This is a genomic window from Brevundimonas sp. AVps4 (assembly GCF_058681525.1).
The window spans coordinates 2,158,588-2,211,982 of record NZ_CM178741.1 but is presented as its reverse complement, the minus strand read 5'-3'; the positions used below and the strand labels follow the sequence as shown (position 1 = coordinate 2,211,982).

Here is a 53,395-nt window from a genome sequence, read left to right as displayed (position 1 = left end):
ACCACCAGGCCGGTGAAGACGGCGCCGTCGAAATGATCGGTCAGGCCGAACAGGTCCAGGCCCACGCCGATCCAGTCAGGGCCGCTGGACGAGGCGATGCAGCGGGCCTCAGACCGGGCGGCGACGAAGTCGATCAGGCCGGGCACGGGCTTCAGATGGAGCGGGGCGCGGGCGCGGCAGGCAGCGAACCAGTTGGTGTGGAAATCCTCGGGGCAGGGCCGGCCCAGGGCCGCCTCGACCACCGGCCGGTTGTCGCGCCAGCGCCGGCCCGTATAGGTCGCCAGCACCTGGTCCAGACTGGTGGGCAGGCCGATGGCGGTCAGCTGTTCGGCCATGACGGTGCTGTTCAGCACCTCGCTGTCGGCGACCACGCCGTCATAGTCGAAGATGATCAGGTCGTAGGGCATGCGGCGGCTCAGGAGGACGGGCCGGCCTTTTCGGCCGCCTTTGCGGCGTCCCAGAGGCGGTCCATCTCCTCCAGCGTCGATTGGTCGGGGGTGCGGCCGTCCCTGGCCAGTTCGGCCTCGATGAAGCCGAAGCGGCGCACGAACTTGGCGTTGGCGGCGCGGAGCGCATCCTCGGGCTCGACGTCCAGCTTGCGGGCCAGGTTGGCGACGACGAACAGCAGGTCGCCCAGCTCCTCGCGCGCCTTGGCCTGGTCGCCGGCGGCGATCTCGACGCGCAGCTCCTCGACCTCTTCCGCCAGCTTGTCGAACACCTCGTCGGTCGAGGGCCAGTCGAAGCCGACGCGGCCGGCGCGCTTGGTCAGTTTGGCGGCGCGGGTCAGGGCGGGCAGGCCGACGGGGACGTCGTCGAGGACGCCGGGCTTCTTGCGATCCTTGCGTTCAGCGGCCTTGATGACCTCCCAGGCGACGGTCTGTTCCTTCGAGGTGCGCTGGGCCTCGTCTCCGAAGACGTGGGGGTGGCGGCGTTCCAGCTTGTCGGCGATGGCGGTGACCACGTCGTCGAAGGCGAACAGGCCCTGCTCCTCGGCCATGCGGGCGTGGAAGACGACCTGGAACAAGAGGTCGCCCAGTTCGCCCTTCAGTTCGACCAGATCGTTGCGCTCGATGGCGTCGGCGACCTCATAGGCCTCCTCGATCGTATAGGGGGCGATGGTGGCGAAGGTCTGCTCCACGTCCCAGGGGCAGCCGCCGTCCGGGTCGCGCAGCCGCTCCATGATGGACAGAAGCCGGTCGATGGGCCTCATGCCTGCGCCTCCGCGTCGCGCGCGTCCAGGGCCTTGCGGATCTCGTTATGGCGCGCGGCGGTCAGCGGATAGTTCTTCAGCACCCAGGCGGTCAGGGCCAGAAGCAGGCCGGGGACGGCGATGAACAGGATCTGAAGCGTCAGCAGGGAGGCGTCGCTGTTGCCCTCCGGCCCAGGCACGGCGCGGAAGCCGACCCACTGGAGGATCAGATAGGGGACCAGGGCGACCACATGGCCGATCTTGGTGGTGGCCGAGAGGATGGACAGCATCAGGCCGGTGCGGTCGACGCCGGTCTCGAACCGCTCCTGATCGCCGGCGTCGGCCATCATGGCGCGGGTCAGGAACAGGCCGGCGGCGTAGGGCAGGCCGGCGATGAACATGACCACGGCGGTCAGGGCGAAATTGCCGCCGGGGACCAGGGTGGCGCCGATATAGAGGACGGCCGAGACGAGGCTGGCGATCGCCAGGCCCCGGTCCTTGCCGACACGGGTCGCCAGCCAGGCCCAGAAGGGAGCGCCGCACAGGCCGGCGACGAAATAGAACAGCATGAAGAGCCCGGCCTCGGTGTGGTCGTAGCCGCGGATCTGGCCGAAGAAGAAGAACAGCAGCGAACCGGTGATGCCCGGCGCCACGCCCAGCAGCAGATCGGCGATCAGCAGCTTGCGCACCACGGGCGTCTTCAGCAGGGCCAGATAGGCGCCGAGGCTGCCGTGCGGTTGGTCTCCGGCGGTGACGGGCTCGGGCACGGCGACCATGGCCAGGCCGATGGTGACGGGCAGGGCGATGATGATGCCCCAGCCCATGATCCGCACCCCGTCGGCATAGGTCCCGATGCCGGTCTGGACCACCACGGTCGGGAGAACCAGGATCAGCACCACCCCGATGATGTTGAACACCTGCCACCAGCCGTAGACGCGGCTGCGCTGGTCATACTGGGGCGCAAGGACGGCGGCCCAGCCCAGCTGGCCCAGGGTGCCGATGGAGAAGCCCAGGTAGAGGAACAGCAGCCAGCCGAACAGATAGACCGCCGGGGCGCCCGGCTGGACCAGGACGAACATCATCAGGGCCGCCAGCATCAGCATGGGGGTGGCCAGGGCCATCCAGGGGCGGTAGCGACCGAAACGGGTCCGGGTCTTGTCCATGCCCCAGCCGAGGAAGGGGTCGAAGACGATGTCGATCAGCCGCACGGCCATGAAGACGGTCGCGACCACCCCCAGCTCCAGACCCACATAGGTGGCGTAGAATTCCGGCAGGGTGACGGGCAGGGCCACGCCGAAGGCCGCCAGCGGCAGGCAGGGGCCGGAGAAGGCGGCGAGCACGGCGTTGGAGCGACGGGGCGCGGCGGCGGCGGTCATGCGACGGGTCCGGGACAGCCCGGATGAGTCGGGCCGACGCAGGATTGCAGGTTTGGACGCGGGAGCGGAGTCGGATTCGGGCGGACGGCCGTCTGCGCGCTTGCTCCTGAGGGCCGCTTGAGGCTTGCTGGGGGCATGTGGCGAAGCTGTCTCGCGTTCCTGACTCTCTGGCTGGTCTTGGCCTTCGCCGGCGTAGCGCGCGCGGCGGGGCCCTGCCACACCAACGCCGACGTCTGGGGCGAGGAGGCCCTGGCCAATGCGGCCTCGGCCTATGGACTGGAGTGGGCGCCGTTCGGGGCGACAGAATTTGGGTGGATGGCCTATGCGACCCTGATCCAGCAGGAGCTGCACACTCAGTGCGGCCCCGGTACGCCGGTCTTCGCCTCACAACTGGCGGGATTCCAGCAGACCCACGGCCTGGCGCCGACAGGCCTGTTCGACGCCGGGACCTTCCAGGTGTTGCGCGGGCTGTGGCAGGAGCGGCGGCCTTTCGTGATGGCGCGGATCCGTGGCGAATGCCCTGATCCGCCGCCGATCAACCAACTGGGCTATCTGGTCGCGTCAGAAGAGCACGCCGACCGGCTGACCCGGCTGTTGCGGCGTGACGTGCTGGACGCCTATCGCCGGATGGTCGCCGCCGCACGGGCCGAGGTTCCCGAGATCGCCGCCGATCCCGAACTGCTGCAGATCTTCTCAGGCTTCCGGGACCCCGAGGCGGACGCCGCCCGCTGCGCCCAGCAGGGCAATTGCGACGGCCTGCGCCGCGCCGTCTGTTCGCCCCACCGGACGGGCGCGGCGGTCGATCTGTACGTCGGCCAGGCGCCGGGCCGGGGGGTGGATTCGACCGCGCCCGCCAGCCGCGAATATATGGCGCGCGGGGCGACCTATCGCTGGCTGGTCGCGAACGCCGGGCGGTTCGGCTTCGTCCCCTATGTCTATGAGCCCTGGCACTGGGAATATGTGCGGCCCTGGGATCCTTCGTTCGCGCCCTGAGCCGGTTGGACGAGCCTCCGGTTTTCATTTCAGTTTTTGACCGAAACCATCGCGAAAGCCGAGAGGGGGCTTGCATGGCGTCAAGCGAGACGCCAAGTTAGCAACGGTCGTTGTTGCGAATGACGGCCGTGACATTCAACGGAGTCCTCCCTTGCCCAAGATTCTCGTCCTCTACCACTCGACCTACGGCCATCTGGAAATCATGGCCGAAGCCGTCGCCGAAGGCGCGCGTCAGGTCGAAGGCGCCGTGGTCGACATCAAGCGCGTGCCGGAGACCGTGCCGGAAGAGCTGGCCAAGGCTTCGCACTACAAGCTGGATCAGAAGGCGCCGATCGCCAAGATCGACGACCTGAAGGACTATGACGCCATCATCATCGGCGCCGGCACCCGCTTCGGCTCGGCCGCCTCGCAGATGCGCGCCTTCCTGGACCAGGCCGGAGGCCTGTGGTTCACCGGCGCCCTGATCGGCAAGATCGGCGGCGCCTTCACCGCCACCGCGACCCAGCACGGCGGTCAGGAGACCACCTTCCAGGGTCTGCACAACTTCTTCATGCACCACGGCATGCCGGTGGTCGGTCTGCCGTATTCGTTCCAGGCCCAGATGACCCTGGACGCGGTGCACGGCGGCTCGCCCTATGGGGCGACGACGATCACGGGCGGCGACGGCTCGCGCATGCCCAGCGAGATCGAGCTGGACGGCGCCCGGTTTCAGGGCAAGCACATCGCCGAACTGGCCAAGAAGCTGCACGGCTGATCCGATGCGCCAGCCCGCGCTCTTCTTCGGTCACGGTTCGCCGATGAACGCCCTGGGCGGTCCCTACGGGGCCGCCTGGCGCGACCTGGGCGAGGCCGTGGGCAAGCCCGAGGGGATGGTGATGATCTCCGCCCACTGGGAGACGCGCGGGCTGGGCGTCACGGCGCAGGAGAAGCCCGAGACCATCCATGATTTCGGTGGTTTCCCGCGCGAACTTCACGAGATGCAGTATCCCGCGCCCGGCTCGCCAGCCCTGGCGACCCGAGTCGCGGACCTGACCGGGGCGGTGCAGACGACGCAGTGGGGCCTGGATCACGGGACCTGGTCGGTGCTTTGCCATGTCTGGCCAGAGGCCGATGTGCCGGTGGTCCAGTTGTCGCTGAACCGCGAGCTGACGCCGCGCCAGCATTACGAGCTGGGCAGGACCCTGAGACCGCTGCGGGACGAGGGAATCGTGATCGCCGGCTCGGGCGACTTCGTCCACAATCTGCGCACCTGGAAGCGCGAGGAAGGGGCAGAACCCTACGCCTGGGCGACCGGGTTCAATGAGGCGGTGAAGGCGGCGTTCGAGCGCGGCGACCATGAGGCCCTGATCGACTGGGTCGGTCTGGCCGAGGACGCCCAGCTGAGCGTGCCGACCGACGAGCACTTCCTGCCCGTGCTCTATGTGGCCGCCCAGCAGGCGGTCGGGGAGGCGGTGAGCTTCTTCAACGACCGGATCGACGGCGGTTCGATCTCGATGACGGGGGTGCGGATCGGGTAGGCTTTACCTCCCCGTTCGCGAAGGCGAATGGGGAGGACAGGCGCGCGTAGCGCGCCAGGAGGGGGTGACTCGGCGCCTAACGTGAGTTGTTCTATGTTCGCCTCATGGCTGACGGTCTGAGCTTCACTCGTGCTAAGGCGTTTCGGAAGGCGCTGACGCCGCCGGAGTTCCGACTATGGCAGGTGCTTCGTCGCGACCGTGTCGGAAAGATCAAGTTTCGTCGCCAACATCCTGTCGGACCTTATATTCTCGACTTCTATTGCGCGGCGGCGAAGCTGGCGATTGAGATTGACGGCGCGGTCCACAATGAGCCGAAACAGATCGCACACGACCGTCGGCGGACGGCCTGGCTCCATGAGCGCGGCGTTCGGGTGGTGCGGTTAAGCGCCGTGAGCGTCATGACCGATCAGGCGGCCGTGGTCGATTTCATTTATGATGTGGTGCGATCGCGTCTGGCGGCGGAGTCGCCCCCTCCTGACCGCTGACGCGGTCTGTCCTCCCCATTCGCCTTCGCGAACGGGGAGGTGAGATTTAATCGCTCTCGACCATCTTCTGGATCGTCACATAGTCGGTCTTGCCGGTGCCCAGGACCGGGACCTCGGCGACCTTGACGATCTTCTTGGGGACGATCAGCTCAGGCGCGCCGTTGGCGCGGGCCCATTCCGCCAGGGGAGCGACCTCGGCCCCGGCGTGGTCGGTGACCAGGACCAGTTTTTCGCCCTTGCGGGTGTCTGGAATGGAGACCACGGCGTGACGCTGGTCCGGCCAGACCGCACCGGCTATGCCCTCGACCGCCGTCAGGGACACCATTTCGCCGCCGATCTTGGCGAAGCGTTTGGCGCGCCCCTTGATGGTGACATAGCCCTCGGCGTCGACATCGACGATGTCGCCGGTGTCCAGCCAGTCGTCGCCCACCGCATCCCAGGCCAGCGGCTCGGCGGCCGTGACATAGCCGCTCATGATGTTGGGTCCCTTCAGGAACAGCCGGCCGCCCTCGTCGATTCCCTCAACCGGCTCCAGCTTCCAGTCCATGCCGGGCAGGATCTGGCCGACGGTGCCGGGGGCGTTGCGCTCGGGATGGTTGACCGCCACCACAGGCGAGGCCTCGGTCGCGCCGTAGCCTTCCAGCAGTTCGACGCCGCCGAACTTGGTGTTGAATAGGTTGCGGGTCTCCTCGCGCACCTTTTCGGCGCCGGCGACGGCGAATTTGAGGGTGGCGAAGTCGCCGGGCTCGGCGACCCGGGCGTACTGGCTGAGGAAGGTATCGGTCGCGAAAAGAATGGACGCCTTCACCTGGGGCAGCAGGTCGGTGATCTGTTTGGCGTGAAGCGGCGACGGATACTGAAAGGCCTTCAGCCCCTGAAGCAGGGGCAGGACGACGCCGCCGGTCAGGCCGAAACAGTGGAAGGTCGGTAGGGGATTGAACATCACCCATTCCGGCAGAAGGTCGATATGGGCCGCGACCTGTCGGGCGTTGGCGACCAGGTTCTTCTGGCTCAGAACCACGCCCTTTGGCGTGCCGAAACTGCCGGAGGTGAACAGGACCACGCCCGGCGCGTCCGGATCGGTCTTGACCCGGAACCGCTTGGGTGCGGCGCCGGCCGCGAGGCCGTACAGCTTGTCCTGAAGCCCGATGGTCTTGCGTATGTCGTCCAGCCAGACGATCTCAGCCCCCGTCTCGAGCTCCGCGATCAGATCGTCCAGCTTGGCCTGGTCGATGAAGCGTCTGGCGGTCAGGACCTTCTTGACCCCGGCGGCCTTGATGGCGGCCTTCAGATTGGCCTCGCCGGCGGTGAAGTTCAGCATGACCGGCACGCGGCCGTGGGCGTGCAGGCCGAAGAAGGTGACGACCACGCCCATGGACGAGGGCAGCAGGATGGCGACCCGCTCGCCCAGCTCGGTCATCTTCGCGATCTTGCGGCCCAGAACGAAGGCGGCGCGGATCAAGCCCGTGTAGGTGAGGGGGTGGCGATCCTGGTCTTCGAGGATCTCCTTGTCCCCAAACCGGGCGCGCGCCTCGATCAGGGCGTCGATCAGCGAGGTCTCGTACAGCGAAGGGTCCAGATCCTGGCGCAAACGCGTCTCCTGCGGAGGGCGCGACAGGCCCTCTCTGTTGTCGGGCGTCCGTCAATAATGACGCAACGGCGTCTTGAAAAGATGCGTAACGTCGCGTGAGTTCCCGAGCGGACCAACGGGCGCGCCATCATCTGTAACCGCCTGTGGCTTGCCATTGGGCGCGGGAAGGCCGAAATACCGGCCATGGTGACCCTGATCGACACCCTTCAGCGTAAGCCGTCGGAGCTGCGCCACCCGGAAAAGCAGAACCGCCCGGAGACGGTCGTTCTGAAAAAGCCCGACTGGCTGCGGGTCAAGGCGCCTGGATCGGGTCAGTACAACGCCACCAAGGACATCGTCCGCTCCAAGGGGCTGCACACGGTCTGTGAAGAGGCGGCTTGCCCAAATATCGGAGAGTGCTGGAGCCAGAAGCACGCCACCCTGATGATCATGGGCGACACCTGCACGCGGGCCTGCGCCTTCTGCAACGTCAAGACGGGCCTACCCCAGCCGCTGGACCCGGAGGAGCCGGGAAAGGTCGGGCTGGCGGTGTCGCAGATGGGGCTGAACCATGTGGTGATCACCTCGGTCGACCGCGACGACGTGGCCGACGGCGGGGCGGCTCACTTCGCCGAGGTGGTGCGCCAGATCCGCCTCCAGGCGCCGAACACCACAATCGAGATCCTGACGCCCGACTTCCTGCGCAAGGACGGGGCGGCGGCGGTGATGATCGACGCCAAGCCCGACGTCTTCAACCACAACCTCGAGACCGTTCCGCGCCTGTATCTGAAGATCCGGCCCGGCGCCCGCTACTTCCACAGCCTGCGCCTGTTGCAGATGGTCAAGGAGCGCGACCCGAACCAGTTCACCAAGTCCGGCATCATGGTCGGCCTGGGCGAGACCAAGGAAGAGGTCATGCAGGTGATGGACGACATGCGCTCTGCCGGCGTCGACTTCATCACCATCGGCCAGTACCTGCAGCCGACGCGCAAACACGCCGCCATCGACCGGTTCGTCACGCCGGAAGAGTTCAAGGCCTATGAGGCGATCGCCCGGGCCAAAGGCTTCCTGATGGTGTCGTCGTCGCCGCTGACGCGTTCGTCGCACCACGCCGGCGACGACTTTGCCCGGCTGAAGGCTGCGCGCGAGGCGCAGCTGCGCCGCTAAATTCCGTATGGCCGTCCACCGCGTCACGCGCATTCTTCCCTATGCGCCCGAACAGCTTGCCGATCTGGTCGCCGATGTGCGGACCTATCCCGACTTCGTCCCCTGGGTCACCTCGATGCGGGTCTGGAACGCGCGGGCCGAAGGCGAGGGCGTGACCGTGCTGGACGCCGAGGCGGGGGTGGGTTTCTCCTTCCTGAAGGAGCGGTTCTCCACCTGGGTCCGGCATGATCGTAATGCGCCGAAGGTGGAGGTCGGCCTGTTGCGCGGGCCGTTCAAGCATCTGAAGAACCGGTGGGAGTTCTTCCCGCATCCCGAGGGGACGCGGCTGGAGTTCATGATCGACTTCGCCTTCAAGTCCCGCATGCTGGACCTGATGCTGTCGGCCAATTTCGACCGGGCGGTGGAAAAGCTGATCGGCTGTTTCGAGGCTGAGGCGATGCGGAGGTACGGCAGGCGATGACGTTCGATTTCGACGCCACAGTCGTGGGCGCCGGGGCCGTAGGCCTGGCTTGCGGTCGGGCATTGTCGAAACGGGGCCTGACGGTGCTGGTGCTGGAGAAGGAAGGCCATATCGGCCAGGGCGTCTCCTCGCGCAATTCCGAGGTCATCCACGGCGGCCTCTACTACCCGACCGGATCGCTGAAGGCGAAGTTCTGCGTCGAGGGGCGGCGGGCGCTCTATGACTTTCTGGCCAGCCACAAGATCGATCACTGGAAGTGCGGCAAGCTGGTCGTGGCCACGGAGGCGGCGGAGGTCGGGCGGATCGAGGCCATCTTCGAACAGGCGACGGCGAACGGGGTCGAGGGGCTGGAACACCTGACCGGCGCCCAGGCGCGGGCGCTGGAGCCCGAGCTGAACGCCCACGCCGCCATCCTGTCGCCCGAGAGCGGCCTGTTCGACAGCCACAGCTATATGCTGGCCCTGCAGGGCGAGATCGAGGATGCGGGGGGATCGGTCGTGGTTTCGGCCCCGTTCGAGGGCGCAGAGCCCCTGCCGGGCGGCGGCTTCACGATCCGCGTGGGCGGGGAGGGGGCGATGGCGGTCTCCTGCCGTCTGCTGGTGACGGCGCCCGGTCTCTCGGCCCAGGCCGTGGCGGCGGCGATCGAGGGCTATCCGGCAGAGGACATCCCCGCCGGCCATTTCGGCAAGGGGGTCTATTTCCGGCTGGTCGGCAAGGCGCCGTTCGACCGGCTGATCTATCCGCCGCCGATTCCCGGCGCCCTGGGCACCCACTATCGCAAGGACCTGGGTGGTCAGGCGGTGTTCGGCCCGGACCTGGCCTATGTCGAGAGCGAGGACTATTCGGTCGATCCGGCCAAGGCGGAAGAGTTCGCCGGCTATATCCGTCGCTTCTGGCCGGGGCTGCCTGATGGAGCTTTGACCCCGGACTACGCGGGCATTCGGCCCAAGCTGCACGGGCCTGGCGAGCCGCAGCCGGACTTCCAACTGCACGGGGTCGAGCGCCACGGCATGGAGGGGCTGATGGCTCTGTTCGGCATCGAAAGCCCAGGTCTGACCAGCTCCCTGGCCATCGGCGAGGCCGTGGCCGCCGCCCTGACGGAGGCCGCATGACAGAAAGAGAAAAGATGCTGGCCGGCCTGCCCTATGATCCGGGCGATCCGGACCTGCGCGACGGCCGCGCCCGCGCCGTGGCCCTGACCGTCGCCATCAACGCCGAACCGGATCGAGACCGGCGTCGCGCCCTGGTCAACCAACTGGTCCGGGCGTCGGACGGCGCGGCGATCATCATGCCGGGCTTCTACTGCGACTATGGGGTCAACATCCATTTCGGGTCGAACGCCTTCGTCAACGCCAACAGCGTGTTTCTGGACTGCGCCGAGATCCGAATCGGCGACAACTTCCAGGCCGGTCCCGGCGTACAGCTGTTGACGCCCGAACATCCGCTGGACGCCGTCGAACGGCGGGGACGGGAATCCGCCCGGCCCATCGTCATCGGCGACGATGTCTGGATCGGCGGCGGGGCGATCGTCCTGGCGGGAGTCTCCATCGGTGATCGGGCTGTGGTGGGGGCGGGCAGCGTGGTGACCAGGGACGTTCCGGCCGACGTCGTGGTGGTCGGCAATCCGGCCAAGATCGTCCGCCGCCTGACGCCCGCTTAAACGCCTTGAAATCGTCGCGCGGTTCATGCATAAGCCGCGCCTCGCGTGGCGGTCCGGTGGGCCGCCGCTATTGTTTTCGCGCCAGACAGGCTTCGGCTCTGGGCGGCGCCCGACTTAGAAGATTGAGACGGACATGGCCGTTCCGAAGCGCAAAGTATCCCCCTCGCGTCGCAACATGCGCCGCGCCCACGACGCCCTGACCTCGAACGTCTATGTCGAGGACAAGGACACCGGCGAGCTGAAGCGCCCGCACCACATCGACCTGAAGACCGGCACCTATCGCGGCCGTCAGGTTCTGACGCCGAAGGAAGACTAGTCTTTTCCTCCCGGCCCGGTCGCCGACCGGACGAAGAGATTTACGGCGCGCGGTGATCCGCGCGCCGTTTTCGTGCGTTCATGGCGGCGAAGCTTGTTCTGGAGACCTTGCCGATGATCCGTTTCGCCGCCGTCAGCGCCGTGGCCTTGTTGACCCTCTCAGCCTGTGAACGTCGCGATGAACCGGCGCCCACGCCGGTTTCCCCGCCGCAGACCACGCCGGCGGCCGCAGACCCCAACGCCCTGACCAGCGACGGCCTGGGCCCGGCGCGAATCGGCATGACGCGGGCCGAACTGGTTCAGGTCTGGGGCGAGGATTCGCAGCCCAATGCTGTCGGCGGCCCCGATCCCGAGACCTGCGACGAGTTCCATCCCACGAAGGCGCCCGTGGATGTGAGGGTCATGATTCAGAACGGCGTCCTGACCCGGATCACCGCCGCCCGTGAGGCGACGGTCAAGACCGATCGCGGCTTCGGCGTCGGTGAAGACGGCATGGCGATCAAACAGGCCTATGGCGGCGCCGTCTTCGCCCAGCCGCACAAATATGAGCCGGCTCCTGCGGAGGATCTGTTCGTCTGGTCGCGCGGCGGCTCCACCGCCTATGTCGTCGATCCTGCGGCGCGCGGCCTTCGCTATGAGGTCGGCGCCGACGGCAAGGTGAAAGCGATCCATGCGGGCGATCCGTCGATACAGCTGGTCGAGGGCTGTTCCTGACGGCAAGGGGCGCGGCAGCCATTGGCGATTCGCAGGGAGACGGCTAAACCCCTCGGACCTGTTTTTCGCCTGAGCCAAAGAGCCGAGCCATGACCGACATCGCCGACATCGTCGCCCGCCAGATTCTCGACAGCCGGGGCAATCCGACGGTGGAAGTGGATGTGATCCTGGATGACGGCTCTTTCGGCCGCGCCGCCGTGCCCTCGGGCGCCTCGACCGGCGCCCACGAGGCCGTCGAACTGCGTGACGGCGACAAGGATATGTGGGGCGGCAAGGGCGTGCAGAAGGCGGTCGACGCCGTCAACGGCGAGATCTTCGACGCCCTGTCCGGCATGGACGCCGAGGACCAGCGTCGGATCGACGAGGCGATGATCGAGCTGGACGGCACGCCGAACAAGGGCCGTCTGGGCGCCAACGCCATCCTGGGCGTCTCCCTGGCCGCCGCCAAGGCCAGCGCCATCTCGGCCGGCTTGCCGCTGCATCGCTACATCGGCGGCGTCTCTGCCCGCGTCCTGCCCACGCCGATGATGAACATCATCAACGGCGGCGCCCACGCCGACAATCCGATCGACATCCAGGAATTCATGATCCTGCCGACCGGCGCCGAGACCTTCACCGACGCCCTGCGCATGGGCACGGAGATCTTCCACGCCCTGAAGAAGCAGCTGAAGGACGCCGGTCATAACACCAACGTCGGGGACGAAGGCGGCTTTGCGCCGAATCTGGCCTCGGCCGAGGAAGCCCTGAGCTTCATCACCAAGGCGGGGCAGGCGGCCGGCTATCTGGCCGGCGAAGACTTCCACCTGGGTCTGGACGTCGCCTCGACCGAGTTCTTCAAGGACGGCAAATATGTGATGGCGGGCGAGGGCAAGACCGTCGACGCCGAGGGCATGGCCGCCTATCTGGTCGATCTGTGCGAGCGGTTCCCGATCGTCTCGATCGAGGACGGCATGGCCGAGGACGATTTCGACGGCTGGCGCCTGCTGACCGAACGTCTGGGCGACCGGGTCCAGCTGGTCGGCGACGATCTGTTCGTGACCAATCCCGCGCGTCTGGCCGCCGGCATCGGCGAGGGGCTGGCCAACTCCATCCTGATCAAGGTCAACCAGATCGGCACCCTGTCGGAGACCCTGGACGCCGTCGATATGGCCCACCGCGCCGGCTATACTGCCGTGATGAGCCACCGATCGGGCGAGACCGAGGATTCGACCATCGCCGACCTGGCCGTGGCCACCAACTGCGGACAGATCAAGACCGGCTCGCTGGCCCGCTCCGATCGGGTGGCCAAATACAATCAACTGCTGCGCCTGGAGGAGATGCTGGGCGACCAGGCCGTCTATTTCGGCGACGGCATGCTCCTGCGCTAAGCCACGAATTGTCGGCGAAGAATCAGTGTTCTTCGCCGACTTTCTTAAGGTCAAGCTACTTTTCGTTAGGCATTTTCGGGCACAGTTAACGAACTGTGTCTCTCGCGCTCAGAAGGAGCGTCTGTCTTGCCCGAACGGATGAAGCCGTACCGCCTGTCCATCGTCCTTTTGCTCCTGCTCGCCTATCTTGGGGTGCAGGCCCTGACGGGCGAGCGCGGCCTGCTGAGCGGATCGTCGCGGGACGCCCTGCTGGGGCAGCGCGAGGCGCAGCTCGCCCATCTGACGGAACAACGGCGCGATCTGGAAACCCGCGTGCGCTATCTGCGCAGCGACAGCCTGTCCAAGGATCTGCTGGAGGAGCGGGCCCGCGCGGTTCTCGGGTTTTCGGACCCGCGCGACTATGTGATTGCCGTTCAGGCGCAATCCGTTCAGGGGTGAAAATCCTCCCCACTTGAACTATTGTTACAGCTTGGCCCGCCCCCCTTTGCGTTTCGGGAACGAAGGCTGCTAAAGCCCCCTTCCGTAACGATAAGAAGGCGTCGCTCCCCGGCGCCTAGCCGGGAGATGCCGGATGGCGAAAGCCCCAGCCAAAGCCGCTCAGACCACTGCGCCTGACAAACTACCGAACACGCCTTCGGCCTCCAAGGAGGATCTCCTCCGCTATTACCGTGAGATGGTGCTCATCCGCCGCTTCGAGGAGCGGGCGGGCCAGCTTTACGGCATGGGTCTTATCGGGGGGTTCTGCCACCTGTACATCGGCCAGGAAGCCGTGGCCGTGGGCGTTCAGGAGAGCGTCAAACAGGGCCATGACAAGATCATCACCGGCTACCGCGATCACGGCCATATGCTGGCTGCGGGAATGGATCCGAAGGAAGTCATGGCCGAACTGACCGGCCGCATCGGCGGTTCGTCCAAGGGCAAGGGCGGCTCGATGCACATGTTCGACGTGCCGACCGGCTTCTACGGCGGCCACGGCATCGTCGGCGCCCAGGTGGCCCTAGGCACGGGCCTGGCCTTTGCAGGCAAGTACCGCGGCGACGATTCTGTGGCCTTCGTCTATTTCGGCGACGGCGCCTCGAACCAGGGTCAGGTCTACGAAAGCTTCAACATGGCCCAGCTGTGGAAGCTGCCGGCCATCTACATCATCGAGAACAATCAGTACGCCATGGGTACGAGCATCGAACGCTCGTCATCCACGACCCAGCTCAGCCAGCGCGGCGCCAGCTTCGGCATTCCCGGCGAACAGGTCGACGGCATGGATGTGATCGCGGTGCGCGATGCGGTCAAGAAGGCGGTGGATCGCGCCCGCGCCGGCGAGGGCCCCTACATCCTTGAGGTCAAGACCTACCGCTATCGCGGCCACTCCATGTCCGATCCGGCCAAGTACCGGACCAAGGAAGAGGTGGACGAGGTCAAGAAGACCCGCGATCCCATCGATCACGTCAAGACCCTGCTGGCCGCCGCCAATGCGACCGAGGACGAGCTGAAGGCCATCGACAACGAGATCAAGGCCATCGTCGCAGAGGCCGTTCAATTCGCCCAAGAAAGCCCGGAACCCGATCCGTCCGAGCTCTATACCGACGTCTACGTGGAGGCCTGATCCGTGACCGACATCCTCATGCCGGCGCTGTCCCCCACGATGGAAGAGGGCACGCTGACCAAATGGCACATCAAGGCGGGCGACACCGTGTCGGCCGGCCAGGTGATCGCCGAGATCGAAACCGACAAGGCCACGATGGAAGTCGAGGCCGTGGATGAAGGCGAAGTGCTGGAGATCCTGGTCGCCGAAGGCTCGGAGAATGTGAAGGTCAATACGCCGATCGCGCGTCTGGCCGGCGAAGACGGCGCGGCGGCGCCCGCCCCGAAGGCGGAGTCCGACAAGGCCCAGGCCGATGCGCCCAAGGCGACCGCCGAGGGCAAGACCGGCGATCCCGAAAAGGCCCCGACCCAGACCTCGACCCCCAAGGTCGAGCTGCGCGATCCGGAAATCCCGGCCGACGCCAAGCTGGTGAAGACCACCATCCGCGACGCCCTGCGCGACGCCATGGCCGAGGAGATGCGTCGCGACGACAAGGTCTTCCTGATCGGTGAGGAAGTCGCCCAGTATCAGGGCGCCTACAAGGTCAGCCGCGAGCTGCTGCAGGAGTTCGGCGACCAGCGCGTGGTCGACACCCCGATTACCGAGCACGGCTTCGCGGGCCTAGGCGTCGGCGCCGCCATGGCGGGCCTGAAGCCGATCGTCGAGTTCATGACCTTCAACTTCGCCATGCAGGCGATCGACCACATCATCAACTCGGCCGCCAAGACGCTTTATATGTCGGGCGGTCAGATCAAGGCGCCCATCGTCTTCCGCGGCCCGAACGGCGCGGCCAGCCGCGTGGCGGCCCAGCACAGCCAGGACTATTCGGCCTGGTATGCCCAGGTGCCGGGCCTCAAGGTCATCGCCCCCTATGATGCGGCCGACGCCAAGGGCCTGCTGAAGGCGGCCATCCGCGACCCGAACCCGATCGTCTTCCTCGAACACGAGATGATGTACGGGCTGGAGTTCGACGTGCCGGAGGTCGAGGACTATGTCCTGCCGATCGGCAAGGCCAAGGTACGCCGCGAAGGCCGCGACGTCACCATCACCTGCCACAGCCGCATGGTCGGCTTCGCCCTGCAGGCCGCCGAGAAGCTGGCCGAGGAAGGCATCGAGTGCGAGGTGGTCGATCTGCGCACCCTGCGTCCGCTGGACACCGACACCATTGTCCAGAGCGTCAAGAAGACCAGCCGCCTGGTCTCGGCCGAAGAGGGCTGGGGTCCGATGGGCGTGGGCGCCGAGGTGGTGGCCCGCGTCATCGAACACGCCTTCGACTATTTGGACGCCCCGCCGCTGCGGGTGCACCAGGAGGACGTGCCTCTGCCCTACGCCGCCAATCTGGAAGCCCTGTCGCTCCCGGGCGTGGACAAGATCATCGCAGCCGTGAAGCAGGTGATGGCATGACCGATATCCTGATGCCGGCCCTGTCTCCGACCATGGAAGAGGGCGTCCTGGCCAAGTGGCATGTGAAGGTCGGCGACGTCGTCTCCGCCGGGGACGTGATCGCCGAGATCGAAACCGACAAGGCCACGATGGAAGTCGAGGCCGTGGACGAGGGCGAGATCACCGACATCCTGGTCGCTGAAGGCACGGAAGGGGTGAAGGTCAATACGCCCATCGCCCGACTGAAGGATGAGGGCGGCGCGGCGTCCCCAAAGGCCGACAAGCCCGCCGGCCCGTCGACGAGCGACAAGCCGGCTCAGGCCGGCCATGAAAGCGGACAGGCCGTGGCCACGCCCGAAGGCGTGAAGTCCGCCGAGGCCGTTCTGCCGCCTAAGAGCGCGCCGGCGCCGAAGTCCGAAAGCGGCCAGCGCATCTTCGCCTCACCCCTGGCGCGCCGGATCGCGGCTCAGAACGGCGTCGATCTGAAGTCGGTCAAGGGCACCGGTCCGCATGGGCGCATCGTGCGCCGCGATGTGGAAGCCGCCGGCAAGGGATCTGTCCAGCCCGCCGCTGCCGCTGCAACGCCCGCCGCCGCTGAGCCCCGCAAGGCCCTGTCCCTGGCCCAGATGGGTATCCCGGACGGCAGCTACGACCTGATCCCGCTGGACGGGATGAAGAAGGCCGTGGCGCGCCGGATGGTGGAGAGCGTGCAGAACGTGCCGCACTTCCCCCTGTTCATCGACTGCGAGATCGACCAGCTGATGGCCGTCCGCGCCAAGGTGAACAAGATGCTGGAGCCGCAGGGGATCAAGGTCTCGGTCAATGACTTCGTCATCAAGGCCGCCGCCCTGGCCCTGAAGATGGTGCCGGAGGCGAACGCCTCCTACACCCCCGAAGGCATCGCCATGCACCACAACGCCGACGTCTCCATGGCGGTGGCGATCGACGGCGGTCTGATCACCCCTATCATCAGGAAGGCCGAGACCAAGGGTCTGGCGCAGATCGCGACCGAGTCCAAGGACCTGGCCAAACGCGCCCGTGACCGCAAGCTGAAGCCCGAAGAGTTCCAGGGCGGCACCTTCTCGGTGTCCAACCTGGGCATGTTCGGCATCAAACAGTTCACCTCGATCATCAACGAGCCCCAGGGCTGTATCATGAGCGTGGGCGCGGGCGAGCAGCGGGCCGTGGTCAAGAACGGCCAGGTGGTTCCGGCCACCGTCATGACCGTGACCCTGACCTGCGATCACCGCGTGGTGGACGGCGCGACCGGCGCCCGCTTCCTGCAGGCGTTCAAGCCGCTGATCGAAGATCCCGTCGCGATGCTGGCGTGAGGGGGAGGAAGTCATGACCTCGGTCTATGACTTCTCCGCCCGCGCCATCGACGGCGCCGAGGTGTCGCTGGACCGTTTCCGCGGTCAGGCGCTGCTGATCGTCAATACCGCGTCCAAATGCGGCTTCACCGGCCAATACGAGGGTCTGGAGAAGCTGCATCGGGATTTCGCCGATGCGCCGTTCGAGGTGCTGGGCTTTCCCTGCAACCAGTTCGGCAATCAGGAGCCGGGCAAGGCGGCGGAAATCGCCGCCTTCTGCGCCACCAGTTTCGACGTGAGCTTCCCCCTGTTCGACAAGGTGGAGGTCAATGGGCCGAACCGGCATCCGCTCTATGCCTGGCTGACCAAGCAGAAACGGGGCTTCCTCGGCTCCCAATCCATCAAGTGGAACTTCACCAAGTTCCTGACCGACCGCGAGGGCAGGGTGGTCGCCCGCTACGCCCCGCAGACTGAACCCGAGGCCATCAAGGCCGACATCGAGAAGTTGATCTGATCATGGCTGCTGAATTCGATCTCGTCGTCATCGGCTCGGGCCCCGGCGGTTACGTCGCGGCCATCCGCGCCAGCCAGCTGGGCCAGAAGGTCGCCATCGTCGAGCGCGAGAACCTGGGCGGCATCTGCCTGAATTGGGGCTGTATACCGACCAAGGCCCTGCTGAAGTCGGGCGAGAAGTTCGAGAGCCTGAGCCATCTGAAGGAGTACGGCCTGTCGGCGTCCGGCGCGTCGTTCGACTTCGACGCCATCATCCAGCGCTCGCGCGGCGTCGCGGCGACGATGAACAAGGGCGTCGCCTTCCTGATGAAGAAGAACAAGATCGAGGTGATCGAGGGCTCGGCCAAGCTGGAAAAAGGCGCTGCGGCGCCCAAGGTCGTCATCGCCCTGAAGGCCGGCGGGTCTCGCACGGTCGAGGCCAAGTCGGTGATGCTGGCCGTCGGCGCGCGCGCCCGTGCCCTGCCGCAGATCGGGCTTGAGGCCGACGGCGACAAGATCTGGGCCTATCGCGACGCCCTGGCGCCGAAGAAGCTGCCCAAGACCTTCGTGGTCATCGGCTCGGGCGCCATCGGCATCGAGTTCGCCAGCTTCTATCGCGCCCTGGGCGCCGAGGTGACGGTCGTCGAGGCGGTCGAGCGCATCATGCCGGTCGAGGACGAAGAGGTCTCCAAGGCCGCGCAGAAGTCGTTCGAGAAGCGCGGGATCAAGTTCAAAGTCGGCGCCAAGGTGACCAAGGTCTCCAAGACCGGCGCGGGCGTGAAGGTCGACATCGAGGTCGGCGGCAAGGCCGAGGCCCTAGAGGCCGAGGTCTGCATCTCGGCCGTGGGCATCACCGCCAACACCGACGGCATCGGCCTGGAGGCCCTGGGCGTCGAACTGGACCGCGGCCATATCAAGACCGACAGCCACTGCCAGACCAACGTCAAGGGCCTGTTCGCCATCGGCGACTGCGCCGGCGCGCCCTGGCTGGCGCACAAGGCCAGCCACGAAGGCATTCACGCCGCCGAATATATCGCCGGCTACAAGACTCCCAATGTCGTCTCGCCCATCGCCGGCTGCACCTACGCCCAGCCGCAGGTCGCTTCGGTCGGCGTCACCGAACAGGCCGCCCGCGCCGAGAAGCGCGAGGTCAAGATCGGCCGCTTCCCGTTCCGCGTGAACGGCAAGGCCGTGGCCTCGGGCGAGCCGGACGGCTTCGTCAAGGTGATCTTTGACGCGGCAACCGGCGCCCTGATCGGCGCCCATATGATCGGCCACGAAGTGACCGAGATGATCCAGGGCTATGTCACCGCCATCACCATGGAGGCGACGGAAGAGGACATCCACGGCATCGTCTATCCGCACCCGACCATGTCGGAAGCCATGCACGAGGCGGCGCTGGACGCCTATGGGCGGGTGCTGCACATCTGATGGAGAGGTCCATGTTCGCCAAGGTCACCGAGACAAACGGCGTGGTTCACTGGATCAACCTGAACCACGTCCGCGAATTGATCGTGAAGGACGGCAAACATGGTCAGCCGACTCTGACGGAAGTCAGCATCGATAACCAGTTTGTGGCCAAGGTGTTTCGCGTCAGGGAAACGCCCGAGATGATCCTGACGCAGGCCAGGGACTGAGGCTCAGCGCTTCTTCCCCAGCTCCGCCGCGATGTCCTTGGTCATGCGGCCGACCTTGCGGTGGGCGGCGGTGATCTGGTCCTTGGTCACGCCCCAGCGTTTCATCCAGTATTCGACCGACTGACGCTCAGTCAGGTCGATGCGCTCCTTGTCGATGAAGCCGCGCTTGTCCTTGAGGCCCGCCATGGTCGGCTCCTGTGGAGGTTCGGACCGTTTGCGGCCTCTCAGCTCTTCTTAGTCCTGTTCATCCCGACAAGACAGGCGGTTCAGGCCTCGGGCAGGACGCCGGTTTCGAAGAAGGCGTCCAGGCGGGCCTCCCAGGGCGCCGTGTGCAGGCCCTGGCCGGAGATCCAGGCGTCGTCGAAATAGGTCGAGGCGTAGCGGTCGCCGTGGTCGCACAGGATCGAGACGATCGAACCGCATTCGCCCGCCTGCGCCATCTCCTGAGCGAGTTCGACACAGGCCCACAGGTTGGTGCCGGTCGATCCGCCGCAGGGGCGGCCCAGACGCCGGCTGAGGACGCGGGTGGCGGCGATGGAGGCGACGTCGGGGACGACGATCATCCGATCCACCACGCTGGGGATGAAGGAGGGCTCGACCCGCGCTCGGCCGATGCCCTCGATCAGGGACGGGCGATCGGCGCTGCTCTGGACCGCCGCGTCGGCCCAGTGACGGTGAAAGACCGAGGCTTCCGGGTCGGCGACGCAGATCCGGGTGTCGTGGCGATTGAACCGGGCGAACCGGCCGATGGTCGCCGAGGTGCCGCCGGTGCCGGCGCCGCACACGATCCAGCGCGGGACGGGGCAGGGCTCGCGTCGCATCTGGGCGAAGATGGACTCGGCGATATTGTTGTTGCCGCGCCAGTCTGTCGCTCGTTCGGCATAGGTGAACTGGTCCATGTAGTGGCCGCCCAGTTCGTCGGCGAGCCGCTGGCTCTCGGCGTAGGCCTCGCCGGGCACGTCCACGAAATGGCAGCGTCCGCCGTAGAATTCGATGGCGGCGATCTTCTCCTGGGCGGTGGAGCGCGGCACCACGGCGATGAAGGGCAGGTTCAGCATCCGGGCGAAATAGGCCTCGGACACGGCGGTCGAGCCGCTGGACGCCTCGATGATGGTCATGCCCTCGCCGATCCAGCCGTTGCTGAGGGCGTAGAGGAACAGCGACCGCGCCAGACGGTGCTTCAGGCTGCCGGTCGGGTGGCTGGATTCGTCCTTCAGATACAGGGCGATGTCCGACAGGGCCGGCATGTCCACAGGGATCAGATGGGTGTCGGCCGAGCGGTTGTAGTCCGCCTCGATCCGCCGCATGGCCCAGCTCAACCAGGCGCGATCAACGGTGGGACGGGCAGGGGCGGACATGGCGGACTCGGTCGCAGACAGGAAGGCGATGGCTTAGGCCAAAGCTTGGCCGACGGCAAAGGCGGATGATCGCCGCCACGCCGACGTCGCTCCGTTCAGTCCGCCTTCTCCACGAAACTGTCGATCACCCGTTTCTCGCCCGCCTTTTCGAAATCGACCAGCAGCTTGTTGCCCTCTATGACGCGGACGTGGCCGTAGCCGAACTTCTGGTGGAAGACGCGCTGGCCGCGCGCCCATCCTGAGCTGGACTTCGGGTCCGCCGTGGCGATCAGGCGGCCGTCGCCCTCGATCACGGCCTTGCGCGCGGGGATGCGGTTCGGCGTCTGTGCGGCGGTGAAGCTTTGGGCCCGTTTCCAGCCGGGGGAGGAATAGCCGCTGCCGAAGCTGGGCGCGTCGTCCCAGCGGCTCTTGGCCTCCTTCATGCCGGTCGAGGCGCCGTAGTAGCCGGTGTCGGATTGGGGATCGACGTGGGCGATGGGCAGTTCGTCGACGAAGCGGCTGGGCAGTTGCGAGGTCCAGCGGCCATAGACCAGGCGGTTGGCGGCGAAGGAGATGCGGGCGTCCTGTTTGGCGCGGGTGACGCCGACATAGGCCAGGCGGCGTTCCTCCTCGAGGCCCTTCTCGCCCTTTTCGTCGATGCTGCGCTGGCTGGGGAAGACGCCTTCCTCCCAGCCGGGCAGGAAGACCAGCGGGAACTCAAGTCCCTTGGCGCCGTGCAGGGTCATGATCTGGACCGCCCCGTCGCCGTGCGGATCCTCGGCCGTCGCCCGCTCCAGGTCCATGACCAGGGAGACATGCTCCAGATAGGCCTGCAGCGTCTCGAACTGCTGCATGGACTGGGTCAGTTCCTTCAGGTTCTCCAGCCGCGTCTGGCCGCTGGTGCGGTCGGCCTTCTGCATGTCGGTGTAGCCGCTCTCCTCCAGCACCGTCTCCATCACCTGCCAGTGAGGCGTGGTCTCGGCCAGGGCGCGCCAGCGGTCCAGGTCGCGCACGAAGTTGGATAGGGCGGTGCGGGTGCGGGCCTGAAGCTCGTCGGTGTTGATCAGGCCGCGCACGGCCGTCAGGGCGGAGAGGTCGTGCTGGCGGGCGATCTGCAGGATTTTCTGCACGCTGGCGTCGCCGATGCCGCGCTTGGGCACATTGACGATCCGCTCGAAGGCCAGGTCGTCGTCCTCGGACTGGATCAGGCGCAGATAGGCGTGGGCGTCGCGGATTTCGGCCCGTTCGAAGAAGCGGGGGCCGCCGATGACCTGGTAGGGGATGGCCAGCATGACCAGCCGTTCCTCGAAGGCCCGCATCTGGAAGGAGGCGCGGACCAGGATGGCCATGTCCTTGTATTTCAGGCCCGGCTCGCCGGCGTGGGGGCGACGCGCGGTCTCGATCTCGTCGGCGATCAGACGGGCCTCGGCTTCGCCGTCCCAGACGCCACGCACGCGCACCTTGTCGCCGCTGTCGTCCTCGGTCCACAGGGTCTTGCCCAGACGATCGCGGTTGGCCGCGATCAAGCCCGAGGCGGCGCCCAGGATATGGCTGGTCGAGCGATAGTTGCGCTCCAGCTTGACGATCTTGGCGCCGGGGAAGTCGCGCTCGAAGCGCAGGATGTTGTCCACCTCGGCCCCGCGCCAGCCGTAGATCGACTGGTCGTCGTCGCCGACGCAGCAGACATTGCCGGTCGAGGCCGTCAGCAGCCGGAGCCACCGATACTGGGCGACGTTGGTGTCCTGATATTCGTCGACCAGAATGTAGCGGAAGCGTCGCCGGTATTCCTCGGCCAGGTCCGCGTGCTTGGACAGGATGGTGATGTTGTGCAGCAGCAGATCGCCGAAGTCGCAGGCGTTCAGGGTGCGCAGGCGGGCCTGATAGGCGGCGTAAAGACCCTGGCCCTTGCCGTTGGCGAAGTCTTCGCCGGGCGGCAGTTTGTCGGGCGTCCAGCCGCGGTTCTTCCAGTGGTCGATCAGGCCGGCCAGGGATTTGGGCGTCCAGCGCTTGGTGTCGATATTGGCGGCTTCCAGCAGCTGTTTCAGCAGCCGCTCCTGGTCGTCGGTGTCCAGGATGGTGAAGCTGGACTTCAGCCCGACCAGTTCGGCGTGGCGGCGCAGGATCTGGGCGGCGATGGAGTGGAAGGTGCCCAGCCAGCGCAGGCCTTCGGCGGAGGGGCCGATCAGATGGGTGATCCGTTCGCGCATTTCGCGCGCGGCCTTGTTGGTGAAGGTGACGGCCAGAAGCTCCCACGAGCGGGCGCGGCCGGTGGCCAGGATGTGGGCCAGTCGCGTCGTCAGCACCCGCGTCTTGCCCGTGCCGGCGCCCGCCAGGACCAGGACCGGGCCTTCCGTCGTCTCGACCGCCTCGCGCTGCTCGGGGTTCAGTCCAGACAGATAGTCGCGCGCCTCTCCCTCCTGCGGCGCACGCGCGCGGGCCAGGTCTGAAATACGGGGGGCGGGAAGATCGGTCACAGGCGGCAAGCGGTCCGGGCGGTCAGAATCGAAGAAGGGAACATAAGGGGACCAGACGGCGATGTCAGGACCGGTCCGGAAATGAACTGCGGAACCGGTTCCGCCGAGGCTCTGTTCCCCTGACGATGCAACGGAAGGCGCAGAGGATGACCCGACCATCGGACCGAAGACCTGGACAGGACGGAGGCGGTTGGCGGGCTTTCGTCCTCGGCATGGTCGGCATGTTCGCCGTTATCGCCGTGTGGGTCGCCCTGGTCGAATCGACGGGTGAGCGGGAGGTCGACGAGCGGCGACCCACCGAACGGCCCGCGTCCGAGATCGTCCAGCTGGGCGAGGTACAGGCGCCGGACGGGCCTATTTCAGACTATAGGTGATGGTGGTCACGACCCGGACCTTCTTGTCGATGGAGCCGGATTCGTCGCCGCCCGCGCCGTCGCGCGGCAGGATTTCGAAGGAGCCCTGGGTCGCCTGGCGAATGGGGCCGAGCGGCGTGCCCGAGTCCTTGGCGAACTGTTCGGCGCCGGTGCGCGCCGCCGCCGTGCCTTCGGCGATCATCTCGGGCCGGACGGCGTTCAGCTTGGTGAAGATGTAGGAGGGGCCCTGGAAATCCTGAAGCACCACGCCCTGACGGACCAGGTCGTTGAGGGCGCGGGTGGTGGCCTGGACCCGGGCGACGTCGCCGGTGCGGACGATGACGGTCTGGGCCAGGATGAAGCGAGGGCCGCCGTTCTGGACTCCGTATTCCCGAGACCGCGTGTCGGCCACCTCCAGCCGTCCCAGATCGACGGCCTCGGCCGGATAGCCCTGGGACTTCAGGAACTGGCGGACCAGGGCCAGGTCGCCGTCGATCCGTGCCTGGACTTCGGACAGAACCTCGCCCGAGGCGGTGAAGCGCAGCGGCAGGACCGCCAGATCCGCCTTCACCTCGCGCTCCGACAGGCCGCGCACGGTCACGGTGCGGTCGCCGGCGCGGGCGTGGACCACGCCCTGGCCGATCAGAGCGCCGGCGCCGATCAGGCCCAGGGCGACCAGGCCGCCGAAGACGGCGGCGGGGATCAGGCGCGGGGTGTCCATAGGGAAGGCTCCTTGTCGGCGGCCGATTTTACATCTCCACCCCGTGCTCCGCCACCCAGCTGAGCGCCAGCAATCGACAGGCGGAGGCGAGCGGGCGCCGGCCGCGACCCGCGTCGATGTCGGCCAGCAGTTGCGCCTTGGAGAGGCTGCGGCGGGCCGCGATCCGGTCCAGTACGGCCCAGAACTCCGGTTCCAGCGCCACCGAGGTGGCGTGGCCCGCGAGCACGACCGAACGCTTCCGCAGGCCGCTCACTGCGCAGGTCCCCTGAAGCGTCCGGGCGAGGGACGGCGAGTACTGCACATGGCGGGTTTTCTCCTGGAATTGACGTCACACACGGGCGCAAGACGTGAACGGCGCCGGAAGGGCGGGGATGGTATTCCGGCGCCGTCAGCCGGAGTCTTGCATGAGTCGCCCCGTCACCGTCCTAGCCATCCTCGTCTGCGCCCTCATCTGGGGCACGACCTGGTTCGCCATCACCCTGCAGCTGGGCGTGGTTGATCCGATCGTCTCGATCGTCTGGCGTTTTGGCCTGGCGGCTGTGGTCCTGGTCGGTTTCTGCGCCCTGACGCGCCGGCCGCTGAGGCTGACCCGCGCCCAACACCTCGCCGCCGTGGGGCAGGGGGCCTTCGTCTTCGCGGTCAGCTACGGCTTCGTCTATGCGGCCGAGGAGCGGGTAGCCTCGGCCGTGGTGGCGGTCATCTTTGCGGCCCTGGCCTTCGTGAATTTGGTGATGTTCCGGCTAGTGGAGCGGCAGAAGGCGTCCGCCGGCGCCTGGCAGGGGGCGGTGCTGGGAATTTGCGGCGTCGCGGTCCTGTCGTTTGGCCAACTGGCGGGAACGGGGGCTTCCGCCGGATCGGCGCCGGGGCTGGGCATTGTGCTGGCCCTCGTCGCGGTGCTCGCCTCCGCCCTGGGCAACTGGTTTGCCTGGCGTGGTCAGCAGGCCGGAGCCCCGGTCATGGCCGCCACAGCCTGGGCCATGGCCTATGGCACGGCCATGTTGGCTGCTTACGGGCTTGCGACCGGAGTGGAGTGGCGGGTCGAGGCGACTCCCGCCTATGTTCTGTCCCTGCTGCACCTGTCGCTTTTCGGATCGGTCATCGCCTTCGGCCTGTACTTCACCCTGGCGAAACAGAGGGGGTTCGCCCTCGCCAGCTATATCTCGGCCCTGACCCCGCCGATCGCCGTCATCATGTCCGTTCTGTTCGAGGGGGCGGAGGTCGGCGTGACCATGCTGGTCGGGCTGGCCCTTGTGCTGGTGGGCCAGGTCTTGCTGATCCGGGCGCCCAAGGCGGCTTAAGGCTCAGTCCTCCGTCGGCGTCTCGCGCTTCTGAGCGTCCAGGCGACGCTCCGCCCGCTCCTGCTCGGTCCGGGCGGCCTGTTTCTCGCCCTTGGAGCGTCCGTGGACGACACGGTTCGCCGCAGCGCGGATCTTGTCTTCTGACTTTGCGCGGGCTTTGCGCGCCCGGTTCAGGTTGATGATTTCAGCCATGGTCAGTTCTGCTTTTCGGGTCTGTCGGCCTCGTGGGGTCTCAGCGGCTCGGGGACCTCGTCGGCGGGCAGGGCCTTCGCGGTAAGGAAGCCAGGCGAAGGGTCCGGCCGATCCAGCCGGGTCCAGGCCTCGGCGGACCGACCCTGCCGGCGCCCCAGTTCGAACAGGGCCGTCATAGTCTTCTGGTCGAACTCCAGGCTGGAAGCCTCGACATTATCGGGAATGGCGGACAGGGACAGGCTCATCCCGTTGCGCCGGGCGAAGGCGGCGGTGGTCGCCAGATGGGCGCGCAGCGAAGCCTTGCTCATGCTGTCGTAGCTGCGCATCAGGATTGCGGTCAGCCGACCGGGCGTGACCCCTTCGTTGCGGCCGACCTGGCCGTTGACCACGACATAGAGGGCGCCGCCGCCGGGCTCGTCCTGCGGCCGCGTCCACAGGGCCAGGGGCTCGGGGATGGCGAGGAAGGGGGTGTTGACCCCGCCGTCGGCGTGCATTTCCATCACCACGGTCTGGTCCGGCTGAAGACCGGCGATCAGCACGGGCGGAAAGACGCCCGGGATGCTGGCGGACGCCACCAGCACCTCCTTGAACAGGGCGCGCGAATTCTCGTCGTTCTGGCTGGCCAGCAGGCCCATGTCCCAGATGACCGTCTCCTCGCTGTCCAGATTGGTTGTGGCGACCAGCAGGCGGCGGCCCTTGGCGTGTTCGCGGGCGATGGCCGCCAGGAGGTCGGGGGTGACGTTCTCGTCGACGAGAGTCCGGAGCGCCGAGGCGCTGAAGAGGCTGGGGTAGAGGAAGAAGGCCAGGCTGCGCCAGCTCAACAGACTGCTGGCGCCCCCGTCCGTATAGGCGTGGCCCAGCTGGGCGTCCCATGCCGAACCGGCGAAGGCGAAGGGGGCGGCCAAGGCGCCCGTGCTGACGCCGGTGACGATGTCGAAGACCGGCCGGTCGCCCCGCTCGGTCCAGCCGACCAGCACGCCTGCGCCATAGGCGCCGTTGGCCCCGCCGCCGGACAGGGCCAGGATCGACAGATCATGTTTCTGAGCCAGGCGCTGGCCCACTTCTTCGGTGAAGGCCTCGAGGCGCACGGCGTCGTTCGTGCGGATCCGCGGATCCTGAGCCGGGATCAGGGCGCCATCGGCCAGGCGCAGCGGCCCTTCCGGCCGCTGCAGGGTGCCGCAGGCGGCGACGGACCAGGCCATTATCATCGCCAGCAGCGTCGAACAGGCGCGTTTCATATGTATCTCGACGATCCGTGAAGGAGCCGGCGGCGGGCTCAGGTCCTGCCTCGCCCCCTATACAGCAGCAAGCGCTGCGGTTTGAAACCCGCTAGTGGCGTGTCCGTTTCATGGGACCAACCTTAAAACCCGGAGAACCCTCATGGTCGACGCCTCGCTCATCAAAGAACATCTCGAAGTCGTCGGATCGGACGGCGGTCATGTCGGCCGCGTGGATCATGTTCTGGGAGACCAGATCGAACTGGCCAAGCTGGACCTCGCCGGTGGGTTCAAACATCACCTGATCCCGGTCAGCTGGGTGGAACGGGTGGATGACAAGCATGTCCACCTGAACCTGACCCAGGACGAGGCCAAGGCGCGCTGGTCCGAGAAGCCGCACTAGGGTCCGGGTTTCGGTGAATTAATGAAGGCCCTGCTGTCGTCGGCGGGGCCTTCGTTCTATCTGGAGGACATTGTTCTCGGAGAGATGCGATGATCCGTCTGATCCTGAATATCCTGTGGTTGGTCTTCGGCGGCTGGCTGTCGGGGCTGCTGTGGCTGCTGGGCGGCGCGATCCTGGCCCTGACCGTGGTGGGCCTGCCCTGGACCTTCGCCGCCTGGCGGATCGCCAGCTATTCCTTCTGGCCCTTCGGACGCGAGATCGTCTGGCAGGACGCCCATCCGGTGGCGGGCTGTCTGGGTCTGGTGCTGAACATCGTCTGGTTCGTCGTGGCGGGCTGGTACATCGCCCTGTCGCACCTGGTTATCGCGGTGGCTGAGTTCGTCTCCATCATCGGCATCCCCTTCGCCCTGAAGGATCTGGAACTGGCCAAGCTGGCGCTGGCTCCGGTGGGACGAACGATCCGCGACAAGCCTTAGGTTTATGTGGGTGGTGCGTCGGGGCGAGTCGGTTCGGGCGGTCGGGCCGGCTTGACGCCGGTCTCCGCGACGATCCGCCAGGACCGCTGGCGTTCGACAAAGATCCGGTTGGGGATGTCGTCCAGGGGTGTGTCCGCCAGCACCGCCGAGATGTCGTCGTTCATCGCCTGGCTCCGCACATAATAGCTGTGCTCGATGAAGGGATCGGCCGATCCCGCGACCACGCGGCAATCGACCAGGGCGACCTTCTTGGGGATCAGATCCACCAGGCGAGGGCCGTCGGAGCCGAGGCGGTCCGGATTGGCCTTGGTCTTGTCCGAGACGGTCAGGCCCTTGTCGTTGGGATTATAATAGACGGTCACCTGTCGCCCGATGCGGGGCAGCAGCCGAAGCTTCGTGTCGTGCTCGAAGGCGTCGTCGTCCTCGTCCGGGGCGGCCAGAAGGATCTGGTCGAACAGACGGGTCAGTCCATCCCGATCTTTGGCGATCAGGGCCTGCAAAGCCTGGCGCAGCACATAGGCGCCCATGCTGTGGGTCAGCAGATGCACGCGCCGCTGACAGTAGTCGGCTTCGTTCAGCGCCAGGACGAAGTCCCTGAACTTCAGGAACGCCCGCGCGACCGACGGCCCTGACGCCCGCGCATCCTCCCGGTCGCTGTAGTAGGACATCCAGGGCACGGCCGACCCATCCGAAGGCCAGCTGAAGACGACGACATTCAGCGGATGCCCGCCGATGTTCAGTCCCTGAGCCAGCAGGGCCGCGCTCTGCAGGGCGCCGGTGAAACTGACGTTGAAGCCGTGGATGAAGACCAGGGTGTCGCACTTCCTGCCTTGGGCCATGGAGGCGCGCAGATCCTCCATCAACATGCCGCCGCCTGTTTTGATCACGTCGGTCTGGTTCAGGACATCGGGATAGACGTGCAGGTCCTGCAGGACCGGTCGTTGGGGATCGGACTTGAAATCGGCATAGCCGAACCGCAGGGCGGCGACGCCGTCGGGATTGAAGGTACGGCCGAAAACCTGTCGCTTGTTGGCGGGCTGATAGTTGCGGTTGGTGGTGAAGAATACCCGGACCTCGGTCATCGCCGCCTCCAAATGACGACGGCCCGAGGGCTGATCCCTCGGGCCGCGCCTTGGTTGCAAGTTTAACAGCCGGACGTCAGCCGGGCGAGATCATCTTTTCAGGTCGCACCGCCTCGTCGAACTCGGCGTCGGTCAGATAGCCGCCGCCCACGGCTTCCTCGCGCAGGGTGGTGCCGTTCTTGTGCGCGGTCTTGGCGATCTTGGCGCAGAGGTCATAGCCCAGCTTGCCGTTCAGGGCCGTGACCAGCATCAGCGAGTTGTTCAGGCCGCGCGCGATATTGTCTTCGCGGGCTTCGATGCCGACGACGCAGTTGTCGGTGAAGCTGATCGCCGCATCGGCCAGCAGGCGGACCGACTGCAGGAAGTTGTAGGCCATGACCGGGTTGTAGACGTTCAGCTCGAAATGGCCTTGCGAGCCGGCGAAGGTCAGGGCGGCGTTGTTGCCGAACACCTGGACGCAGACCTGGGTCAGGGCTTCGCACTGGGTCGGATTGACCTTGCCCGGCATGATCGACGAGCCCGGCTCATTCTCCGGCAGGGCCAGTTCGCCCAGGCCCGAACGCGGACCGGAGCCCAGGAAGCGGATGTCGTTGGCGATCTTGAACAGCGAGGCGGCGACCGTGTTGATCGCGCCGTGGCTGAAGACCATGGCGTCGTGGGCGGCCAGGGCCTCGAACTTGTTCGGGGCGGTGGTGAAGGGCAGGCCGGTGATCTGAGCGATCTGGGCGGCAACCTTTTCGGCAAACCCGATGGGGGCGTTCAGGCCGGTGCCCACGGCGGTGCCGCCCTGGGCCAGCTCCATCAGCTTGGGCAGGGTCTGTTCGATCCGCTCGATGCCGTTGGCGACCTGCTGGGCGTATCCGCCGAACTCCTGGCCCAGGGTCAGGGGGGTGGCGTCCTGGGTGTGGGTGCGGCCGATCTTGATGATGTGGGCCCAGGCCTTGGCCTTGGCGTCCAGGGCGGCGTGCAGATGCTTCAGCGCCGGGAGCAGATCGCTGACCACCTGTTCGGCGCAGGCCACATGCATGGCCGTCGGATAGGTGTCGTTCGACGACTGGCTCATATTGACGTGGTCGTTGGGGTGGACCGGCTTCTTGGAGCCCATCTCGCCGCCCAGGATTTCGATGGCGCGGTTCGAGATCACCTCATTGGCGTTCATGTTCGACTGGGTGCCCGAACCCGTCTGCCAGACGACCAGGGGGAAGTGGTCGTTCAGCTTGCCCTCGATGACCTCATTGGCGGCCTGGATGATGGCGTCGGCCAGGGCGGGGTCGAGCTTGCCCAGGTCGCGGTTGGTCTCGGCGGCGGCGCGCTTGACGATGCCCAGGGCCCGCAAGACCGGCAGGGGCTGCTTCTCCCAGCCGATCTTGAAATTGCCCAGAGACCGCTGCGCCTGGGCCCCCCAGTAGCGATCGGCGGCGACCTCTATGGGGCCGAAGGTGTCGGTTTCAGTGCGGACGTTGCTCATGCGCGGACAAGGCTCTCAGGCGTGGCGATTGTATGCGCGGCGGTGTAGCACGAGAGAAGAGTAGGGCAAGGCGAGGCGGCCATGGGACCAAAGCATATTCTAGCGGCGACTCTGCTGATGCTGGCGGGATGCGCCGGACTTCCCGCTGAACAGCCTCGACCGCGCGTCGCCCTGGACACGACGGCCGGGCGAATCGTTCTGGCCCTTGACGCCGAAGCGGCGCCGATCAGCACCTGCAACTTCATCAGCTACGTCGTCTTCGGCGACTATGACAACGGGTCCTTCTTCCGCACCGTGGTGCGCGAGACCAATACGGCCAACCCGAACCCGATCGACGTCATCCAGGCGGCGACGCCGCGGGGGAGCGACGACGACGCCCGTCCGCCCATTCCGCTGGAGCGGACTCGGGACACAGGACTGCGTCATCTCGCGGGGACCGTGTCCATGGCGCGCGACGGCCCGGACAGCGCGACGTCCAGCTTCTTCATTGTGACCCAGGACACCCCCAGTCTGGATTTCGGCGGCGCCCGCAATCCAGATGGCCAGGGATTCGCCGCCTTCGGCCGGGTGATCGAGGGATTGGATGTGGCGCGCCGCATCCAGAAGATGCCCGCGAACGCGCAAGAGCAGCTGACGCCGCCGGTCGTCATCCGTTCCGCCCGTTTGCTGGACGCCGCGCCGTCCGTCTGCACCCGATGACCGTCGGCTGGATCGGAACCGGCAAGGTGCGGGCCCGTGAGGACGGCGAGGCGGTCGAGATCGTCATCGACGGCCTGACCACCCAAGCCAAATACTACAAGCCGCTGGTCTATGAATTTATGCGCAAGGAGTGGGCGTCGCGGCCGTCCTGGGGCGATCATGTGGTCGAGATCCGCATGGAACATGTCGGCGAACCCCCGTGGATGGACCTCGACAACCTGGCCAAGGCCCTGCTCGACTCGATCAAGGGCTATCTGTTCCACGACGACAGCCAGGTGGCCCGTCTTCTCGTGGAGCGGCGTGAAGGCGAGCGCGAGCGGATTACGATCCGGTCCTATCCTCGTAGGGCCTGAACCGCAGCGTCGGCAAAAGCAGTTGCATGTTCGCGCCGATCGCCGTTTGAGGCTCTGAGGCCGGAGAGAGCCCCTCCGCCTGTTCGCGCGCGGCGACGCAGGACGTGGCGGCGCGGGACAGGGCGATGAAATCCGGCGCGGTTTTCAGCCCGTCCAGCACGCATTCATCAAAATAGGGATACAGGGCGTCGGCGGCGCAGCCGAATGAGGAGCGATCGCGCCGGGCGGCGGTCATGACCATGCGGTTCGGTCCCTTCAGGCCGTCGACGAAGACGCCCGAGAAACAGGCGGACAGAACCACGACCGTCGGACGATCGCCGCAGGTTTGGCGCAAGACAGGAATCAGATCCTCTGGCGCCAGCGTCGCCTCAGGTCCGAAGACCAGGCCTTCGGGAGAGCCGTGGGAGGTGACGTAGAAGAGGCAGCCGCGCGTCGCCCGTTCAGCCGCCTCGGCAAACCGACGCAGGCTGTCCTGGGCCTCCACCGGCGCGGCGACGTCCGGACGCAGGCTCACGCTGACCATGGTTGCCGGATCGAAGCCGGCCTGTTGGAAGGCTTTGGACAGGTCGCGCTGGGCGTTGTCGAAGGCGGCGATGGGACGGCCGTCACTGTCACGCCAATCTGCAGCGATGACGGCGGAAGCCCAGCCATCAAACCGGTTCTGCGCCTGGGCCGAACAGCCCAGGACGACAAGGCCGAACATTACGACCGTCGCCGTCGTCCACCGAAACATCGCGTGCCCCCGTCCAGACCTTTGAAACGAGAGCTTAGCGTCCGGACTGGATCAGGGAAGAGTCTACTTCTTGCGGAACTGGTCCAGGGAAACGACCTTCGGACCGTCGGACGTCGGCGCCGGATTTTCCGGCGGCGTGGCGTCTTCCACATTCTCGACGATCTCGGGTTCTTCGAACTGCAGCAGGAACTGGACGCTGGGATCGTAGAAGCGGGTCACCGCCGTATAGGGCATGGCGAGGGTGCGAGGCACGCCGCCGAAGCGGAGCTTCACGGAAAAGCGGTCGGCCTCGACCTGAAGATCCTCATACTGATGTTGCAACACCACCGTCATTTCATCGGGATATTTGGTCAGCATGTCCGCCGGAATGCTGACGCCGGCGGCGCGGGTCTTGAAGGTGATGTAGAAGTGATGCGCGCCGGGCAGACCTTCGGCGGCCACATGATCGAGCGCAGACCGGATCACGCCGCGCAAAGCCTCGTGCGCCAGCCGCTCGTACTGCATCTCATCGACCGGAGGGGTCTGGTCGGTCATCGTCACCTCGCAATTAAGCGCGACTGATAGCGGCGCAGGCGCGTGGGCGAAAGATGTGAATGAGGTAAAGACGCAGGATGTGCGGGATAAGCGCCGGGATTCTGTTGCCAGGCTCCCGACAGGCCCCGCCCAGGGATCTGAACCCCTAGGACTTAAGGTTCGAAATCACCCGAACCGCATTACGCGGCGAGAGCGACTTCTCCAGCGAAGTTATCGTTCGCAGTTAGAAAATGGCCCGATACGGTGGGCCAGGACGAGCGAAAGCAATCCTCTTTACACGTCCGTCGATGCTAGTCGGCCCCATACTGCCTCCGCCGATAACGCGGGGAGAAATGGTGGAGCCGCCGGGAATCGCACCCGGGTCCGGTCCGCTTATTACAGGCGCCTTTATCGCCATAGTCCGGCCGAAGCCGAACGACGCGAATATAGGCGTGGCCTGCGCGGTTTCCAAGCCCCGTCGTCAGGCGCCGGGGAGCCGAAGCCAGTCCGGCGTCTGGTTTCGGAACCAGGTCAGCTGCCGCTTTGCGTAGTTCCGTGTGGCCTGCTTCAGCGCAGCGACGGCCGGCTCGCGCTCAAGGTCGCCGGAGGTATAGGCGGCGAGCTCGCGCACGCCCACTGCCTTGAGGGCCGGCAGGGCGGGTGAAAGATTGCGCGCGATGAGGCGTCGAACTTCGGTCAGGGCCCCCGTTTCCACCATCGTATCCACGCGCCGGTCGCAGTTGGCGTAGAGGACCGCGCGATCCGGTTCGAGCACGAGGCCCGTCCATGAACCGGGCTCCAGAAGCGGGCGGGTCCGCGCCTTCCAGTCTGTCAGCGAGCGACCGCTGGCGGAATGGACGCTCATGGCCCGCACCAGGCGCTGGCGGTCGCCGACTTCTATGGATTGGGCGGCCTGGGGGTCGACGTCGGCGAGGCGGGCGCGAAACGCAGCCTCGCCTTGCGCCAGATAGTCCGCCTCGATCTGGTCGCGGACGGCGGGGGGAACCGGAGGAATGTCGGCCAGCCCACGTGTCAGGGCTGCGAAATAAAGGCCCGTGCCGCCGATGAGGACGGCGGGGCGATTCTCCGTCCGCAGTTCGTCCAGAATGGTCAGGGCGGCCCGGCTCCATTGTCCGACCGACCAGGCCTCCGCCGCGTCGGCGACGCCATAGAGTCGGTGGTCGGCCAGAGCTTCGTCCTCCGGCGAGGGGCGGGCGGTCAGGATGCGCAGATCGGCGTAGAGTTGCTGGCTGTCCGCGTTGATGATGACCGCCCCGGTCTCGCGCGCCATCTTCAACGCCAAGGCGGATTTTCCCGAGGCGGTGGGGCCGGCGATCAGGGTGACTAACGGCGGCTTGGACAAATCGAGGCTCGCGGGCGGCATCCAGGGGCGATAGAACGCGCCCCTTATCGCCTGCAAGTCTTGTGGAGACCGTCTTGGTCGAACGTTCCGCCGTCATCGCCGCGCTCGACGCCGTCAAGGACCCGGTTTCGGGCCAGGGGCTCCATGCTTCGGGCCTGGTGCAGGGGCTGGTCGTGGCCGAGGATCGGGCGGGCTTCGCCCTGGAGGTGGACCGCAGTCTGGTCGCGACCTACGCCCCCGTCAGGGACGCGGCCGAGGCGGCGCTGAAGGCCATCCCCGGCATGAACCGGGTCTCGGTGATCCTGACGGCGGAGGCCAAGCCTGGGCTCGGCAAGCCCGCGCGCACCGCCGGCCTGTCGAAGGCCGCTGTGGATCAGGGACGCCCCAAGGCGTCGGTCCCTACGGACCGCCCAGCCCATGTCCGGCGCGTGCTGGCCGTCGCCAGCGGCAAGGGCGGGGTGGGCAAGTCGACCGTGGCCGTCAATCTGGCCGCAGCCCTGGCTGCACGGGGGCTGTCTGTCGGGATTCTGGACGCCGACGTCTACGGTCCCTCGCTGCCCACCATGCTGGGGATCAGCGGCCAGCCCGCCTATGAGGACGGGGCTATGGTGCCGCACCAGGCGCATGGACTGAAAGCGATGTCTGTGGGCCTGCTGACCAGGATGGACGACGCCATGATCTGGCGCGGGCCGATGGCGTCCCAGGCCATCACCCAGATGCTGACCCAGACCCGATGGGGCGCGGCCGAAGCGCCGCTGGACGTGTTGGTGGTCGATCTGCCGCCCGGCACAGGCGACGTGCAACTGACCCTGATCCAGAGGACCCCGCTGGACGGCGCCGTCATCGTCTCCACGCCGCAGGAGGTGGCTCTGGCCGACGCCCGGCGGGCGCACACCCTGTTCCAGAAGGTGAATGTGCCGACGCTGGGCCTCATTGAAAACATGAGCGGCGCCGTCTTCGGACAAGGCGGCGCCAAGGTCGAGGCGGAGCGCCTGGCTGTCCCCTTCCTGGGCGATCTGCCGTTGGAGGCCGCTCTGCGAGAGGGCGGAGATGCGGGGCGGCCGGTGGTCGTCTCCGATCCCGAAGGCGCGATCGCGGTGCGGTTCGCTGTGATCGCCGAGCAGGTGGCGGCTTCTCTGGGGTTGTAGAAACTTCAGGGCGTGGGGTTTTCAAACACAACTCTATTCGCCACCTTCACCCTTGCCATTTCGCGAGGAGATCCGATGAGCGTCGACGCCCTGTTTCGCCCTTTTACGGTCAAGGGACTGACCCTGCCCAACCGCATCGTCATGGCGCCCATGACGCGGTCCTTTTCCCCGAACGGCATCCCGACGTCCGATGTGGCCGGCTATTACCGCCGCCGCGCCGAGGGCGGGGTGGGGCTGATCGTGACCGAGGGCACGGTGGTGGAACGGCCCGCTGCGCGCAATGACGTCAATGTGCCCGTTTTCCACGGCGAGGCCCTGCCGCACTGGAAGACGGTGGTGGACGAGGTCCACGCCGCCGGAGGCCTGATCGCGCCGCAGATATGGCACGTGGGATCGGCGCGGGGCCAGGGCGCTGATTGGACGCCCCTGGGCAAGGTGGACAGTCCGTCAGGCCTGACTTCGCCGGGCAAGGCCAAGTATGAGCCGATGACCGAAGAGGACGTCGCCGACACTATCGCGGCCTTCGGTCGCTCTGCGCGCGCGGCGCGGGAGCTGGGCTTTGACGCCGTCGAGATTCACGGCGCCCACGGCTATCTGATCGACCAGTTCTTCTGGGGCGCGGTCAATGTGCGCGAGGACCGCTGGGGCGGGCCGAGCATCTCCGAGCGGGCGCGCTTCGGCGCCGAGGTGGTCAAGGCGGTGCGCGAGGGCGTCGGCGACGACATCCCCGTCATTCTGCGCCTGTCGCAATGGAAGCAGCAGGACTTCGCCGCCCGGATCGCCGAGACGCCGGACCAGATCGTGGAATGGCTGACGCCCTTGTCGGACGCCGGGGTCGACGTCTTCCACTGCTCGCAGCGCCGATTCTGGGAGCCGGAGTTCGAGGGGTCGGATCTGAACTTCGCCGGCTGGACGAAGAAGCTGATGGGCAAGCCGACCATCACCGTCGGCTCGGTCGGGCTGGACGGCGAATTCATCGCGGCCTTCGGGGGCGAAGGCTCCAAGCCTGCCTCGCTGGACGGCCTGACGCGCCGGCTGGAGAAGGAGGAGTTCGATCTGGTGGCGGTCGGCCGCGCGCTGCTGGCCGATCCGCACTGGGTGGAGAAGATTCGGGACGGGCGCACCGAGGAACTGCGCAATTTCGAGCGCTCGGACCTGATGACTCTGTCCTGACCCGAGGCGTCGGGCCGGCCGGCCTTCCGAGAGGTCAGGCCGGCTCGACGATCACGGCTGTGCCGTAGCACAGCACCTCGGTCACGCCCGGCATGATCTCGGTGGCGTCATAGCGGACGGCCAGAATGGCGTTGGCGCCGTGGGCCTGGGCGTGTTTGACCAGTTCGTCATAGGCTTCCTGACGCCCCGCCTCGGCCAGTTTCACATAGGCGCCGACCCGGCCGCCCAGCATGGACTGGACGCCGCCGATGGCGTCGGAAATGGCGTTGCGGGATCGCACCGTAACGCCGCGCACCAGGCCGATGTGGCGGGTGACGCGAAAACCGGGCAGGTCATTGGTGGTGGCGACGTACATGAGGGGCTCCTAACGACGATCCAAAACGCGGAAGGTGAAGGCGTGGTCGTCCTTCTCGCCCGCCGCATGGGTTTCGGAAGATACTTCAACCCAGGCTGTTTCGTCGAACGACGGAAAGACCGCATCTCCCTCGGGGGCCGCGTCGACCTCGGTGATATAGAGGCGGCGGGCGCGGGGCAGGGCGGCGGCGAACAGGGCCGTGCCGCCGATGATGCAGATTTCGTCCACGACGTCCTCCTCGGCGGTCTCGCGCGCGATCTCGATCGCTTCGTCCAGATTGGAGCAGACCACGGCGCCCTTGGCCATGCCGTCGGCGTCGTAGGACTCGTCCTTGGTCAGGACCAGGTTCAGCCGGCCGGGCAGGGGCTTCAGCGGCAGGCTCTCCCAGGTTTTGCGCCCCATCAGGCAGGGCTTTCCGATAGTGATCGCCTTGAATCTCTGCAGGTCCGAACGCAGCCGCCAGGGCAGGTCGCCGTCCCGGCCGATGACGCCGTTCCGGCCGCGGGCCACGACCAGGGCGATCCGAGCGGGCCCGGTCATGCCGCAGGCTCCAGCCACTTCAGCCATTTGCGTCGCATCGCGGTTTCAAGGTCGATCCCGGTGCCCGCGCAATAGATCAACAGCATGCCCAGAACATCGGCCGCCTCGTCGCCCAGGGCGTCGGCGTCGCCCGCGCCGCGCGCCCTACCGGACAGCCGCAGATGTTCAGCCGTCAGCTCTCCCAGCTCTTCCTGGAGCTTCAGCAAGGCCCAGTCCCGGTCGCGATCAATGCCGTGATTGGCGGCGTAGAGGTCGGAGATGCGCAGGACGTCGGCCTGCAGACTCTTGAAATTCATCAGACGGCCACTTCGGCCTTTATGTGCGGCCAGGCTTCATAGCCCTCAAGCATGAAGTCCGACAGTTCGAAGGCGAACAGATCGTCCTTCGGCGCGATCTTCATCACCGGCAGGGGCAGGGGTTCGCGCATGAGCTGGAGCTCGGCCTGGTCCAAATGGTTCAGATACAGGTGGGCGTCGCCGAAGGTGTGGACGAACTCGCCCGGCTCCAGCCCGACCACCTGGGCCAGCATCATCGTCAGCAGGGCGTAGGAGGCGATGTTGAAGGGCACGCCCAGGAAGACGTCGGCGCTGCGCTGATATAGCTGGCAGCTCAGTTTCCCATCCGCCACGAAGAACTGGAACAGGCAGTGGCAGGGCGGCAGGGCCATGTCGTCGACGTCCGCCGGGTTCCAGGCCGTGACGATATGGCGGCGGCTGTGGGGATTGGTCTTCAGGCCATGGACCAGTTTTTCGATCTGGTCGATGACGCGGCCGTCCGGCGCCGTCCAGGACCGCCACTGCTTGCCGTAGACCGGACCCAGTTCGCCCTCGGCGTCGGCCCATTCGTCCCAGATGCGGACGCCGTTCTCCTTAAGATAGGCGATGTTGGTGTCGCCGCGCAGGAACCACAGCAGTTCGACGATGATCGACCGCAGGTGCAGCTTCTTGGTGGTCAGGACGGGGAAGCCCTTGGACAGGTCGAACCGCATCTGGCGGCCGAAGACGCCCAGGGTGCCGGTGCCGGTGCGGTCGTCGCGGCGGACGCCCTTGTCCAGTATGTCGCGCAGCAGGTCCAGATACTGCCGCTCCGGATGGTCGGCCGGGGCCGTCCGGCTCTGAAGTTCTGAAGAGGCGACCTGAGCGTTCATGCCGCCAACTTGCCCCAGTCCGGGTGATTCGCCACGCGGTTCCGAACCGACGTCCACAGAAAACGGCCCGGGCCCCTCCGTCGCGGCGCTGCGCGCCGCGCCACCTCCCCCAGAGGGGGAGGATTTCGGTCATCGCATTCCTCCCTTTTGGGGAGGGGGACCGCGCGAAGCGTGGTGGAGGGGGAACCGCCCCGCCGCCGTTGCCCCTAACCGCGCGGGCGGGTAGAGCGTTCGGCTTCTCCCGCCCAACCGAAGTTTCAGACCATGCACGACATCAGAGCCATTCGCGAGAACCCCCAGGTTTATGTCGCGGGCTGGTCGTCGCGCGGGGTGGATCAGGCCGACGGGCTGGTGGCGGACATCCTGCGGCTGGACGCCGAACTGCGCCACGCCCAGACCACGGGCCAGGACGCCCTGGCCAAGCGCAACGCCGCCTCCAAGCTGATCGGCGCCGCCATGGGCAAGAAGGACATGGCCGAGGCCGACCGGCTGAAGGCCGAGGTCGAGGCGCTGAAGGGCGATATCGCGGCGGCGGCCGAGATCGAGGCGCGCGTGGGCAAGGAACTGCGCGACCTGCTGGCGGGGTTGAAGAACCTGGCGGCCGAGGATGTGCCGGACGGCGAGGACGAGGCGGGCAATGTCGAGATCTCGCGCTGGGGCGCGCCCCGCGAAGGCGGCCCGGCCAAGGATCACGCCGACCTGGGCGAGGCCCTGGGCATGCTGGACTTCGAGGCGGCGGCCAGGATGTCGGGCGCCCGGTTTGCGGTTCTGAAGGGGCAGCTGGCGCGGCTGGAACGGGCCGTGGGCCAGTTCATGCTGAACCTGCAGACGGACCAGCACGGCTATCTGGAAGTGAACCCGCCGCTGCTGGTGCGGGACGAGGCGCTATTTGGAACGGGGCAACTGCCGAAGTTCAAAGGCGACCTTTTCGGTGCCGCCTCTTTCTGGGATGCGTATGAGGAAGATCGCGTCCAACACGTGAAGGATCTCAAAGCCGCAGGGATTGATCCGCTTCGTGATAACGATGCCTTCAATAAAGCGCGTCTCACTCGCCAAAGAATATGGGTTGAGCGCTTTGAATCGGGCGAATTCCAAGCAACTCATTGGCTCATCCCCACCGCCGAAGTCTCCCTGACCAATCTCGTGCGCGAGACCATCCTGTCTGAGGACGACCTCGCCACGCCGATGCGGATGACGGCCCTGACGCCCTGCTTCCGCGCTGAGGCCGGGTCGGCGGGGCGGGATACGCGGGGGCTGATCCGCCAGCACCAATTCTCCAAGGTCGAGATGGTGTCGATCACGCGGCCGGAAGACTCCGAGACCGAGCACGAGCGGATGACGGCCTGCGCCGAGGCGGTGCTGAAGGCGCTGGAGCTGCCGTTCCGGCGGATGCTGCTGTGCAAGGGCGACGTGGGCTTCTCGGCGCAGAAGACCTTCGACCTGGAGGTCTGGCTGCCCAGCCAGGGGACCTATCGCGAGATCAGCAGCTGCTCGAACTGCGGCGACTTCCAGGCCCGGCGCATGGACGCCCGGTTCAAGCGGTCCGGCGAGAAGAAGACCGAGTTCGTCCATACGCTGAACGGGTCGGGGCTGGCGGTCGGTCGGACCCTGGTGGCGATCATGGAGAACTATCAGCAGGACGACGGGCGGATCGCGGTGCCGAAGGTGCTGCAGCCGTATATGGGCGGTCTGGAATTCGTGGGCTGATGCGTATCCTCCTGACAAACGACGACGGGATCGAGGCGGAAGGTCTTGAATCCCTTGAGCGGATCGCGCGCACCCTGAGCGACGACATCTGGGTGTGCGCCCCCGCCGTCGAACAGTCGGCCAAGGGGCGGGGGATCACCCTGACCGAGCCGCTGCGGGTGCATAAGCATGGCGAGCGGCGGTTCTCGGTGACGGGGACGCCGACCGACTGCGTCATCCTGGCGGTCAACGATCTGATGCCGGAGAAGCCGGACCTGGTGCTGTCCGGGGTGAACCGGGGGCACAATATCGGCGAGGACGTCAGCTATTCCGGCACGGTGGCGGGAGCCCTGCAAGGCATGGCCTTCGGCATCCGCTCCATCGCCCTGAGCCAGAGCCTGGAACGGTTCCACGACGAGGTGGTGGCTCACTGGGAGACGGCCGAGGCCTTCGCGCCGGCGATCATCAGCCGTCTGCTGGACCAGAAATGGGCGCCGGGCGTGGTGATGAACGTCAACTTCCCCAACCTGCCGCCCGAACGGGTCGAGCAGATCGAGGTGACGACGCAAGGGTTCCGCGACGTGGGCGAGATGCACGCGGTGCGACGCACCGACCTGCGCGGGCGCGACTACTACTGGATGAGCTTCCGCGGCGAGAAGCAGGAGCATGCCGAGGGCACCGACCTGAGGGCCATCGAGGCGGGACGGATCTCGGTCACGCCGCTGCACATCGACCTGACCCATATGGCCAGCGTCCATGACCTGAAGAAGGTGCTGGGCGGGGCGCCGCCAAAGGCGGTGAAGGCCGCATGAACCTGCACGACGACCGCGCCGGACGTCTGATCCTGTCGCTGCGCCAGCAGGGGGTGACGGACCCCCGGGTGCTGGGCGCGATGGAGAGCATCGACCGCGCGGTCTTCGTGCACGAGAAATTCCTGGATCAGGCCTGGGAAGACCAGGCCCTGCCCATCGACTGCGCCCAGACCATCAGCCAGCCCTATATCGTCGGCCTGATGACCCAGGCCCTGGACGTCCAGCCCCGCCACCGGGTGCTGGAGATCGGCACCGGCAGCGGATACCAGTGCGCGGTGCTGAGCCGGCTGGCGCGCTATGTCTATTCGGTGGAGCGGTATCGCAGTCTGCTGGTCGAGGCCGAGGCGCGTCTGCGCGCCCTGGAGATCGAGAACGTCATCACCCGTCACGGAGACGGCGGCCTGGGCTGGATCGAACAGGCGCCCTTCGACCGGATCATGGTGACGGCCGCATCGCCGGGCGAGCCGACCGAACTGTTGAAACAGCTGAAGCCAAACGGGGTTCTGGTGGCGCCGGTGGGCCGCACCTCGGTGCAGATCCTGCACCGCTATGTGGGGCAAGGTGACGGCTCGTTCCGGCGCGAAAGCCTGACGGAAGTGCGGTTCGTGCCCCTGGTCGAGGGGACGGCGAAGGAGGGGTGAGACCTTCCCCCGCTTGCGGGGGAAGTGTCAGGTCGTGGCGCGAAGCGACACGCCTAACGATGGGGGAAGTCATGCTTCTTGAAAGAAAACTTCCCTCTCCGACCCTGGTCCGCTGCGCGGACGCCGGGCCACCTCTCCCGCAAGCGGGAGAGGGTCTGGACGGCCGTTAACCTTCCCGCCCCACTTTGGCGATGATTGCGGGCTTGGCTTGGACGGCGCGAGCGGGCAAACCGGGCGGGCGGATTTAACCACGTAAGGAGCGGCCGGTGGCGGTGATGTCGGGCGGAATGAGAACGGTTGTGATTTTGGCGGCGTCGCTGAGCGCGGCGGCCTGTATGACCTATCCGTCCGAGCCGCAGTATTCGACGCGCCCTGTTCCTGTCGGAGGCGCCCAGCCGCAGGCCCAGCAAGGCCCCTATGGCCAGCCGGCCCAGCCGCAGAACCCCGCCCAGCCGTATCAGCAGCCGCCGGTGACGGCGCCGGTCGGCTCGATCGACGGCGGGGCCCTGCCGCCGCCGGTTTCGGTCACGCCGGCCCAGCCGACCTATCCGGCGACGCCCGCCCCATCTTCGCCGCCCGCCGTGGTGACGCCGGGCGCGGCCTATGTGATCCAGCCGGGCGACACCATCTCGGGCGTCGGCCGGCGGTTCCAGACGCCGGTTCAAACCCTGATCGACCTGAACGGCTTGGGGCCGCGCGGCGCGATCACCAGCGGTCAAAGAATCATTCTGCCCGATTCCGCCGTGGACACAGGACGCGATCCCTACGCCACGGGGCCGTCGCCGGCCGGTGTGCTGGTGCCGAACTCGGGGGTGGTTCCGCCGCCCCCGCCGCCGCCCTCGGGCAATCCGGCCCTGCCGGCCCAGACGCGGCCGGTCCAGACGCGGCCGGTCGAGAGCGCGCCCGGTCCGGCGACGACGCCCGTCGCAGGCGGAACCATCGCCCTGCAATGGCCGGTGCGGGGCGACATCCTGAGACGGTTCGGCCCGGTCGGCATGGGCGAGCGCAACAACGGGATCAATATCGGCGCCTCGGCCGGCGCCTCCGTCGTGGCGGCGGCCGGCGGGCGCGTGGCCTATGTGGGCGACGATCTGGTGGGCCAGGGCCTGACGGTGCTGATCGTGCACAACGGCGGCTGGCGCACGGTTTACGGCCATCTGGGCTCGGCCACGGTCAAGGACGGCGACGACGTGCGCGCGGGTCAGCAGATCGGCACCGTGGGTTTGACCGCCGGGGACGGCCGCCCGTCGATCCATTTCGAGACCCGCCAGATGCGCGGCGACGATCCCGTGGCGGTCGATCCCCTGAGCGTATTGCCGCGCTGATCGTTCGTTACGTTGCAATCCGCGAAGCGCGGCCCTAGGTTCCGCGCCTCGTTTTAATGGGGGCGCCGACGAGGGCCGCCCCGCCTTGTGTTCGGAGAGACCCCATGGGCGCCCCAGCTGACGGCGGCATGATGGCCGTGATCATGCAGTTCCTGCCGATCGTCGCCATCTTCATCCTGTTCTACTTCCTGCTGATCCGTCCGCAGCAGAAGCGCGCCAAGGAACATGCGGCCGCCATCGCCGCCGTGAAGCGCGGCGACACGGTGGTCCTGTCCAGCGGCGCCATCGGCAAGGTGACCCGCGTCGAAGAGGCCGAGGTCAATGTCGAGATCGCGCCCAGCGTCAATATCCGCGTCGTCAAGGCGATGATCGCCGAGGTGCGCAACCGCACCGCCGTCGCCGCCAACGACTCCAAGGCCTGAGACCCGAAGCGTATCGCTGAACCTGGACTGTCCTCATGATTCAGCTGTCGCGCTGGAAAATCATTCTCGTCGTCGCCTCGGCGATCATCGGCTGCCTGCTGGCCTATCCCAACCTGCTGAGCCCGGCTCAGCGGGAGGCGCTGCCCGGCTGGCTGCCGAAGAACGCCCTGAACCTGGGGCTGGACCTGCAGGGCGGCTCCTATCTGCTGCTCGAGGTGGACGTGCCGGCGATGCGCGAGAAGCGCGTCACCAATCTGATCGAGGACGTGCGGGTGACCCTGAACGGGGAGGGCATCGCCACCAACGGCCTCCAGCGCGAGGCGGGCGGCGTCGTGGTCGCTTTGGCGGACCCGGCGAAACAGACCGCCGCCTTTGAAGCCCTGCGCCGCCTCGCCGGCGCGCCGGGACCGTCCGGCCAGGTCGAACGGACGGCCAGCCGCGTCGGTTCGGACCGGGTCCGATTCGCCTATACGGACGCGGCCCTGGCCGGCATGGGATCGACGGCGGTCGATCAGTCCATCGAAGTCGTCCGTCGCCGCATCGACAGCCTGGGTACGCGCGAACCCTCGATCACCCGCCAGGGCGCCGACCGGATCGTGGTCCAGGCGCCGGGCGAGAGCGATCCGCGCAAGCTGGAGGAGGTCATCGGCCAGACGGCCCAGCTGACCTTTCAGATGGTGGATACCGAAAACTCGGTGACCGAGGCCCAGGCGGGGCGTGTGCCGCCGGACGCCGAACTGCTGACCGATGAACAGGGCACGCCCTATCTGGTCAAGAAGCGGGTTCTGGTCTCGGGTGAGAACCTCACACGGGCCTCTGTCGATGCCGATCAGAGCGGCCGCCCCGCCATCGGCTTCCGCTTCGACGGCGCCGGCGCCCGCCGGTTCGGCGAGGCGACCTCGGCCAATATCGGCAAACCCTTCGCCATCATCCTGGACGGCAAAGTCATTTCCGCGCCGCGCATCAACAGCGCCATCACCAACGGTTCGGGCATCATCGAGGGTCAGTTCACGATCCAGGAAGCCGCGACCATGGTGAACCTGCTGAATGGGGGCGCCCTGCCGGCGCCGCTGAACGTCGAGGAGCGCCGGACCGTGACCGCCGAACTGGGCGCCGACGCGGTGGCTGCAGGCGCCCTGTCGACCGCCGTCGGTTTCGTCATCATCGTGGTCTTCATGATCCTGGCCTACGGCTTCCTGTTCGGAGGCGTGTCGGTGCTGGGTCTGATCCTGAACGGGGTGCTGATCGTGGCGGCCATGTCGCTGACCCAGGCGACCCTGACCCTGCCGGGCATCGCCGGTCTGATCTTGACCTTCGCCGTGGCCGTGGACGCCAATGTGCTGATCTATGAGCGGATGCGCGACGAGGCCCGGACGGGCCGCAGCGTGATCGCCAGCATGGACGCCGGCTTCTCCAAGGCCTGGGGCACGATCCTGGACGCCAACATCACCACCCTGGTGGCGGCGGCGATCATGTTCGTCTTCGGCGCCGGCCCGGTGCGCGGCTTCGCCTGGACGCTGAGCATCGGCGTCTTCACCTCGGTGTTCTCGTCGGTTCTGGTGGCCCAGGTGCTGCTGGCCTACTGGCTCAAGACCGCCAAGCCCAAAAAACTGCCGATCGCGGAGTAATGGCGATGCGTGGATGGCCCCTCATCAAACTGCTGCCGCAGAAGACGAATTTTCATTTCGTCAAATACGCCCGCTACGCCGCCGTCCTGTCGGTGGTGCTGTGCATCGCCTCGATCGTGGGCTGTTTCGTGCCCGGCCTGAACATGGGCATCGACTTCCGCGGCGGCGCCTCGATGGAGGTCTCCAAGCCCGCCGGCCAGACCATCGAACTGGACCGGGTGCGTGAGGCGGTGAACGGTCTGAACCTAGGCGACGTCCAGGTGCAGGGCATCGCCCGGCGCGACACCAATGTCGATGACGGCTCGACCGCCATCCTGCGCTTCCAGGTGCCGGAAGGCCGCGATCAGACCCAGGTGGTGAACCAGGTCGAGCGCGCCATCAGCGGCACGGTCGGCGAGGTGCAGTATTCGGGCGTCAGCGTGGTCGGGTCCAAGGTGTCCGGCGAACTGTTCACCTCGGGCCTGTTGGCCCTGGCCGTCGCTATCGGCCTGATGTTCCTCTACATCTGGTTCCGGTTCGAGCCGCAATTCGGCTTCGGCGCCGTGATCGGCCTGCTGCACGACGTGGTCCTGACCTTCGGCCTGATCGTGGTCTTCCGGCTGGAGTTCAGCCTGAACATGGTCGCCGCCATCCTGACCGTCATCGGCTATTCGATGAACGACACCGTGGTGGTGTTCGACCGGCTTCGCGAGAACCTGCGCAAGTACAAGACCATGCCGTTGGGCGAGGTGATCGACCTGTCGCTGAACGAGACCCTGTCGCGGACCATCATCACCGGCGTGACCGCCGTCATGGTGCTGGCGGCCCTGGCCCTGTTCGGCGGCGAAGCCCTGTTCGGCTTCTCGATCGCCCTGATGTTCGGCATCATCGTCGGCACCTATTCGTCCATCTATGTCGGCGCGCCGATCATCCTGCTCTGGGGCGTCAAGCGCGGCGCCCTGAACGAGGAGGCCAAGCCGGTCAAGCTGGGCATGGCCAGCCGGCCCTGATCAAGACGACCTCGGTCTGCGGGGAGCCTTGAATAGGCGACGAGGGCGTTTAGGGTGAGCGACCTGTGATCGTTCTCAAGAACGGCGCGCCCTGGGGAGGGATCATCGCATGACCAATGCGGAGCTGAGCGTCGCCTTTTTCCTGCAGATGGCGGTGATCATCGCCGCCTGCCGGGTGGTGGGATGGGCGGCCAAGCGCTGGTTGGGCCAGCCGCAGGTCGTCGGCGAAATGATCGCAGGCGTGATCCTGGGGCCGTCCCTTTTCGGACTTCTGGCTCCCGACTTGCAGGCCGCCCTGTTTCCGAAGGAGTCGCGGTCCATCCTGTTCGTCGGCGCCCAACTGGGCGTCGGTCTCTACATGTTCCTGGTCGGGCTGGGTTTTCGCCGGGATCATTTCCGCGCCCATGCGACCAGCGCGGCGGCCGTGTCGCTGGCCGGTATGGCGGCGCCGTTTCTGGTCGCGGTCGCTATCGCGCCCTGGCTTCTGAGTCTTGGCCTGTTCGGCAAAGGAATCGTGACCTGGCAGGCCATGCTGTTTATGGGCGCGGCCATTTCGATCACCGCCTTTCCCATGTTGGCCCGCATCATTCACGAACGCGGCCTGAGCGGATCGAGGCTGGGATCGCTGTCTCTGGCCGCCGGCGCCATCGATGACGCCGGGGCGTGGTGCGTATTGGCGATCGTCCTGGCCAGCTTCGGCGCCGGCCCGATGGTGGCGGTGGTGGCGATCGCCGGAGGCGGCGCCTTCGCCCTTTTCATGATGACCTTGGGGCCCCGGCTTCTGGCGCCCCTAGGCCGGATCGCAGAGCGGGAGGGGCGCGTCGGACCGAGCGTATTGGGCGTCGTCCTGATCCTGTTCATGCTCAGCGCCTGGGCGATGGACGCCGTCGGCATCCATGCGGTCTTCGGCGGTTTCATCCTGGGGGTCGCCATGCCGCGCGGCCTTTTGACGGCGGAGATCAAACGTCAGCTGGAGCCTTTCGCCGTTCTGGTTCTGCTGCCGATGTTCTTCACCTTTTCGGGGCTCAATACGCAGCTGACGATGGTGGACAATATCGGTTTGGCCGCCGTCACCCTGGTGATCCTGGCCGGCTCCGTCCTGGCCAAGGGGGGCGCCTGCTGGGCGGCCGCCCGGCTGACGGGCCAGGACAACGCCACGGCCATGGGGATCGGCGCCCTGATGAACGCGCGCGGGCTGATGGAGCTGATCATCATCAATATCGGACTTCAGCGCGGCGTCATCGGCCCGGCCCTGTTCTCCATCCTGGTCCTGATGGCCATCATCACGACCCTTATGGCGTCGCCGCTGTTCGAATGGTTGTATGGCGATAAGGCGCGGGAGCGAGGGGAGCTGGGGGCGTTGGATGTACAAGAAGGGGATGTGGCGCCACAGGCTTAACCTGCGGCCTGGGCGAAGCGTCCGGCGATCCGGGGCGTTTCTGATTCTGCTTCTATCGTCGGGGGTCCAGAGACCGGTTCTGGCTCAGACCCACGTGGGTAAGGACGCTTATCAGGGACTGCCCTGGTCGGTCGCCGCGCCGCAGGGCGCGTCCTGGACCTTGGTCTGCCGGTTTCGACCGGTCACGGTCTGGGTCAATCGCTATGAACGGGACCGTTGGCTGAACGCCATGACGCAGGAAGGGCGAGGCGGCCGCCATGGACGCCTGCCCGGCGACAACGGCCGCTGCACCCTGACCAAGACGGGCGGCGAGGGATCGGTCGGGATCGCCCTGGTGAAGAACGGTGTGGCGACGGCGGCGGGCACACGCGATCCAGCGACGCCGGCGAAGGTGACCGTGCTTTAGAGACGGATTGAGTGACGTATGGGCGGGCGGAGGCCGAGGCCCCCGCCCGAAAGCGTCAGCGCAGCGAGGCGGCGAAGCGCTGGATGCGGGTGCAGGCCTCTTCCAGCACGGCGTCGGAGGTGGCGTAGCTGATGCGGAAATAGGGCGACAGGCCGAAGGCCTCGCCCTGGACCACGGCGACGCCCTCGGCGTTCAGCAGCTCGGCGGCGAAGGTCGAGTCGCCGTCGATGACCACGCCCGATTCCGTAGTCTTGCCGATCAGGGCGGCGATGGAGGGATAGACGTAGAAGGCGCCTTCCGGCACAGCACAGGTGATCCCCGTCGCCTGGTTCAGCATCGAGACGACCAGGTCGCGGCGCTTCTCGAAGGCGATCTTGCGCTCGGGGATGAAGTCCTGGGTTCCGTTCAGGGCCTCGACCGCGGCCCACTGGCTGATGCTGGTGGGGTTGGAGGTGGTCTGGCTGGCCACCTTGCGCATCAGGTCGATCAGCGGCTTGGGGCCGCCGGCGTAGCCGATGCGCCAGCCGGTCATTGCATAGGCCTTGGACACGCCGTTGACGGTCAGGGTGCGGTCGATCAGGTCGGGGGCGACCTGGGCGATGGTGGTGTATTCGAAGTCGCCATAGACGAGGTGCTCGTACATGTCGTCGGTCAGCACCCAGACGTGGGGGTGACGACGCAGGACCTCGGCCAGGGCCAGCAACTCCGCCTGGGTGTAGGCGGCGCCGGTCGGGTTGGAGGGGCTGTTCAGGATCAGCCACTTGGTCTTGGGCGTGACGGCGGCCTCCAGCACCTGGGGGCGCAGCTTGAAGCCGTCCTTCTCCTCGCCGACCACGGTCACGGGCTCGCCCCCGGCGAGCAGGACCATGTCGGGATAGGAGACCCAGTAGGGAGCAGGCACGATGACCTCGTCGCCGGGGTTCAGGGTCGCGACCAGGGCGTTGAAGATGACCGGCTTGCCGCCCGGGGCGACGTGGATCTGCGACACGTCGTAGGTCAGGCCGTTCTCGCGGGCGAACTTGGCCACGATGGCCTTCTTCAGTTCGGGCATGCCGTCGGCGTCGGTATATTTGGTCTCGCCGCGGTTAATGGCGTCGATGGCGGCCTGTTTGATATTCTCCGGCGTGTCGAAGTCCGGCTCGCCGGCCCCTAGACCGATCACGTCGCGGCCTTCTGCTTTAAGCTTCCGGGCCTGGGCGGTCACGGCGATGGTGGCCGAAGGCTTGACACGGGCGAGGGCGGAAGATTGCAGGCTGGACATGGGAATCCCATCGGTCTTGGAAGGTTGTTGCCGGGGAGGCGAGGTTCCTTACGCGCGCAGGCCCGCCGGGACAATCCGCCCAGGCTCGCTAATGTACAGCCGGGGTGATAAGCGGCGCGTCTGATGCGTTGGATCCTCGATTTCCTGTCCAATATGGAGGCGCGGCGCTGGCGCGCCGTGCTGGCGACTATTGTCGTCCTGGGCGCGATGACGGCTCTGTTTGCTGTGGGTAAGAGCCAGCTGGGGCTGGACGCCGAGGCGCGGCTGGAGGCTTGGCTGGGCGGGTTCCGGCACGGACCGTGGGGCCTGCCTGCGGCCGTGATCGTGTTCACGGTCGCAGCCTTCTTCGGCGCGCCTCAGTTCATTCTGATCGCCGCCTGCGTGGTGGCCTTTGGGCCCTGGTTCGGGTTTCTGTACAGCTGGATCGCCACGGTCGCCTCGGCCGCCGTCACCTATTGGATGGGGCGCGGGCCGACCGCGCGGGTGCTGGAGCGGCACGGCGGAAAGACGGTCGGGCGGTTGACCCGGTTCGTGGGGCAGAACGCCTTCTACGCCAGCTTCATGATCCGCAACGTGCCCTCGGCGCCCTTCATCGTGGTCAACATGGCCTTTGGCGCGGCGCGGGCGTCCTTTCCCGGCTTCCTGGCCGGATGCGCCCTGGGGGTTTTGCCCAAGACGGCGCTTGTGGCCTTTTTCGGCGGCTCCTTCATGACGGCCGTCAGCGGCGACGGGGTTTGGACCTCGGCCATCCTGGCGGGCGTGGCCCTGGCCTGGTTGGGTCTAATGCTGGGGGTCCGGGAGTGGGTGAGGCGTCGCGAAAAGGCGCGTGGGGACTGACGTCGCGGCAAGCGCCGGCAGGATGTTTCACAGGGAGTCCTTCCCCCTCATGACGCTATCGTGAACGGCCCGGAGCGCCAAGCTTACACAGGCCTGGGGGTGAACTCGCGTCCGGTACGCGAAGGGGGTTGTATTCCCTGTTTCATACGGGCACACGGGCCAGCGGTAGGCGTGGCGAAGACGATCAGGAAGCTGTCCGGCAAGGGGATGTCAGGACGGCGGGGCGTCGCCAGGTCGACTGCGAAACTGACGCCCTCGGTCAAAGAACAACGGTATCGATTCCCATGAGCTTTTCCCTTTTCGGCGCGATCTCCAACGACATCGCGATGGACCTGGGCACCGCCAACACCCTGATTTACATGAAGGGCAAGGGCATCGTCCTGAACGAGCCGTCCGTGGTGGCCCTGCGCAACGTCGGCGGACGCAAGATCGTTCACGCCGTGGGCATTGAGGCCAAGCAGATGCTGGGCCGAACGCCCGGCCACATGGAAGCCATCCGCCCGATGCGCGACGGGGTCATCGCCGACTTCGAAGTCGCCGAAGAGATGATCAAACACTTCATCCGCAAGGTGCATAACCGCAAGGGCTTCGTGAACCCGAAGATCATCGTCTGCGTGCCGTCCGGCGCCACGGCGGTCGAGCGTCGCGCGATCAATGATTCTTGCCTGAACGCCTCGGCGCGCCGCGTAGGCCTGATCGACGAGCCGATGGCCGCCGCGATCGGCGCCGGCCTGCCCATCCACGAGCCGACCGGCTCCATGGTCGTCGATATCGGCGGCGGCACCACCGAGGTGGCCGTGCTGTCTCTGTCGGGCATCGTCTATTCGCGTTCGGTCCGCGTCGGCGGCGACAAGATGGACGACAGCATCATCAGCTATATGCGTCGCAACCATAATCTGCTGATCGGCGAAACGACCGCCGAGCGGATCAAGAAGGACATCGGCACCGCCCGCATCCCGGCCGACGGCGAAGGCCTGTCGATCGAGGTCAAGGGCCGCGACCTGATGCAGGGCGTGCCGCGCGAGGTCCGTATCTCGGAACGCCAGGCCGCCGAAGCCCTGGCCGAGCCGGTGACCCAGATCATCGAGGCCGTGAAGGTCGCGCTGGAAGCCACCCCGCCGGAATTGGCCGCCGACATCGCCGACAAGGGCATCATGCTGACGGGCGGCGGCGCCCTGCTGCGCGGCCTGGATGTCGAGATTCGCGACCACACCGGCCTGCCGGTCTCGGTGGCCGACGACCCGCTGTCCTGCGTCGCCATCGGCTGCGGCCGCGTGCTGGAGCATCCGCGCTGGATGAAGGGCGTGCTCGACTCGGCGCTCTGATTTTTTCGATCGCGGCTGGGCGAAAGTCCGGCCGCAAATCCTTTTCAGCCCTGCGTGATCGACGGTTCCATTCCGGCCCTGATTTTGCGATAGGCAGGCAGAACGACAGGGATCGCCTGTCGATTCCAACCCCTTTTGTGGAAGGTCGCCCGTGGCGTTTCGCGACGGTCCCTTTGAAAACCTGAAGGTGCCGCTGGTCTGGACCGCCGCGGTTGTCGTCGTCGTGTCGATCGTGGCCGCCGGCCTCCTGTTGGTGAGCGATCGCAAGGCCGTCGACGGCGGTTCCAGCTATGGCGCCGTGCGCGGAGCGGCTGATACGGTGACTGGACCTGTCAGCGGGATCTTGGCCGCGCCGGTGCGCTGGGTCGGCGCCGTCACCGACTATGTCGGGGGCTATTTCTTCGCGGTGTCGGAAAATCGGAAACTCAAGGCGGAATTGGCGGAACTCCAACCGTGGCGCGACCAGGCCATCGCCCTGAAGAACGTCAACGCGCGCTATGAAGCCTTGCTGGGGCTGCGGACTGAGCCGCCCGTTCCGATGATCACGGCGCGCGCCATCTCCGACGCGCGCGGACCCTTTAATCGGGCCAAGCTTCTGGACGTGGGCACGCGCCGCGGCGTGCGGATCGGCAATCCGGTGATCAATGAACACGGCCTCGTCGGTCGCGTGACGGGCGCGACCGGAGGCGTGAGCCGCATGGTGCTCCTGACCGATGTGGCGTCTCGGACGCCCGTCCTGGTGGATCGCACCGATGCGCGGGCGCTTCTCACCGGCGACGGCAGCGACAACCCGCGTCTGGAGTTTGTTCGCGGAGCCGGCTCGGTGCAGCCGGGTGATCGCATTCTGAGTTCTGGGGACGGTGGGGGACTGCCGCGCGGCATACCGATCGGCGTCGCCGCCAAGGGCATTGACGGCAGCTGGCGCGTCAAACTGTTCAGCGATCGTGGCGCTGTCGATTATGTGCGTGTGCTGTTGTTCCAGGACTTCGGCCAACTGGTCGATCCCAACGCCCTGAATGCGCCGCCCCTGGCGGGTCTGGGGACGGCGCCCGAGCCCAGCCTCGAACAGGCGGCTGCGATTGCGGACGTTGCCGCACGCCGGCAAGCGGCCGCACGCGCCCAGGCCGAACGCACGCGGCAGGCCCAGGCCTCGCAGGCCGCAACCGCCGGGCCGTCGGTTCAGCGCGGTCCGGCTCCGCGCGCCGCTCCGGATCAGTCCACGCCTGAGACTCCGCCGGGCGGACCCTCGCCTGCGCCGGGAGGCGCCGCGTGAGACGGCCGGTTGCGGTCCGCGTCGTCGGGCCTTTGCAATGGATCCTCTATCCGGCCCTCGTGGCGGCCGCGGCGACCATCGTCCTTGCCACCCCCGCCCAGCTTTTCGGCCTGACCTTGCCGGAGCCGGTCGTGCCCATGGTTCTGGCCTTCGCCTGGCCCTTGATCCGTCCGTCGATGACGGCGCCGGCTGTGCTGTTCGCCCTGGGCCTGTTCCTTGACCTGTTTTGGAACGGCCCGCTCGGCATGTGGGCCCTGTGTCTGATGGGGGTCTATGGCGTCCTGCTTCTGTCGCGCAATCTTTTGGCCGGACACGAAGGGCTGATCCGGTTCGCCTGGTATGTGGCCTGCACCCTGGGGGCGTTTCTGTTCGCCTATGTCATCGTGACGGTGCGGGCGGGCAATCCGCCGGCCATTCTGTCGCTGATCGGCCAGATCGTGCCGACCCTCCTGCTTTATCCGGTCGCTGACTGGATGCTTGAGCGGTTCGACGATGGAGACATTCGCTTCCGATGAGCGGCGAACCTTCCATTTTTTTCGCCGACGTCAATGAACGACAGGGCTCGTTCCTGCGGCGCACCTTCGTGTTCGGCGGCCTGGCGACCCTCGGCGTGGCGGCGCTTGTAGGACGGCTGGCCCAGCTCCAGGTCGTGCAGGCGCAGGAGTATGCGACGCTCTCGTCGCAGAACCAGTTCAACTTCCGCATGGTTCCGCCGCCTCGGGGCCTGATCAAGGATCGCAACGGCGTCGTCATCGCCGGCAACCGCCCCAGTTTCCGAGTGCTGGTGGTGCGCGACGAAACCAAGGACCTGGACCAGACCCTTGACCTGCTGGGTCGGCTGCTTCCCGACACCCTGGAACGCCGCCGCGCCATCATCCGCGACGTCAACGCCTCGTCCAAGTTCAACCCGGTTCCGGTCAAGAGCGACCTGACCTGGGAGGAGTTCGCCAAGGTCAATCTGTACGCCAACGAGCTGCCGGGCGTCATGGCCGATATGAACGACGCCCGCTACTATCCTTTCGGCGGCTCTTTCGCCCATGTGGTCGGCTATGTGGCCAAGGTGTCCGATCGGGACGTCAAGGCCATCCGCGACAGGGGGGAGGAGGTTCCGCCCCTGCTGTTCAACCCCAGT

61 protein-coding genes and 1 other RNA gene (2 of these 62 running past the window's edge) are annotated in these 53,395 nt (G+C 66.7%); 40 read left to right on the top strand and 22 right to left on the bottom strand.

Annotated elements, in window-relative coordinates; genetic code table 11:
* The 3 genes in view from ACW178_RS10930 to ACW178_RS10920 are tightly spaced (at most 8 nt apart) and all read right to left on the bottom strand, a layout consistent with a single transcriptional unit that may run on beyond the window.
* Positions 1-407: the 5' portion of an HAD family hydrolase gene (locus ACW178_RS10930; protein ID WP_287104704.1), read on the bottom strand. Its footprint begins 250 nt before the window's first position; the window shows 407 of its 657 coding nt (coding positions 1-407); its start codon is at positions 405-407; its stop codon lies off the left edge, out of view.
* A gap of 8 nt (positions 408-415) precedes the next feature.
* Positions 416-1,210: a nucleoside triphosphate pyrophosphohydrolase gene (mazG, locus tag ACW178_RS10925; protein ID WP_287104706.1), complete on the bottom strand. Its 795-nt coding sequence runs from the start codon at positions 1,208-1,210 to the stop codon at positions 416-418.
* A complete protein-coding gene (locus ACW178_RS10920; RefSeq protein WP_182713076.1) occupies positions 1,207-2,565 on the bottom strand; it encodes an MFS transporter in 1,359 nt (452 codons plus the stop codon). Before ACW178_RS10920 ends, mazG begins: the two co-directional genes overlap by 4 nt.
* Before the next feature lie 135 nt (positions 2,566-2,700).
* Here ACW178_RS10920 and ACW178_RS10915 point away from each other — a divergent pair, with 135 nt between their 5' ends.
* The 4 genes from ACW178_RS10915 (at position 2,701) to ACW178_RS10900 (ending at position 5,560) form a co-directional block, all read left to right on the top strand.
* Positions 2,701-3,558: a M15 family metallopeptidase gene (locus ACW178_RS10915; RefSeq protein ID WP_191557999.1), complete on the top strand. Its 858-nt coding sequence runs from the start codon at positions 2,701-2,703 to the stop codon at positions 3,556-3,558.
* Positions 3,559-3,709: 151 nt separating this feature from the next.
* Positions 3,710-4,312 (top strand): NAD(P)H:quinone oxidoreductase, encoded by a 603-nt coding sequence (wrbA, locus tag ACW178_RS10910; protein WP_054765900.1) that lies wholly within the window; start codon positions 3,710-3,712, stop codon positions 4,310-4,312.
* A gap of 4 nt (positions 4,313-4,316) precedes the next feature.
* Positions 4,317-5,075, top strand: coding sequence for a 4,5-DOPA-extradiol-dioxygenase (gene ygiD, locus ACW178_RS10905; RefSeq protein WP_191557997.1), 759 nt, complete (start codon positions 4,317-4,319; stop codon positions 5,073-5,075).
* Positions 5,076-5,179: 104 nt separating this feature from the next.
* Complete coding sequence (locus ACW178_RS10900) at positions 5,180-5,560, top strand: endonuclease domain-containing protein (RefSeq protein ID WP_191557996.1); 381 nt, start codon at positions 5,180-5,182, stop codon at positions 5,558-5,560.
* A 46-nt stretch (positions 5,561-5,606) separates the two neighbouring features.
* On the opposite strand, the gene ACW178_RS10895 is transcribed toward ACW178_RS10900, so the two are convergent.
* The gene (locus ACW178_RS10895) at positions 5,607-7,151 is read right to left on the bottom strand and encodes an AMP-binding protein (RefSeq protein WP_287104709.1); all 1,545 of its coding nucleotides are present in this window, start codon (positions 7,149-7,151) and stop codon (positions 5,607-5,609) included.
* Between the two features lie 183 nt (positions 7,152-7,334).
* On the opposite strand from ACW178_RS10895, the gene lipA reads away from it, so the two are divergent.
* The 14 genes from lipA to ACW178_RS10825 all read left to right on the top strand — a co-directional run bounded on the left by lipA (position 7,335) and on the right by ACW178_RS10825 (position 19,214).
* Positions 7,335-8,297: a lipoyl synthase gene (lipA, locus tag ACW178_RS10890; RefSeq protein ID WP_182713073.1), complete on the top strand. Its 963-nt coding sequence runs from the start codon at positions 7,335-7,337 to the stop codon at positions 8,295-8,297.
* A gap of 7 nt (positions 8,298-8,304) precedes the next feature.
* Positions 8,305-8,757, top strand: a complete 453-nt coding sequence (locus tag ACW178_RS10885) for a type II toxin-antitoxin system RatA family toxin (protein ID WP_191557994.1) — start codon at positions 8,305-8,307, stop codon at positions 8,755-8,757.
* Positions 8,754-9,869, top strand: a complete 1,116-nt coding sequence (locus ACW178_RS10880; RefSeq protein WP_287104710.1) for an NAD(P)/FAD-dependent oxidoreductase — start codon at positions 8,754-8,756, stop codon at positions 9,867-9,869. The genes ACW178_RS10885 and ACW178_RS10880 overlap by 4 nt, the downstream gene beginning before the upstream one ends.
* Positions 9,866-10,417 (top strand): sugar O-acetyltransferase, encoded by a 552-nt coding sequence (locus ACW178_RS10875; RefSeq protein ID WP_191554038.1) that lies wholly within the window; start codon positions 9,866-9,868, stop codon positions 10,415-10,417. Before ACW178_RS10880 ends, ACW178_RS10875 begins: the two co-directional genes overlap by 4 nt.
* Before the next feature lie 133 nt (positions 10,418-10,550).
* Positions 10,551-10,733 (top strand): 50S ribosomal protein L32, encoded by a 183-nt coding sequence (rpmF, locus tag ACW178_RS10870; protein WP_054765894.1) that lies wholly within the window; start codon positions 10,551-10,553, stop codon positions 10,731-10,733.
* Positions 10,734-10,813: 80 nt separating this feature from the next.
* On the top strand, positions 10,814-11,446 hold the full coding sequence (locus tag ACW178_RS10865; RefSeq protein ID WP_492024554.1) for a hypothetical protein: 633 nt from the start codon (positions 10,814-10,816) through the stop codon (positions 11,444-11,446).
* An 89-nt stretch (positions 11,447-11,535) separates the two neighbouring features.
* Entirely contained in the window at positions 11,536-12,813 is a 1,278-nt protein-coding gene (gene eno, locus ACW178_RS10860) for a phosphopyruvate hydratase (RefSeq protein WP_054765892.1), read from the top strand.
* A 138-nt stretch (positions 12,814-12,951) separates the two neighbouring features.
* A complete protein-coding gene (locus ACW178_RS10855) occupies positions 12,952-13,251 on the top strand; it encodes an FtsB family cell division protein (RefSeq protein ID WP_054765891.1) in 300 nt (99 codons plus the stop codon).
* A gap of 133 nt (positions 13,252-13,384) precedes the next feature.
* Complete coding sequence (pdhA, locus tag ACW178_RS10850; protein WP_182713069.1) at positions 13,385-14,413, top strand: pyruvate dehydrogenase (acetyl-transferring) E1 component subunit alpha; 1,029 nt, start codon at positions 13,385-13,387, stop codon at positions 14,411-14,413.
* Between the two features lie 3 nt (positions 14,414-14,416).
* Positions 14,417-15,796, top strand: a complete 1,380-nt coding sequence (locus tag ACW178_RS10845; protein ID WP_492024553.1) for a pyruvate dehydrogenase complex E1 component subunit beta — start codon at positions 14,417-14,419, stop codon at positions 15,794-15,796.
* On the top strand, positions 15,793-17,106 hold the full coding sequence (locus ACW178_RS10840) for a pyruvate dehydrogenase complex dihydrolipoamide acetyltransferase (protein WP_492024552.1): 1,314 nt from the start codon (positions 15,793-15,795) through the stop codon (positions 17,104-17,106). Before ACW178_RS10845 ends, ACW178_RS10840 begins: the two co-directional genes overlap by 4 nt.
* A 13-nt stretch (positions 17,107-17,119) precedes the next feature.
* A complete protein-coding gene (locus ACW178_RS10835; protein WP_492024551.1) occupies positions 17,120-17,599 on the top strand; it encodes a glutathione peroxidase in 480 nt (159 codons plus the stop codon).
* 2 nt (positions 17,600-17,601) lie between these two features.
* Positions 17,602-19,008 (top strand): dihydrolipoyl dehydrogenase, encoded by a 1,407-nt coding sequence (gene lpdA, locus ACW178_RS10830; protein WP_492024550.1) that lies wholly within the window; start codon positions 17,602-17,604, stop codon positions 19,006-19,008.
* A gap of 11 nt (positions 19,009-19,019) precedes the next feature.
* Entirely contained in the window at positions 19,020-19,214 is a 195-nt protein-coding gene (locus ACW178_RS10825; RefSeq protein ID WP_054765885.1) for a hypothetical protein, read from the top strand.
* A 3-nt stretch (positions 19,215-19,217) separates the two neighbouring features.
* Here ACW178_RS10825 and ACW178_RS10820 read toward each other — a convergent pair whose 3' ends face one another.
* The 3 genes from ACW178_RS10820 to ACW178_RS10810 all read right to left on the bottom strand — a co-directional run bounded on the left by ACW178_RS10820 (position 19,218) and on the right by ACW178_RS10810 (position 23,025).
* Entirely contained in the window at positions 19,218-19,400 is a 183-nt protein-coding gene (locus ACW178_RS10820) for a DUF3606 domain-containing protein (RefSeq protein ID WP_035305982.1), read from the bottom strand.
* Between the two features lie 80 nt (positions 19,401-19,480).
* Positions 19,481-20,572: a PLP-dependent cysteine synthase family protein gene (locus ACW178_RS10815; protein WP_287106176.1), complete on the bottom strand. Its 1,092-nt coding sequence runs from the start codon at positions 20,570-20,572 to the stop codon at positions 19,481-19,483.
* A gap of 95 nt (positions 20,573-20,667) precedes the next feature.
* Positions 20,668-23,025, bottom strand: a complete 2,358-nt coding sequence (locus ACW178_RS10810; protein WP_492024549.1) for an ATP-dependent helicase — start codon at positions 23,023-23,025, stop codon at positions 20,668-20,670.
* A gap of 146 nt (positions 23,026-23,171) precedes the next feature.
* On the opposite strand from ACW178_RS10810, the gene ACW178_RS10805 reads away from it, so the two are divergent.
* Positions 23,172-23,399, top strand: a complete 228-nt coding sequence (locus tag ACW178_RS10805; protein WP_152950337.1) for a hypothetical protein — start codon at positions 23,172-23,174, stop codon at positions 23,397-23,399.
* Here the strand turns inward: ACW178_RS10805 and ACW178_RS10800 are convergent.
* The gene (locus tag ACW178_RS10800; RefSeq protein WP_054765881.1) at positions 23,380-24,099 is read right to left on the bottom strand and encodes an SIMPL domain-containing protein; all 720 of its coding nucleotides are present in this window, start codon (positions 24,097-24,099) and stop codon (positions 23,380-23,382) included. The genes ACW178_RS10805 and ACW178_RS10800 overlap by 20 nt on opposite strands.
* A 28-nt stretch (positions 24,100-24,127) precedes the next feature.
* Positions 24,128-24,352, bottom strand: coding sequence for a ribbon-helix-helix domain-containing protein (locus ACW178_RS10795; RefSeq protein WP_054765880.1), 225 nt, complete (start codon positions 24,350-24,352; stop codon positions 24,128-24,130).
* A 151-nt stretch (positions 24,353-24,503) separates the two neighbouring features.
* Between ACW178_RS10795 and ACW178_RS10790 the strand changes: the two genes are divergently transcribed.
* Positions 24,504-25,397 (top strand): DMT family transporter, encoded by an 894-nt coding sequence (locus ACW178_RS10790; RefSeq protein WP_287106179.1) that lies wholly within the window; start codon positions 24,504-24,506, stop codon positions 25,395-25,397.
* A 3-nt stretch (positions 25,398-25,400) separates the two neighbouring features.
* Here ACW178_RS10790 and ACW178_RS10785 read toward each other — a convergent pair whose 3' ends face one another.
* Both ACW178_RS10785 and ACW178_RS10780 read right to left on the bottom strand, forming a co-directional pair.
* Positions 25,401-25,589, bottom strand: a complete 189-nt coding sequence (locus ACW178_RS10785; protein WP_201462685.1) for a DUF4169 family protein — start codon at positions 25,587-25,589, stop codon at positions 25,401-25,403.
* 2 nt (positions 25,590-25,591) lie between these two features.
* On the bottom strand, positions 25,592-26,827 hold the full coding sequence (locus tag ACW178_RS10780) for a patatin-like phospholipase family protein (protein WP_492024548.1): 1,236 nt from the start codon (positions 26,825-26,827) through the stop codon (positions 25,592-25,594).
* Positions 26,828-26,969: 142 nt separating this feature from the next.
* On the opposite strand from ACW178_RS10780, the gene ACW178_RS10775 reads away from it, so the two are divergent.
* Positions 26,970-27,209, top strand: a complete 240-nt coding sequence (locus ACW178_RS10775) for a DUF2171 domain-containing protein (protein WP_054765876.1) — start codon at positions 26,970-26,972, stop codon at positions 27,207-27,209.
* A gap of 89 nt (positions 27,210-27,298) precedes the next feature.
* Positions 27,299-27,685 (top strand): YccF domain-containing protein, encoded by a 387-nt coding sequence (locus tag ACW178_RS10770; protein WP_054765875.1) that lies wholly within the window; start codon positions 27,299-27,301, stop codon positions 27,683-27,685.
* Positions 27,686-27,687: 2 nt separating this feature from the next.
* Here ACW178_RS10770 and ACW178_RS10765 read toward each other — a convergent pair whose 3' ends face one another.
* A complete protein-coding gene (locus tag ACW178_RS10765) occupies positions 27,688-28,767 on the bottom strand; it encodes an alpha/beta hydrolase (RefSeq protein ID WP_054765874.1) in 1,080 nt (359 codons plus the stop codon).
* Positions 28,768-28,843: 76 nt separating this feature from the next.
* A complete protein-coding gene (fumC, locus tag ACW178_RS10760; protein ID WP_492024547.1) occupies positions 28,844-30,235 on the bottom strand; it encodes a class II fumarate hydratase in 1,392 nt (463 codons plus the stop codon).
* Positions 30,236-30,316: 81 nt separating this feature from the next.
* Here fumC and ACW178_RS10755 point away from each other — a divergent pair, with 81 nt between their 5' ends.
* On the top strand, positions 30,317-30,934 hold the full coding sequence (locus tag ACW178_RS10755; protein ID WP_287105873.1) for a peptidylprolyl isomerase: 618 nt from the start codon (positions 30,317-30,319) through the stop codon (positions 30,932-30,934).
* On the top strand, positions 30,931-31,287 hold the full coding sequence (locus tag ACW178_RS10750) for a RusA family crossover junction endodeoxyribonuclease (protein ID WP_054765871.1): 357 nt from the start codon (positions 30,931-30,933) through the stop codon (positions 31,285-31,287). Before ACW178_RS10755 ends, ACW178_RS10750 begins: the two co-directional genes overlap by 4 nt.
* On the opposite strand, the gene ACW178_RS10745 is transcribed toward ACW178_RS10750, so the two are convergent.
* The 4 genes from ACW178_RS10745 to miaA all read right to left on the bottom strand — a co-directional run bounded on the left by ACW178_RS10745 (position 31,256) and on the right by miaA (position 33,824).
* Positions 31,256-31,990, bottom strand: coding sequence for a C13 family peptidase (locus ACW178_RS10745; protein ID WP_287105875.1), 735 nt, complete (start codon positions 31,988-31,990; stop codon positions 31,256-31,258). The two genes, ACW178_RS10750 and ACW178_RS10745, sit on opposite strands and share 32 nt — an antisense overlap.
* A gap of 93 nt (positions 31,991-32,083) precedes the next feature.
* A complete protein-coding gene (locus ACW178_RS10740) occupies positions 32,084-32,554 on the bottom strand; it encodes an SspB family protein (protein ID WP_287105877.1) in 471 nt (156 codons plus the stop codon).
* Between the two features lie 89 nt (positions 32,555-32,643).
* Positions 32,644-33,009, bottom strand: a transfer-messenger RNA (tmRNA) gene (ssrA, locus tag ACW178_RS10735).
* A 5-nt stretch (positions 33,010-33,014) separates the two neighbouring features.
* The gene (miaA, locus tag ACW178_RS10730) at positions 33,015-33,824 is read right to left on the bottom strand and encodes a tRNA (adenosine(37)-N6)-dimethylallyltransferase MiaA (protein ID WP_492025053.1); all 810 of its coding nucleotides are present in this window, start codon (positions 33,822-33,824) and stop codon (positions 33,015-33,017) included.
* A 146-nt stretch (positions 33,825-33,970) separates the two neighbouring features.
* On the opposite strand from miaA, the gene ACW178_RS10725 reads away from it, so the two are divergent.
* Both ACW178_RS10725 and ACW178_RS10720 read left to right on the top strand, forming a co-directional pair.
* Positions 33,971-35,044 (top strand): Mrp/NBP35 family ATP-binding protein, encoded by a 1,074-nt coding sequence (locus ACW178_RS10725; RefSeq protein ID WP_287105884.1) that lies wholly within the window; start codon positions 33,971-33,973, stop codon positions 35,042-35,044.
* Between the two features lie 75 nt (positions 35,045-35,119).
* Complete coding sequence (locus tag ACW178_RS10720; RefSeq protein ID WP_492024546.1) at positions 35,120-36,217, top strand: NADH:flavin oxidoreductase; 1,098 nt, start codon at positions 35,120-35,122, stop codon at positions 36,215-36,217.
* 34 nt (positions 36,218-36,251) lie between these two features.
* Here ACW178_RS10720 and ACW178_RS10715 read toward each other — a convergent pair whose 3' ends face one another.
* Genes ACW178_RS10715 through ACW178_RS10700 form a run of 4 tightly spaced genes read right to left on the bottom strand, consistent with a single transcriptional unit; the run spans position 36,252 to position 38,259 of the window.
* Entirely contained in the window at positions 36,252-36,572 is a 321-nt protein-coding gene (locus tag ACW178_RS10715) for a YbjQ family protein (protein WP_054765867.1), read from the bottom strand.
* Positions 36,573-36,581: 9 nt separating this feature from the next.
* Entirely contained in the window at positions 36,582-37,112 is a 531-nt protein-coding gene (locus ACW178_RS10710) for a dihydrofolate reductase (RefSeq protein WP_182713050.1), read from the bottom strand.
* A complete protein-coding gene (locus ACW178_RS10705; RefSeq protein ID WP_492024545.1) occupies positions 37,109-37,408 on the bottom strand; it encodes a phosphoribosyl-ATP pyrophosphohydrolase in 300 nt (99 codons plus the stop codon). Before ACW178_RS10705 ends, ACW178_RS10710 begins: the two co-directional genes overlap by 4 nt.
* A complete protein-coding gene (locus tag ACW178_RS10700; RefSeq protein WP_287103934.1) occupies positions 37,408-38,259 on the bottom strand; it encodes a thymidylate synthase in 852 nt (283 codons plus the stop codon). Before ACW178_RS10700 ends, ACW178_RS10705 begins: the two co-directional genes overlap by 1 nt.
* A 264-nt stretch (positions 38,260-38,523) precedes the next feature.
* Here ACW178_RS10700 and serS point away from each other — a divergent pair, with 264 nt between their 5' ends.
* From serS to ACW178_RS10655, 9 genes are all read left to right on the top strand, one after another.
* Positions 38,524-39,966, top strand: a complete 1,443-nt coding sequence (gene serS, locus ACW178_RS10695) for a serine--tRNA ligase (RefSeq protein WP_287103932.1) — start codon at positions 38,524-38,526, stop codon at positions 39,964-39,966.
* A complete protein-coding gene (gene surE / locus ACW178_RS10690; protein WP_054765862.1) occupies positions 39,966-40,757 on the top strand; it encodes a 5'/3'-nucleotidase SurE in 792 nt (263 codons plus the stop codon). Before serS ends, surE begins: the two co-directional genes overlap by 1 nt.
* Positions 40,754-41,398, top strand: coding sequence for a protein-L-isoaspartate(D-aspartate) O-methyltransferase (locus ACW178_RS10685; RefSeq protein ID WP_054765861.1), 645 nt, complete (start codon positions 40,754-40,756; stop codon positions 41,396-41,398). Before surE ends, ACW178_RS10685 begins: the two co-directional genes overlap by 4 nt.
* Positions 41,399-41,733: 335 nt before the next feature.
* A complete protein-coding gene (locus tag ACW178_RS10680; protein ID WP_492024544.1) occupies positions 41,734-42,723 on the top strand; it encodes a peptidoglycan DD-metalloendopeptidase family protein in 990 nt (329 codons plus the stop codon).
* Between the two features lie 104 nt (positions 42,724-42,827).
* Positions 42,828-43,145, top strand: coding sequence for a preprotein translocase subunit YajC (gene yajC, locus ACW178_RS10675; protein ID WP_054765860.1), 318 nt, complete (start codon positions 42,828-42,830; stop codon positions 43,143-43,145).
* 35 nt (positions 43,146-43,180) lie between these two features.
* The gene (gene secD, locus ACW178_RS10670) at positions 43,181-44,773 is read left to right on the top strand and encodes a protein translocase subunit SecD (protein WP_191554014.1); all 1,593 of its coding nucleotides are present in this window, start codon (positions 43,181-43,183) and stop codon (positions 44,771-44,773) included.
* A complete protein-coding gene (secF, locus tag ACW178_RS10665) occupies positions 44,773-45,762 on the top strand; it encodes a protein translocase subunit SecF (RefSeq protein ID WP_191554013.1) in 990 nt (329 codons plus the stop codon). The genes secD and secF overlap by 1 nt, the downstream gene beginning before the upstream one ends.
* 109 nt (positions 45,763-45,871) lie before the next feature.
* Entirely contained in the window at positions 45,872-47,161 is a 1,290-nt protein-coding gene (locus tag ACW178_RS10660; protein ID WP_492024543.1) for a cation:proton antiporter, read from the top strand.
* A gap of 94 nt (positions 47,162-47,255) precedes the next feature.
* Complete coding sequence (locus tag ACW178_RS10655) at positions 47,256-47,567, top strand: hypothetical protein (protein ID WP_287104067.1); 312 nt, start codon at positions 47,256-47,258, stop codon at positions 47,565-47,567.
* A gap of 55 nt (positions 47,568-47,622) precedes the next feature.
* Here the strand turns inward: ACW178_RS10655 and ACW178_RS10650 are convergent, their stop codons facing one another.
* On the bottom strand, positions 47,623-48,828 hold the full coding sequence (locus ACW178_RS10650) for a pyridoxal phosphate-dependent aminotransferase (RefSeq protein ID WP_191554011.1): 1,206 nt from the start codon (positions 48,826-48,828) through the stop codon (positions 47,623-47,625).
* Between the two features lie 123 nt (positions 48,829-48,951).
* Here ACW178_RS10650 and ACW178_RS10645 point away from each other — a divergent pair, with 123 nt between their 5' ends.
* The 5 genes from ACW178_RS10645 to mrdA all read left to right on the top strand — a co-directional run.
* Positions 48,952-49,665 (top strand): TVP38/TMEM64 family protein, encoded by a 714-nt coding sequence (locus tag ACW178_RS10645; RefSeq protein ID WP_152950322.1) that lies wholly within the window; start codon positions 48,952-48,954, stop codon positions 49,663-49,665.
* 284 nt (positions 49,666-49,949) lie between these two features.
* A complete protein-coding gene (locus ACW178_RS10640; RefSeq protein WP_054765854.1) occupies positions 49,950-50,990 on the top strand; it encodes a rod shape-determining protein in 1,041 nt (346 codons plus the stop codon).
* 151 nt (positions 50,991-51,141) lie between these two features.
* The gene (gene mreC, locus ACW178_RS10635; protein WP_054765853.1) at positions 51,142-52,263 is read left to right on the top strand and encodes a rod shape-determining protein MreC; all 1,122 of its coding nucleotides are present in this window, start codon (positions 51,142-51,144) and stop codon (positions 52,261-52,263) included.
* Complete coding sequence (locus ACW178_RS10630; protein ID WP_287104064.1) at positions 52,260-52,778, top strand: hypothetical protein; 519 nt, start codon at positions 52,260-52,262, stop codon at positions 52,776-52,778. The genes mreC and ACW178_RS10630 overlap by 4 nt, the downstream gene beginning before the upstream one ends.
* Positions 52,775-53,395 carry the 5' portion of a penicillin-binding protein 2 gene (gene mrdA / locus ACW178_RS10625; RefSeq protein ID WP_492024542.1) on the top strand. 1,377 nt of this gene lie beyond the right edge of the window, so 621 of the gene's 1,998 nt are visible here — the first part of the coding sequence; its start codon is at positions 52,775-52,777; its stop codon lies off the right edge, out of view. The genes ACW178_RS10630 and mrdA overlap by 4 nt, the downstream gene beginning before the upstream one ends.

What these genes read in the sequence shown, in the direction of transcription:
- ACW178_RS10785 (WP_201462685.1), bottom strand. Translation starts at nt 25,589, where the DNA reads ATGGCTGAAATCATCAACCTGAACCGGGCGCGCAAAGCCCGCGCAAAG.
- ACW178_RS10720 (WP_492024546.1), top strand. Translation starts at nt 35,120, where the DNA reads ATGAGCGTCGACGCCCTGTTTCGCCCTTTTACGGTCAAGGGACTGACC.
- fumC (WP_492024547.1), bottom strand. Translation starts at nt 30,235, where the DNA reads ATGAGCAACGTCCGCACTGAAACCGACACCTTCGGCCCCATAGAGGTC.
- ACW178_RS10710 (WP_182713050.1), bottom strand. Translation starts at nt 37,112, where the DNA reads ATGACCGGGCCCGCTCGGATCGCCCTGGTCGTGGCCCGCGGCCGGAAC.
- miaA (WP_492025053.1), bottom strand. Translation starts at nt 33,824, where the DNA reads ATGGCGCGCGAGACCGGGGCGGTCATCATCAACGCGGACAGCCAGCAA.
- ACW178_RS10650 (WP_191554011.1), bottom strand. Translation starts at nt 48,828, where the DNA reads ATGTCCAGCCTGCAATCTTCCGCCCTCGCCCGTGTCAAGCCTTCGGCC.
- ACW178_RS10750 (WP_054765871.1), top strand. Translation starts at nt 30,931, where the DNA reads ATGACCGTCGGCTGGATCGGAACCGGCAAGGTGCGGGCCCGTGAGGAC.
- lipA (WP_182713073.1), top strand. Translation starts at nt 7,335, where the DNA reads ATGGTGACCCTGATCGACACCCTTCAGCGTAAGCCGTCGGAGCTGCGC.
- ACW178_RS10755 (WP_287105873.1), top strand. Translation starts at nt 30,317, where the DNA reads ATGGGACCAAAGCATATTCTAGCGGCGACTCTGCTGATGCTGGCGGGA.
- secD (WP_191554014.1), top strand. Translation starts at nt 43,181, where the DNA reads ATGATTCAGCTGTCGCGCTGGAAAATCATTCTCGTCGTCGCCTCGGCG.
- ACW178_RS10855 (WP_054765891.1), top strand. Translation starts at nt 12,952, where the DNA reads ATGAAGCCGTACCGCCTGTCCATCGTCCTTTTGCTCCTGCTCGCCTAT.
- ACW178_RS10790 (WP_287106179.1), top strand. Translation starts at nt 24,504, where the DNA reads ATGAGTCGCCCCGTCACCGTCCTAGCCATCCTCGTCTGCGCCCTCATC.
- ACW178_RS10840 (WP_492024552.1), top strand. Translation starts at nt 15,793, where the DNA reads ATGACCGATATCCTGATGCCGGCCCTGTCTCCGACCATGGAAGAGGGC.
- ygiD (WP_191557997.1), top strand. Translation starts at nt 4,317, where the DNA reads ATGCGCCAGCCCGCGCTCTTCTTCGGTCACGGTTCGCCGATGAACGCC.
- ACW178_RS10865 (WP_492024554.1), top strand. Translation starts at nt 10,814, where the DNA reads ATGGCGGCGAAGCTTGTTCTGGAGACCTTGCCGATGATCCGTTTCGCC.
- ACW178_RS10815 (WP_287106176.1), bottom strand. Translation starts at nt 20,572, where the DNA reads ATGTCCGCCCCTGCCCGTCCCACCGTTGATCGCGCCTGGTTGAGCTGG.
- ACW178_RS10775 (WP_054765876.1), top strand. Translation starts at nt 26,970, where the DNA reads ATGGTCGACGCCTCGCTCATCAAAGAACATCTCGAAGTCGTCGGATCG.
- ACW178_RS10875 (WP_191554038.1), top strand. Translation starts at nt 9,866, where the DNA reads ATGACAGAAAGAGAAAAGATGCTGGCCGGCCTGCCCTATGATCCGGGC.
- ACW178_RS10660 (WP_492024543.1), top strand. Translation starts at nt 45,872, where the DNA reads ATGACCAATGCGGAGCTGAGCGTCGCCTTTTTCCTGCAGATGGCGGTG.
- ACW178_RS10825 (WP_054765885.1), top strand. Translation starts at nt 19,020, where the DNA reads ATGTTCGCCAAGGTCACCGAGACAAACGGCGTGGTTCACTGGATCAAC.
- ACW178_RS10705 (WP_492024545.1), bottom strand. Translation starts at nt 37,408, where the DNA reads ATGAATTTCAAGAGTCTGCAGGCCGACGTCCTGCGCATCTCCGACCTC.
- secF (WP_191554013.1), top strand. Translation starts at nt 44,773, where the DNA reads ATGGCGATGCGTGGATGGCCCCTCATCAAACTGCTGCCGCAGAAGACG.
- eno (WP_054765892.1), top strand. Translation starts at nt 11,536, where the DNA reads ATGACCGACATCGCCGACATCGTCGCCCGCCAGATTCTCGACAGCCGG.
- ACW178_RS10900 (WP_191557996.1), top strand. Translation starts at nt 5,180, where the DNA reads ATGGCTGACGGTCTGAGCTTCACTCGTGCTAAGGCGTTTCGGAAGGCG.
- surE (WP_054765862.1), top strand. Translation starts at nt 39,966, where the DNA reads ATGCGTATCCTCCTGACAAACGACGACGGGATCGAGGCGGAAGGTCTT.
- ACW178_RS10645 (WP_152950322.1), top strand. Translation starts at nt 48,952, where the DNA reads ATGCGTTGGATCCTCGATTTCCTGTCCAATATGGAGGCGCGGCGCTGG.
- ACW178_RS10880 (WP_287104710.1), top strand. Translation starts at nt 8,754, where the DNA reads ATGACGTTCGATTTCGACGCCACAGTCGTGGGCGCCGGGGCCGTAGGC.
- lpdA (WP_492024550.1), top strand. Translation starts at nt 17,602, where the DNA reads ATGGCTGCTGAATTCGATCTCGTCGTCATCGGCTCGGGCCCCGGCGGT.
- ACW178_RS10915 (WP_191557999.1), top strand. Translation starts at nt 2,701, where the DNA reads ATGTGGCGAAGCTGTCTCGCGTTCCTGACTCTCTGGCTGGTCTTGGCC.
- ACW178_RS10805 (WP_152950337.1), top strand. Translation starts at nt 23,172, where the DNA reads ATGACCCGACCATCGGACCGAAGACCTGGACAGGACGGAGGCGGTTGG.
- ACW178_RS10820 (WP_035305982.1), bottom strand. Translation starts at nt 19,400, where the DNA reads ATGGCGGGCCTCAAGGACAAGCGCGGCTTCATCGACAAGGAGCGCATC.
- mazG (WP_287104706.1), bottom strand. Translation starts at nt 1,210, where the DNA reads ATGAGGCCCATCGACCGGCTTCTGTCCATCATGGAGCGGCTGCGCGAC.
- yajC (WP_054765860.1), top strand. Translation starts at nt 42,828, where the DNA reads ATGGGCGCCCCAGCTGACGGCGGCATGATGGCCGTGATCATGCAGTTC.
- ACW178_RS10745 (WP_287105875.1), bottom strand. Translation starts at nt 31,990, where the DNA reads ATGTTCGGCCTTGTCGTCCTGGGCTGTTCGGCCCAGGCGCAGAACCGG.
- ACW178_RS10740 (WP_287105877.1), bottom strand. Translation starts at nt 32,554, where the DNA reads ATGACCGACCAGACCCCTCCGGTCGATGAGATGCAGTACGAGCGGCTG.
- serS (WP_287103932.1), top strand. Translation starts at nt 38,524, where the DNA reads ATGCACGACATCAGAGCCATTCGCGAGAACCCCCAGGTTTATGTCGCG.
- ACW178_RS10885 (WP_191557994.1), top strand. Translation starts at nt 8,305, where the DNA reads ATGGCCGTCCACCGCGTCACGCGCATTCTTCCCTATGCGCCCGAACAG.
- ACW178_RS10780 (WP_492024548.1), bottom strand. Translation starts at nt 26,827, where the DNA reads ATGAAACGCGCCTGTTCGACGCTGCTGGCGATGATAATGGCCTGGTCC.
- ACW178_RS10685 (WP_054765861.1), top strand. Translation starts at nt 40,754, where the DNA reads ATGAACCTGCACGACGACCGCGCCGGACGTCTGATCCTGTCGCTGCGC.
- ACW178_RS10835 (WP_492024551.1), top strand. Translation starts at nt 17,120, where the DNA reads ATGACCTCGGTCTATGACTTCTCCGCCCGCGCCATCGACGGCGCCGAG.
- pdhA (WP_182713069.1), top strand. Translation starts at nt 13,385, where the DNA reads ATGGCGAAAGCCCCAGCCAAAGCCGCTCAGACCACTGCGCCTGACAAA.
- ACW178_RS10700 (WP_287103934.1), bottom strand. Translation starts at nt 38,259, where the DNA reads ATGAACGCTCAGGTCGCCTCTTCAGAACTTCAGAGCCGGACGGCCCCG.
- ACW178_RS10715 (WP_054765867.1), bottom strand. Translation starts at nt 36,572, where the DNA reads ATGTACGTCGCCACCACCAATGACCTGCCCGGTTTTCGCGTCACCCGC.
- ACW178_RS10800 (WP_054765881.1), bottom strand. Translation starts at nt 24,099, where the DNA reads ATGGACACCCCGCGCCTGATCCCCGCCGCCGTCTTCGGCGGCCTGGTC.
- ACW178_RS10920 (WP_182713076.1), bottom strand. Translation starts at nt 2,565, where the DNA reads ATGACCGCCGCCGCCGCGCCCCGTCGCTCCAACGCCGTGCTCGCCGCC.
- ACW178_RS10765 (WP_054765874.1), bottom strand. Translation starts at nt 28,767, where the DNA reads ATGACCGAGGTCCGGGTATTCTTCACCACCAACCGCAACTATCAGCCC.
- rpmF (WP_054765894.1), top strand. Translation starts at nt 10,551, where the DNA reads ATGGCCGTTCCGAAGCGCAAAGTATCCCCCTCGCGTCGCAACATGCGC.
- ACW178_RS10680 (WP_492024544.1), top strand. Translation starts at nt 41,734, where the DNA reads ATGACCTATCCGTCCGAGCCGCAGTATTCGACGCGCCCTGTTCCTGTC.
- ACW178_RS10640 (WP_054765854.1), top strand. Translation starts at nt 49,950, where the DNA reads ATGAGCTTTTCCCTTTTCGGCGCGATCTCCAACGACATCGCGATGGAC.
- ACW178_RS10770 (WP_054765875.1), top strand. Translation starts at nt 27,299, where the DNA reads ATGATCCGTCTGATCCTGAATATCCTGTGGTTGGTCTTCGGCGGCTGG.